The organism is Pseudomonas sp. GD04019, assembly GCF_029837695.1.
In the GTDB taxonomy this organism is placed as follows: Bacteria; Pseudomonadota; Gammaproteobacteria; order Pseudomonadales; family Pseudomonadaceae; genus Aquipseudomonas.
In genome coordinates, this window is record NZ_JAOEEA010000007.1 from 221,209 (window position 1) to 278,879 (window position 57,671).

At 64.9% G+C, this 57,671-nt stretch carries 37 protein-coding genes (2 of these 37 only partly in view); 26 read left to right on the forward strand and 11 right to left on the reverse strand.

The window, feature by feature from the left end; genetic code table 11:
• The 6 genes in view from N7607_RS13300 to N7607_RS13325 are tightly spaced (at most 20 nt apart) and all read left to right on the forward strand, a layout consistent with a single transcriptional unit that may run on beyond the window.
• Positions 1–606: the 3' portion of a CheR family methyltransferase gene (locus tag N7607_RS13300; protein WP_279865247.1), read on the forward strand. 879 nt of this gene lie to the left of the window's left edge; 606 of the gene's 1,485 nt are visible here — the last part of the coding sequence; its start codon lies beyond the left edge, outside the window; its stop codon occupies positions 604–606.
• Entirely contained in the window at positions 603–1,211 is a 609-nt protein-coding gene (locus N7607_RS13305; RefSeq protein ID WP_279865246.1) for a chemotaxis protein CheW, read from the forward strand. The genes N7607_RS13300 and N7607_RS13305 overlap by 4 nt, the downstream gene beginning before the upstream one ends.
• 20 nt (positions 1,212–1,231) lie before the next feature.
• Positions 1,232–2,860 (forward strand): methyl-accepting chemotaxis protein, encoded by a 1,629-nt coding sequence (locus tag N7607_RS13310; RefSeq protein ID WP_279865245.1) that lies wholly within the window; start codon positions 1,232–1,234, stop codon positions 2,858–2,860.
• Positions 2,861–2,867: 7 nt separating this feature from the next.
• On the forward strand, positions 2,868–5,066 hold the full coding sequence (locus tag N7607_RS13315; RefSeq protein WP_279865244.1) for a response regulator: 2,199 nt from the start codon (positions 2,868–2,870) through the stop codon (positions 5,064–5,066).
• Positions 5,067–5,076: 10 nt separating this feature from the next.
• Positions 5,077–6,141, forward strand: a complete 1,065-nt coding sequence (locus tag N7607_RS13320; protein WP_279865243.1) for a chemotaxis protein CheB — start codon at positions 5,077–5,079, stop codon at positions 6,139–6,141.
• Positions 6,142–6,143: 2 nt separating this feature from the next.
• The gene (locus tag N7607_RS13325; protein ID WP_279865242.1) at positions 6,144–9,722 is read left to right on the forward strand and encodes an EAL domain-containing protein; all 3,579 of its coding nucleotides are present in this window, start codon (positions 6,144–6,146) and stop codon (positions 9,720–9,722) included.
• Between the two features lie 116 nt (positions 9,723–9,838).
• Here N7607_RS13325 and N7607_RS13330 read toward each other — a convergent pair whose 3' ends face one another.
• The 4 genes from N7607_RS13330 to N7607_RS13345 all read right to left on the reverse strand — a co-directional run bounded on the left by N7607_RS13330 (position 9,839) and on the right by N7607_RS13345 (position 16,748).
• Positions 9,839–11,239 carry a TolC family protein gene (locus tag N7607_RS13330; protein ID WP_279865241.1) on the reverse strand — a complete coding sequence of 467 codons (1,401 nt, stop codon included), beginning with the start codon at positions 11,237–11,239 and terminating at the stop codon, positions 9,839–9,841.
• Positions 11,236–14,418: an efflux RND transporter permease subunit gene (locus N7607_RS13335; RefSeq protein ID WP_279865240.1), complete on the reverse strand. Its 3,183-nt coding sequence runs from the start codon at positions 14,416–14,418 to the stop codon at positions 11,236–11,238. Before N7607_RS13335 ends, N7607_RS13330 begins: the two co-directional genes overlap by 4 nt.
• Positions 14,419–14,429: 11 nt before the next feature.
• On the reverse strand, positions 14,430–15,671 hold the full coding sequence (mexE, locus tag N7607_RS13340) for a multidrug efflux RND transporter periplasmic adaptor subunit MexE (protein WP_279865239.1): 1,242 nt from the start codon (positions 15,669–15,671) through the stop codon (positions 14,430–14,432).
• Positions 15,672–15,830: 159 nt separating this feature from the next.
• The gene (locus N7607_RS13345) at positions 15,831–16,748 is read right to left on the reverse strand and encodes a LysR family transcriptional regulator (protein ID WP_279865238.1); all 918 of its coding nucleotides are present in this window, start codon (positions 16,746–16,748) and stop codon (positions 15,831–15,833) included.
• Positions 16,749–16,946: 198 nt separating this feature from the next.
• On the opposite strand from N7607_RS13345, the gene N7607_RS13350 reads away from it, so the two are divergent.
• The 11 genes from N7607_RS13350 (at position 16,947) to fhuF (ending at position 43,216) form a co-directional block, all read left to right on the forward strand.
• Positions 16,947–17,969: a zinc-dependent alcohol dehydrogenase family protein gene (locus N7607_RS13350; protein ID WP_279865237.1), complete on the forward strand. Its 1,023-nt coding sequence runs from the start codon at positions 16,947–16,949 to the stop codon at positions 17,967–17,969.
• A 133-nt stretch (positions 17,970–18,102) separates the two neighbouring features.
• Positions 18,103–18,669: a sigma-70 family RNA polymerase sigma factor gene (locus N7607_RS13355; protein WP_279865236.1), complete on the forward strand. Its 567-nt coding sequence runs from the start codon at positions 18,103–18,105 to the stop codon at positions 18,667–18,669.
• Between the two features lie 22 nt (positions 18,670–18,691).
• Positions 18,692–20,362 (forward strand): multidrug ABC transporter permease/ATP-binding protein, encoded by a 1,671-nt coding sequence (locus N7607_RS13360; RefSeq protein WP_279865235.1) that lies wholly within the window; start codon positions 18,692–18,694, stop codon positions 20,360–20,362.
• 125 nt (positions 20,363–20,487) lie between these two features.
• Positions 20,488–20,691 carry an MbtH family NRPS accessory protein gene (locus N7607_RS13365; RefSeq protein WP_279865234.1) on the forward strand — a complete coding sequence of 68 codons (204 nt, stop codon included), beginning with the start codon at positions 20,488–20,490 and terminating at the stop codon, positions 20,689–20,691.
• A complete protein-coding gene (locus N7607_RS13370; protein ID WP_279865233.1) occupies positions 20,691–21,416 on the forward strand; it encodes an alpha/beta fold hydrolase in 726 nt (241 codons plus the stop codon). Before N7607_RS13365 ends, N7607_RS13370 begins: the two co-directional genes overlap by 1 nt.
• Positions 21,417–21,439: 23 nt before the next feature.
• A complete protein-coding gene (locus N7607_RS13375; RefSeq protein WP_279865232.1) occupies positions 21,440–32,317 on the forward strand; it encodes a non-ribosomal peptide synthetase in 10,878 nt (3,625 codons plus the stop codon).
• Entirely contained in the window at positions 32,314–37,698 is a 5,385-nt protein-coding gene (locus tag N7607_RS13380; RefSeq protein ID WP_279865230.1) for a non-ribosomal peptide synthetase, read from the forward strand. The genes N7607_RS13375 and N7607_RS13380 overlap by 4 nt, the downstream gene beginning before the upstream one ends.
• A gap of 121 nt (positions 37,699–37,819) precedes the next feature.
• The gene (locus N7607_RS13385; protein ID WP_279865229.1) at positions 37,820–40,015 is read left to right on the forward strand and encodes a TonB-dependent siderophore receptor; all 2,196 of its coding nucleotides are present in this window, start codon (positions 37,820–37,822) and stop codon (positions 40,013–40,015) included.
• Positions 40,005–41,003, forward strand: a complete 999-nt coding sequence (locus N7607_RS13390; RefSeq protein ID WP_279865228.1) for a GNAT family N-acetyltransferase — start codon at positions 40,005–40,007, stop codon at positions 41,001–41,003. Before N7607_RS13385 ends, N7607_RS13390 begins: the two co-directional genes overlap by 11 nt.
• A gap of 151 nt (positions 41,004–41,154) precedes the next feature.
• Complete coding sequence (locus tag N7607_RS13395; RefSeq protein WP_279865227.1) at positions 41,155–42,450, forward strand: lysine N(6)-hydroxylase/L-ornithine N(5)-oxygenase family protein; 1,296 nt, start codon at positions 41,155–41,157, stop codon at positions 42,448–42,450.
• 16 nt (positions 42,451–42,466) lie between these two features.
• The gene (gene fhuF, locus N7607_RS13400) at positions 42,467–43,216 is read left to right on the forward strand and encodes a siderophore-iron reductase FhuF (RefSeq protein ID WP_279865226.1); all 750 of its coding nucleotides are present in this window, start codon (positions 42,467–42,469) and stop codon (positions 43,214–43,216) included.
• Positions 43,217–43,557: 341 nt separating this feature from the next.
• Here fhuF and fhuB read toward each other — a convergent pair whose 3' ends face one another.
• The 3 genes from fhuB to N7607_RS13415 are packed head-to-tail and all read right to left on the reverse strand — an operon-like array spanning position 43,558 to position 47,194.
• On the reverse strand, positions 43,558–45,573 hold the full coding sequence (gene fhuB / locus N7607_RS13405; RefSeq protein ID WP_279865225.1) for a Fe(3+)-hydroxamate ABC transporter permease FhuB: 2,016 nt from the start codon (positions 45,571–45,573) through the stop codon (positions 43,558–43,560).
• Positions 45,570–46,427, reverse strand: a complete 858-nt coding sequence (locus N7607_RS13410) for an ABC transporter substrate-binding protein (protein ID WP_279865224.1) — start codon at positions 46,425–46,427, stop codon at positions 45,570–45,572. Before N7607_RS13410 ends, fhuB begins: the two co-directional genes overlap by 4 nt.
• On the reverse strand, positions 46,427–47,194 hold the full coding sequence (locus N7607_RS13415; protein WP_279865223.1) for an ATP-binding cassette domain-containing protein: 768 nt from the start codon (positions 47,192–47,194) through the stop codon (positions 46,427–46,429). The genes N7607_RS13410 and N7607_RS13415 overlap by 1 nt, the downstream gene beginning before the upstream one ends.
• Before the next feature lie 144 nt (positions 47,195–47,338).
• On the opposite strand from N7607_RS13415, the gene N7607_RS13420 reads away from it, so the two are divergent.
• Both N7607_RS13420 and N7607_RS13425 read left to right on the forward strand, forming a co-directional pair.
• Positions 47,339–47,629, forward strand: coding sequence for a DASH complex subunit Dad3 (locus tag N7607_RS13420; protein WP_279865222.1), 291 nt, complete (start codon positions 47,339–47,341; stop codon positions 47,627–47,629).
• 134 nt (positions 47,630–47,763) lie between these two features.
• A complete protein-coding gene (locus tag N7607_RS13425) occupies positions 47,764–48,060 on the forward strand; it encodes a hypothetical protein (protein ID WP_279865220.1) in 297 nt (98 codons plus the stop codon).
• 428 nt (positions 48,061–48,488) lie between these two features.
• Here the strand turns inward: N7607_RS13425 and N7607_RS13430 are convergent, their stop codons facing one another.
• From N7607_RS13430 to N7607_RS13445, 4 genes are all read right to left on the reverse strand, one after another.
• Positions 48,489–48,680, reverse strand: coding sequence for a hypothetical protein (locus N7607_RS13430; protein WP_279865219.1), 192 nt, complete (start codon positions 48,678–48,680; stop codon positions 48,489–48,491).
• Positions 48,681–49,107: 427 nt separating this feature from the next.
• Positions 49,108–49,944 (reverse strand): aminoglycoside O-phosphotransferase APH(6)-Id, encoded by an 837-nt coding sequence (locus tag N7607_RS13435; protein WP_000480968.1) that lies wholly within the window; start codon positions 49,942–49,944, stop codon positions 49,108–49,110.
• The gene (gene aph(3'')-Ib / locus N7607_RS13440; RefSeq protein WP_001082319.1) at positions 49,944–50,747 is read right to left on the reverse strand and encodes an aminoglycoside O-phosphotransferase APH(3'')-Ib; all 804 of its coding nucleotides are present in this window, start codon (positions 50,745–50,747) and stop codon (positions 49,944–49,946) included. The genes N7607_RS13435 and aph(3'')-Ib overlap by 1 nt, the downstream gene beginning before the upstream one ends.
• Positions 50,748–50,812: 65 nt before the next feature.
• Entirely contained in the window at positions 50,813–51,427 is a 615-nt protein-coding gene (locus N7607_RS13445) for a recombinase family protein (RefSeq protein WP_000904906.1), read from the reverse strand.
• Positions 51,428–51,552: 125 nt separating this feature from the next.
• On the opposite strand from N7607_RS13445, the gene N7607_RS13450 reads away from it, so the two are divergent.
• The 7 genes from N7607_RS13450 to N7607_RS13480 form a co-directional block, all read left to right on the forward strand.
• Entirely contained in the window at positions 51,553–54,438 is a 2,886-nt protein-coding gene (locus N7607_RS13450) for a Tn3 family transposase (RefSeq protein WP_001138082.1), read from the forward strand.
• Positions 54,439–54,476: 38 nt separating this feature from the next.
• On the forward strand, positions 54,477–55,433 hold the full coding sequence (locus N7607_RS13455; protein ID WP_347881173.1) for a phage/plasmid replication protein: 957 nt from the start codon (positions 54,477–54,479) through the stop codon (positions 55,431–55,433).
• A 91-nt stretch (positions 55,434–55,524) separates the two neighbouring features.
• Positions 55,525–55,821, forward strand: coding sequence for a hypothetical protein (locus tag N7607_RS13460; RefSeq protein ID WP_279865216.1), 297 nt, complete (start codon positions 55,525–55,527; stop codon positions 55,819–55,821).
• A gap of 2 nt (positions 55,822–55,823) precedes the next feature.
• The gene (locus N7607_RS13465; protein WP_279865215.1) at positions 55,824–56,177 is read left to right on the forward strand and encodes a hypothetical protein; all 354 of its coding nucleotides are present in this window, start codon (positions 55,824–55,826) and stop codon (positions 56,175–56,177) included.
• Between the two features lie 15 nt (positions 56,178–56,192).
• The gene (locus tag N7607_RS13470) at positions 56,193–56,330 is read left to right on the forward strand and encodes a hypothetical protein (RefSeq protein WP_279865214.1); all 138 of its coding nucleotides are present in this window, start codon (positions 56,193–56,195) and stop codon (positions 56,328–56,330) included.
• Between the two features lie 216 nt (positions 56,331–56,546).
• Positions 56,547–56,801, forward strand: coding sequence for a hypothetical protein (locus N7607_RS13475; protein WP_279865213.1), 255 nt, complete (start codon positions 56,547–56,549; stop codon positions 56,799–56,801).
• A 682-nt stretch (positions 56,802–57,483) separates the two neighbouring features.
• Positions 57,484–57,671, forward strand: partial view of a hypothetical protein gene (locus tag N7607_RS13480; RefSeq protein ID WP_279865212.1) — the 5' portion only. Its footprint extends 703 nt past the window's final position; only the first 188 of its 891 coding nucleotides appear in the window; the start codon lies at positions 57,484–57,486; the stop codon falls past the right edge of the window.

The following is a 57,671-nucleotide window of genomic DNA, read 5'->3' on the forward strand; positions in this document are numbered from 1 at the left end:
GCCAAAACGCAGCCCACGCCACCCGCGGTGGCGCAATTCAAGTTCGTACCAGCCGTGCTTCCCGAACTTGTTGCCAGCGCGCCGGCGCAGGTCAAACCCGACGCCCTGTGGCAAGACGCCGAGGCAGCCTTGGCCCAGGGCCGCATGGAGCGGGTGCGGGAACTGCTGGACGCCTACCTGGCGCAACCCGGGCTGGCCCCGGCCAAGCGCTACGACGCCTGCCTGCTGATGGCACGCAGTTGGGCCGATCAGCAACGCAGCGGCGAGGCCAGGGAATGGCTGCAGCGCGCCCTCGATCTGGAGGCCGCGGCGCTGCCGGCCTATTGGCTGCAGGCGCTGCTGGCCCGCCAGGAGGGCGACGTAACGGCGGCACTGCAGGCGCTGCACAAGGCGCTCTACCTGGACCCGGACTGCACGATGCTGCACTTCCAGCAGGGCTTGCTGCTGCGCGAGGCCGGGCGCCGCCAGGCCGGCGACAAGGCCCTGCGGGTCTGCGTGGGGCAACTGCAGTCCTGTGCCGCCGATGCGCAGTTGCCGCTCGGGGACGGCCTCAGCGCCGGCCAGCTGCGCCGGCTCTGTGAACAATTGCTGGAGGACCGCGCATGAACGAGACGAACAGCGTCGAGGAGCGCTGGACGCAGCTGCGCGAGCGCCTGGCGGAGTTCGAGCGGCGCATCGATCAGGGATTCTCCCCGGACCCCGGCGAGCAGCAGGAGCGCCTGCTGCAACGCACCCGCGAATGGGCGCGCAGCGTCGAGGAAGCCCGGCCGGACAGCCTCATCGAGCTGCTCAGCTTCACCCTCGGCGAGGAGCTCTACGCCATCGAGACCGGCCATGTCGGCGCGGTGCTGCCATTGCCGCACTTCACCCCGCTACCGGGCACGCCGCCCTTCGTGCTGGGCATCGTCAACGTGCGTGGGCACATCGTCTCGGTGCTGGACCTGCGGGTGTTCTTCGAGTTGCCGATCGAGGGGCTCTCCGACAAGAACTACCTGGTGGTGCTGCGCAACCAGGACATGGAATTCGGCCTGCTGGCCGATCGCATCCGCGGTATCGAGCAGATCCCGCGCGACAGCCTGCAGGCGGGCCTGGCCAACCTGACCGGCATCCGCGCGAACTACCTGCTGGGGGTTACCGCGGAGCAGACCACGGTGCTGGATGGCGCGCGCCTGCTCGGTGATCCGAACCTGCGCATCCACGCCGACGACTGACGACCCTGCAAGGAGGATTCATGCTGGCAAACCTGTTGAACCTGCGTATCGGTAGCAAGCTGATGCTGGCCTTCGCCGCGCTGATCCTGGGTTTTGCGCTGCTGCTGTTCACCACGCTGGAGCAATTCGTCGCCCTGCAGAAGAGCGAGGAGGAGCAGTTCGCCCGGCGCTATGCGCGGGTGACCGACGTCAAGGACCTACTGATCAGCATCAACCTGCAGCGAGTGGAGATGCTCAGCGCCCTGGGCGGCGATGCCCAGGTGCTGGAGGAAAGCATTCGCGCCGGCAGCGAGCTGAATGATCGCCGCCTGGAGCGCCTGCAGGCGGCCGTGCAGGGCGACGAGATCACCATCGAGCTGCTCGAACAGATGCAGAGCCTGCGCGCCGGCTATATGCGCAGCCGCGACAACGAGGTGCTGCCGCTGCTGCAGGCCGGCAAGCTGGACGAGGTGCAGGCGCTGGTCGCCGGCCCGCAGCGGCAACGGGTGGAACGCCTGCATGACCTGGCTGAACAACTGGTGGCACGCACCAACCAGCGCATCGCCGAGAGCACCGTGCAGTCGCAGCAGGCCCTGGAGGACCTGCGCAGCAGCATCTTCCAGGCCGGCCTGGCCCTGGTGCTGGGCGGCGCGCTGCTGGCCTGGCTGCTCAGCCGACATATCGCCCAGCCGCTGGCACGGCTGACCAACCTGGCCGAGCAGATCGGTCGCGGCGAGATTCCCCGCGAGCTGCCGGGGCATACGCGCCAGGACGAGGTCGGCCGTCTGAGCCATGCGTTCTTCAACATGAGCCAGTACCTGCGCGAGCTGGTCCAGGAGCTCGACGAAAGCATCTCGGTAGTGGCCAGCGCCAGCGAGGAGATCATCGCGGTCACCACCCAGGTAGCGGCCAGCACCCAGGAAACCGCCACGGCGATCAGCGAGATCGCCACCACGGTGGAGGAGGTCAAGCAGACGGCGGTGTTGGCCGGCAACAAGTCGCAGTCGGTCAGCGAGAGTACCGAGCGTACCCGCCAGGTGGCGCAGAGCGGTCGTCAGTCGGTGGAGGAAACCCTGCGCGGCATGGGCCTGATCCGCGAACAGATGCAGGCGGTGGCCGAGAGCATCATGCGCCTGGGCGAGCAGAGCCAGACCATCGGCGAGATCGTCGCCTCGGTCAACGACCTGGCCGAGCAATCCAACCTGCTCGGCGTGAATGCCTCGATCGAAGCGGTCAAGGCCGGCGATGCGGGCAAGGGTTTCTCGGTGGTGGCGCAGGAGGTCAAGACCCTCGCCGACCAGTCCAAGCAGGCCACCGCCCAGGTGCGTGGCATCCTCGGCGACATCCAGAAGGCCATGACCAAGGCGGTGATCCTCGCCGAGGAGGGCAGCAAGTCGGTGGAGGGCGGCTACCAGCGCGCCCAGGTCAGTGGCGAGGCGATCCGCACCCTGGGCAGCAGCGTGGAGGAGTCCAGCGAGATCGCCCTGCAGATCGCCGCCACCAGCCAGCAGCAGATGATCGGCATGGACCAGATCGGCAGCGCCATGGAGAACATCCGCCAGGCCAGCCAGGACAATGTGGCTGGCGCGCGGCAGGTGGACATGGCGGCGCGCAACCTGCACCAGCTCGGCCTCAAGCTCAAGGGCCTGGCGGCCCGGTTCAAGCTGTGAGGCGCCCGTGAGCTTCGATCGCGACGCACTCAGGCAGCGGCTGCAGGCGAGCTTCCGCGCCGAGGCGGACGAGCGCCTGGCGATCCTCGCCGACACCCTGGCCAACTGGCGCGAGGGCGGCGCCAGCGAGCAGGGCATCGAGTCGCTGTTTCGCGAGGTACACAGCATCAAGGGTGCCTCGCGGGCCGCCGGGATCGGCGAGATCGAGCGCATCTGCCACGCCTGGGAAAGCCTGCTTGGCGCCGTGCGCCACGCCGATATCGAGCTGACGCCGGAACGGGTGGACCTGTGCCGCCTGACCCTCAAGCTGGTGCAGCGCCTGCACGCCGGTCAGGAGGTGGATAGCTACGAACTGGCGCAGATGATCGACAGCCTCAACGACAGCACCCTGGGCCAGGAGGTGGAGCTGCCGGTGGTGGAGGCGCCGATCCCCGAGCTGCCGCAGGACCCGACCACCGTGCGCGTGGCCACCGAGCGCCTGGACGCACTGCTGTTCCACAGCGAGGTGCTGCTGCAGCACAAGCTGGAGGCCCAGGCCCACGCGCGCAGCCTGCAGGAACATGCGCTGGCCTTCGAGCCGCAGCGGACCAAACGCATGCTCGGCTCCGGCGCGCTCAAGCAGCTGCGCGAGAGCCTCGATGAGCTGCCGGGCAGCGCCCAGGACGGCCTCAAGAGTGTGCTCGATTACCTCGACTGGAGCCTGTCGCAGCTCGACCGCCTGCATTTCGGTGCCGCCCGCCTGGCCAAGTCCGGAACCCAGCTGGCCCTGGGGCTGGCGCAGTTGTCCGACGCGCTGACCGGCGAGATGCAGGGCGCGCTGCTGCTGTCCGGCAGCAGTTTGCTCGAAGGTGTGCCGGCCATGGTCCAGGACATCGCCAGCCAGGCCGGCAAGCGCGCGGAACTGCAGGTGCGCGGCGAGAGCCTGCAGATCGACAAGCGCATCCTCGACGAGCTGCGCATCGTCCTCACCCACCTGTTGCGCAACGCCATCGACCACGGCCTGGAGACCCCGGAACAGCGCAGCGGCCAGGGCAAGAATCCGGTGGGCAAGCTGCTGGTGGAGCTGATCCAGGAATCGGCGGACCGCTTCGAGCTGCGGGTCAGCGACGATGGCGCGGGCATCGATCCTGCCGGGTTGACGGCCAAGGCATTGGCTGCCGGCCTGATCGGCGCAGAGCAGGCGCAGGCCATGGGCGAACGCGAGGCGCTGGGGTTGATCTTCCTGTCCGGCCTGTCCACCAGCGGCATGATCACCGACATCTCCGGCCGCGGCCTGGGCATGGCCATCGTGCAGGACACGGTGGAGCGCCTCGGCGGGCGCATCGAGCTGGATTCCACGCGAGGTGCCGGCACCTGTTTCCACCTGCACCTGCCGCTCAGTCTGTCCACCTTCCGCGCCGTGATCGTGCGCAACGCCGAGCGGGTGTTCGCCGTGCCGGCCCTGGCGGTGGAGCGTTGCCTGCGTCTGCCGGCGAGTGCCATCCGCACTTTGGAGAATCGCCCGTCGGTGGCCTTCGAAGGCGAGGTACTGCCGCTCTGGCCGCTGGCCGATGTACTCGGCCTGGCGCAGCCGCCGATCATCGCCAGCGAGCTGACGCTGCTGCTGCTCAAGGTGCGCGGCGAGCGTTTCGTGCTGCTAGTGGAGGAGCTGCTGGGCGACCAGGAAATCATCGTCAAAAACCTCGGCCGCCAGTTGCAGCGGGTGCGCAACCTGATGGGCGCCACCGTGCTCGGCGATGGTCAACTGGTGCCCATCCTGCATCCCGCCGATCTCTATCGCAGCGCACTGGAGGCGCAGGACTCCAGCCTCAGCCAGCAGGCGCAGCCGCGCCGCAGCGAGGTGGTGCAGCGCCTGCTGATCGCCGAGGACTCGTTTACTTCGCGGGGGCTGCTCAAGGCGATTCTGGAGGCGGCGGGCTACCGGGTGACCACCGCCAACGACGGCTTGGAGGCCTGGAATGCCTTGAAGCAGGGACAGTTCGACCTGCTGGTGTCCGACGTGGAAATGCCGCGTCTGGACGGTTTCACCCTGACCAGCCGCATCCGCGCCGACCGCACCCTGGCGGATCTGCCGGTGGTGCTGGTGACCGCCCTGCATTCCGCCGAGGACCGCGCCCGCGGTCTGGAGGCGGGGGCCAACGCCTATCTGGCCAAGAGCGGCTTCGAGCAGGACAACCTGCTAGAAGCCATTCGCCGGCTCATCTGAGGGGACGGTAATGCGTGTGCTGGTAGTGGACGATTCACCGGTGAGCCGCATGCTGCTGCGCGCCGTGCTCGAGGGCGAGGGCTACGAGGTGCGCGAGGCGAGCACGGGGGACGAGGCCTTGCAGGTGCTCACCGGGTTCACCCCGGACATCGTCACCATGGACGTGCACATGCCCGGCATGGATGGCTACGAGACCACCGAGCGCATCCTCGAGAGCTACGCCTTGCCGGTGGTGATTCTCTCCGCCAGCATCAACCATCAGGCCTCGGCCACCGCCATGCGTGCGCTGGAAGCCGGCGCCCTGGCGGTGCTGGAGAAGCCCGCGGGGCCGACCGCGGTCGACTTCGAGGAGCGCATCGACGAGTTGCTGCGCACCCTGCGCAGCATGGTCCAGGTGAAGATCGTGCGGCGCAAGCGCCGCGCCAGCGAGATGGGCCCCGCCGATACCCCGCCGCTGGTGATGCAGACGGCTGCCTGCGCGCCGCAGCTGGTGGCCATCTCCGCCTCGGCGGGTGGCCCGCTGGCGGTCAAGGCTCTCCTGCAATCCCTGGCCCCGCAGCAGCCCTGGCCATTGGTGCTGGTCCAGCACATCGCGCCGGGTTTCCTGCCGAGCTTCCGCGACTGGCTGGCGACGCTGACGCCGATACCCATCGTGATCGCCGAACGCGGCCAGCGCCTGACTTCGGGAGCACTGCACCTGGCGCCGGATGGCCATCACCTCGGCTTCGCCGCCAACCGCAGCGTGATCCTCGACGACGCGCCGCCGGAAGAACACGTGCGTCCGGCCGCCAATTACCTGTTCCGTTCGGTCGCCCGTCACTTCGGCAAGCAGGCGATCGGCATCCAGATGTCCGGCATGGGCCGCGATGGCGCCCAGGGCCTGGCCGAAATGTGCCAGGCCGGCGCCCTGACCCTGGTACAGGAGCCGAGCACGGCGGTGATCGATTCCATGCCCAAGGCCGCCATCGGCCTGCAGGCGGCCCGTCAGGTGCTGTCGCCCGAGGGCATCGCCAACCTGCTCAACGCAATCGCCGCTCACATGGCTGCAGTGAATGGAAGTAACAGGAGGGAATGACCATGTATGCAGATGCCGAAATTCTGGTGGTGGAGGACAGCCACACCCAGGCTACTGAACTGCAGTACATGCTCGAAGCCGTCGGCTGCAAGGTGCGGGTGGCGAGCAATGGTCGCGAGGCGCTGGAGATGGTGGCGGTGCGCAAGCCGACCATCGTCATCAGCGACATCGTCATGCCGGAAATGGATGGCTACGAACTGTGCCGCCAGCTGAAGAGCTCGGCGCTGACCCAAGGCATTCCGATCATCCTGGTCACCGCCCTGGCCGATGCCCGCGACGTGGTGCACGGGCTGGCCTCGGGGGCGGACAACTTCATCGTCAAGCCCTTCGACGAGAAGTACCTGATGTCGCGCATCCGCTACTTCCTGGTCAACCTCGAACTGCGCACCCACGAGCGGGTACAGATGGGCGTCGAAGTGGTGCTGGAGGGCGAGCGGCATTTCATCACCGCCAGCCGCCAGCAGATCCTCGACCTGCTGATTTCCACTTACGAGCAGGGGGTGCGCCTGAACAACGAATTGCAGGCCAAGCACGACGAGCTGGCCCGTACCAATTCGCTGCTCAACTGCCTGTTCCACTTCACCAGCGGTCTGACCGATGCCAAGAGCGAGCGCAACGTCATCGACGCGGCGCTACGGCGGATTCTGGAGTTTCCCGATGCGATCGGTGCCTGGCTGCTGCTGGCCGACGCCAACGACCCGCATGAACCGGCTCACGTGGCCGGCGCCTGCGCCCGCGGGCAGAACTACTCGAAGCACGAACTCAACAACTGTGCGCGCAACTGCCCGTGCCGGCACGCCTGGATCAGCGACAAGCTGTCGCGGCCGAGCAATATCAGCGACTGCCCGGCGCTGGTCGACAAGCCGGGCGACTCCATTCACGCCAGCATCCCGCTGCAGCTGGGCGGCGAAATCATCGGCATGCTCAACGTGGTGCAGCGCGATGCGCAGCCCTGGTCGGAAGAATCGCTCAGCGCCCTGGCCTCCATCGGCCGCCAGCTGGCCATGGCCCTGGGCCGCGTGCGCCTGTTCGAGAGCATGGAGCAGCTGGTGGAGCAGCGTACCGAGGCGCTGACCAAGAGCGAGGAACTGCTGCGCAAGGTGCTGGACAGCCTGCCGGTGGGGGTGTTCGTCACCGACCAGCAGGGCCGCCTGATCATGAGCAACCCGGAGAGCAGCCTGATCTGGGGCGGCGCCCATCCCAGCGGCGCGGAAGGCTATGGCCACTACCGCGGCTGGTGGGCGGAAACCGGCGAGCGCATCACCGAGTCGGACTGGTCGATGATGCGCGCGGTGCAGCATGGCCGGGTGTCGCGCAACGAGGTGGTCGACATCGAGACCTTCAAGGGCGAGCGCAAGACCATCCTCAACTCGGCGGTGCCCTTCCTCGACGCCAGCCGGGTGATCCAGGGCGCCATCGTGGTGATCCAGGACATCACCGAGCAGCGTCGGCGCGATCTGGAGATCCGGATCCGCACCCGTGCGGTCGAGGCCAGCGTCAATGCGGTGATCATCACCGATGCCGAGCACCCGGATCAGCCCATCGTCTATGCCAACCCGGCCTTCGAGCGCATCACCGGCTACTCGGTGGAGGAAGTGCTGGGGCGCAACTGCCGCTTCCTGCAGGGGCAGGACCGCGACCAGGCCGAGCTGGACAGCATCCGCCGGGCCCTGGTGGCTAAGGAAGAGGGCGCAGCGCTGCTGCGCAACTTCCGCAAGGACGGCTCGGAGTTCTGGAACGACCTGCGGGTGGCGCCGGTGGTCAACGATCGCGGCAAGGTCAGCCACTTCGTGGGCATCCTCCACGACGTCACCGAGAGCAAGCGCTATCAGGAAGAGCTGGAACACCAGGCCAACCACGACAGCCTCACCGGCCTGCCCAACCGCAACCTGCTCAACGACCGCATCGGCCAGGCCATCGCCTTCGCCAACCGGGGTGGCGGCCAATTCACCCTGGCGTTCATGGATGTCGACCAGTTCAAGGTGGTCAACGACAGCCTGGGCCACAGCGCTGGCGACCAGTTGCTGATCGAAATCGCCGCGCGTCTGCGCGCCAGCGTGCGCGACATCGACACGGTGGCACGCCTGGGAGGCGACGAGTTCATCATTCTGGTGGCCGACGCCGTCCAGCTCAGCGAGCAGGTCGCCCTACTGGAGCATATCAAGGACACCATCGCCAGCCCGATGATGCTGGATGGGCAGGAGGTAGCGGTCAGCTGCAGCATCGGTTTCTGCTGCTTCCCCAGCGACGGGCGCGATGCCGGCACCCTGCTGCGCAACGCCGACACCGCCATGTACCAGGCCAAGCACCAGGGGCGTAATCGCATCTGCGCCTTCATGCCGGAGATGAACGAGCAGGTGCAGGCGCGCCTGGCCATGGAGCAGCAGACCCGCCATGCCCTGCAGAATCAGGAGTTCATCGTCTTCTACCAGCCCCAACTGGACCTGCAGAGCGGCCGCCTGTGCGGCTTCGAGGCCCTGGTACGCTGGAATCGCGGTGGCACCATCGTCTCGCCGGGCGAGTTCATTCCGCTGGCCGAGGAAACCGGCTGGATCGTCGATATCGACTTCTACGTGTTCGAGATGGTGTGCAAGCAGCTGGCAATCTGGCGCGAGAGCTTCAGCCAGGACCTCAGCGTGGCGGTCAACTTCTCCGCCATCAGCTTCGCCGACGAGAACTTCATCGAGCGCATCCTCAGCGTGCTGAAGAACCAGAACATTCCCTCGCGCTGGATCAAGATCGAGCTGACCGAAACCATCCTGACCAGCGATGCCGACGTGGTGCAGCGCAAGATGCAGCACCTGTGCGAACAGGGCGTGCGTTTCTCCATCGACGACTTCGGTACCGGCTACTCGTCGCTGGGTTACCTCAAGCGCTTTCCGTTCAGCCAGCTGAAGATCGACCGCAGCTTCATCACCGACATCCTCACCGAGCCGGACAGCGCCTCGCTGGCGCGCTCGATGATCTCCATCGGTCACAACCTGGGGATCAAGGTGATCGCCGAAGGGGTGGAGCAGTCGGAACAGATGAGCTTCCTGCGCGCGGCCGGTTGCGACGAGATGCAGGGCTATTTCTACTCGCCGCCGCTGCCACCGCTGGCCTGCATGCAGTTCCTGCAGAGTGGCGCGCCGCTGAGCCTGCCTAGCAATATTCTCGATGGTACCGAGCGCTATCTGCTGGTCGTCGACGGTAGCCCCGAGAGCCATGAGGCCCAGCGCCGTGCCTTGCGCCTGGAGAGCTACAAGATACTCACCGCCAGCGATGGCGCGGACGCGCTCCAGCTGATGGCCAGCTACCCGGTGGACGTGGTGCTGACCGACCTGAGCCTGGCAGACATGAGTGGCGTGGAGTTCCTGCGCAAGATCCGCAGCATCTACCCGGACGCCATCCGCCTGGCCCTGAGCGACGCGAGCCGAGTCGGCAGCATCCTCAAGGCGGTCAACGAGGGCGTGATCTACCGCTTCATCACCACGCCCTGGGAGCCGGAAGACCTGCGCAACCAACTGCGCGAAGCCTTCCAACAACGCGAACTGCACCGGGAGAACCGCCGCCTGCGCGCGCAGTTCGACATGGCCCGCTGAGTTAGGCAAAAAAATCCCCGCGGCCAGGAGCGAGCCGCGGGGAGCGCAATGGCCGACAAGGGCAGGGTCGGCCCAGGAGGGACTGTGAAGTCCGAGCGTGCTCGGACGAATTCGGATCAGGCGTTGGGCTGCCAGCCTCCGCCTAGTGCCTTGTAGATGGCGACGATGCCGCGATACAGCTCGATTTCGGCGAGGGCCTGGGCGTCTTCGGCGGCCAGGCGCTCGCGTTCGGCGTCGAGCAGCACGAGGAAGTCCTCGGTGCCTTCGCGATAACGCACTGCCGCCTGGGCCGCCGCCGCGCGGCTGGCCTCGGACTGGCGCACCAGCGAGACCAGGCGTTGCTGGCGCTTGGCGTAGTCGCTGAAGGCGTTTTCCGACTCTTCCAGGGCCAGCAGCACCTGCTGCTCGTAGCTGGCCAGGGCGCCGTCGGCATCGGCCTCGGCACCGCGCAGGCGAGCTCGCACGCTACCCAAGTCGAACGCCGCCCAGCTGATGGTCGGTGCCACGCCCCAGGCCCGCGCGTCGGCGGCGCCGAGCTGCGAGCCGCGACCGGCGGTGAAACCGAGGAAACCGGACAGGCTCACTCGCGGGAACAGATCGGCCGTGGCTACCCCTACATTGGCGGTGGCGGCGGCCAGCTGGCGTTCGGCGACACGGACATCCGGGCGGCGGCGCAGCAGCTCGGCCGGATCACCGATCGGCAGGGCCTTGGCGATCACCGGCAGCGGCTTGGCCGACAGGTCGACGGTCAGCTGTTCCGGGCGTTGGCCGAGCAGGGTGGCGATGCGGTGACGGGCACGCGCCTCTTCGGCCTGCAGTTGCGGCAGGCTGGCTTCGGTGGCGGCCAGGCGCGCATCGGCGCGCAGCACGTCCAGCTCGCTGCCGATACCAGCGTCGCGCAGTTGTTCGGTGAGGGCGCGCGACTGGCTCTGGTTCTTCAGGTTGTCGCGGGCAATCCGCTCCCTGAGTTGTGCGCCACGCAGGTTGCCGTAGGCGTCCACCAGCTCGGCGATCAGGCTGACCTGCAGCTGGTACAGCTCGGCCTCGGTGGCTTCGCTCTGCGCATCGCTGGCCTCGATGGTGCGCTGGATGCGGCCGAACAGGTCGAGCTCCCAGGCCATGTCCAGGCCCAGGTCGTAGCGTTCCTGACGGATGCGCTCCTCATTGGTTGGCGGCTGCTGGGCCTTGCCGAACTCACCACTGGCGCGGCTGGTGATCACCGGCATCTGGTCGTTGCCGACATCGTCGCGGATGGCGCGGGCGGCGCGCAGGCGGGCGAAGGCCACGCGCAGCTCGCGGTTTTCCTGGAGCGACTGCTGTACCAGCTGGCTCAGGGTCGGATCGTCGAACTGCTGCCACCAGGCCGATTCGAAATCGGTACGGTCGTAGTCGCCGGCCTCCAGCGCGGTGATCTGCGCCGGCTGGGTTTCTGGCGCCTTATAGTCCGGGCCGACGGCGCAGGCGGCCAACATAAAAGCGGGCGCGAGAGCGAGCAGGGCGGGAATCAACGGCTTCATGCATGTACCTCGTGAGCGATCTGGTTGGCCTTGCGCGCTTCACGCTTCTCCACGAAGGCGCGGATCAGCACGTAGAACACCGGGGTCAGCAGCAGGCCGAAGAAGGTCACACCGATCATCCCGCTGAACACCGCCACACCCATGGCATGGCGCATCTCGGCACCGGCGCCGCTTGAGAGCACCAGGGGCACCACGCCCATGATGAAGGCGATGGAGGTCATCAGGATCGGGCGCAGACGCAGGCGGCAGGCTTCCAGCACGGCGGCCATGCGGTCGAGGCCTTCTTCCTGTTTCTCCTTGGCGAACTCGACGATGAGGATGGCGTTCTTGCACGCCAGGCCCACCAGCACGATCAAACCGATCTGGGTGAACACGTTGTTGTCGCCGCCGGCCAGGATCACCCCGGTGATGGCGGAGAACAGCACGGTCGGCACGATCAGGATCACCGCCAGCGGCAGGCTCCAGCTCTCGTATTGGGCGGCCAGCACCAGGAAGGCCAGCAGCACGCAGAGCGGGAAGATGAAGATCGCGGTGTTGCCGGCGAGGATCTGCTGGTAGGTCAGCTCGGTCCATTCGTAGGTCATGCCGTTGGGCAGTTCCTCCTTGAGCAGCTTGGCGATGGCCGCCTCGGCCTGGCCGGAGCTGTAGCCGGGAGCTGCCGCACCGTTGATCTCGGCGGTGAGGAAGCCGTTGTAGTGCATCACCCGATCCGGGCCCGAGGCGCTATCGACCTTGACGAAGGTGGACAGCGGGATCATCTCGCCACGGTTGTTGCGTACCTTGAGCTGGCCGATCTGCTCGGGCTCCAGGCGGAACTGCTGCTCGGCCTGGACGTTGACCTGGTAGGTGCGGCCGAAGCGGTTGAAGTCGTTGGCGTACAGCGAGCCCAGGTACACCTGCATGGTGTCGAAGATGTCGCTGATGGCAACGCCGTGGGTCTTGGCCTTTTCGCGGTCGATGTTGGCGTCGATCTGCGGCACGTTGACCTGGTAGCTGGTGAACACCGACATCGGGTTCAGCTCCGGCAGCGCGCGCGCCTTGGCCAGGATGTTCTGGGTCTGCTTGTACAGCTCCTCGTAGCCGAGGCTGCCGCGGTCCTGGATCTGCAGCCGGAAGCCACCGATGGTGCCGAGCCCCTGCACGGGCGGTGGCGGGAAGATGGCGATGTAGGCGTCCTGGATGTCGGCGAACTGGGCATTCAGCTCGGCGGCGATGGCGCCGGCGGACATGCTCGGGTCCGTGCGCTCATCGAACGGCCGCAGCGGGGTGAACACGATGCCGCTGTTCGGGCTGTTGGTGAAACCATTGATCGACAGGCCCGGGAAGGCCACCGTGTTCTCCACACCCGGATGCTTGCCGGCGATCTCCGACATGCGCTTGATCACCTCCTCGGTACGGTCGAGGGTGGCGGCGTCCGGCAGCTGGGCGAAGGCGACCAGGTACTGCTTGTCCTGTTGCGGCACGAAGCCGGTCGGGGTGCTGGAGAAGCCCAGGTAGCCGAGCGCCAGCAGGCCGGCATAGACGAACAGGGCGATCGAGCTGCCGCGCAGCACGCGCTTCACGGTGCCGACGTAGCCATGGCTGGCGCGGTCGAAGAAGCGGTTGAAGGGGGTGAACAGCCAGCCGCCGAACAGCTTGTCGAGCACCTTGGAGAAGCGATCCTTCGGCGCGTGGTGATCCTTCAGCAGCACGGCGGCCAGGGCCGGCGACAGGGTCAGCGAGTTGAACGCCGATATCACGGTGGAGATGGCGATGGTCAGCGCGAACTGCTGGTAGAACTGCCCGGTGAGGCCGGAGATGAACGCGGTCGGCACGAACACGGCGCACAGCACCAGGGCGGTGGCGACGATGGGCCCGGTCACTTCCTTCATGGCCTGGCGGGTGGCATCGATGGGTGATTTGCCCAGGCCGATGTTCCTCTCGACGTTCTCCACCACGACGATGGCGTCGTCCACCACGATGCCGATGGCCAGCACCAGGCCGAACAGCGACAGAGCGTTGAGCGAGAAGCCGAACAGGTGCATCACGGCGAAGGTGCCGATCAGCGATACCGGTACGGCGGCCAGCGGGATGATCGAGGCGCGCCAGGTCTGCAGGAACAGGATCACCACCAGCACCACCAGCACGATGGCCTCGAGCAGGGTGTGCACCACCGCCTCGATGGAGCCACGCACGAAGATGGTCGGGTCGTAGACGATCTCGTAGTCCACGCCCTGCGGGAAACTCTTCTTCAGCTCGGCCATGCGGGCCCGCACGGCGTCGGAGATCTCGATGGCGTTGGAGCCGGGGCGCTGGAATACCGGGATGGCCACCGCCGGCTGGTTGTTCAGCAGCGAACGCAGGGCGTACTGGCTGGAGCCCAACTCGATGCGCGCGATGTCCTTCAGGCGGGTGATCTCGCCATCGTCGCCGGCGCGGATGATGATGTTCTCGAACTCCTCCTCGCTGACCAGGCGGCCCTGGGTGTTGATCGACAGCTGGAAGCTGTTGCCGGCGTCCGAGGGCGGCGCGCCGAGGGCACCGGCGGCGACCTGGCGATTCTGCTCGCGGATGGCGGCGACTACATCGCTGGCGGTGAGGTTGCGCGAGGCCACCTTGTTCGGGTCGAGCCACACGCGCAGCGAATAGTTGCCCATGCCGAACAGCTGCACGTCGCCCACGCCGTCCAGGCGCGCCAGCTCGTCCTTGACGTTGAGCGCGGCGAAGTTGGACAGGTAGAGCATGTCGTAGCGCTGATCCGGCGAGGTCAGGTGCACCACCATGGTCAGGTCCGGCGATGCCTTGTCCACGGTCACGCCGAGGCGCTGCACCTCGGTGGGCAGGGTCGGCATGGTGCGGGTCACGCGGTTCTGCACCTGTACCTGGGCGTTGTCCAGGTCGGTGCCGAGGGCGAAGGTGATGGTCAGGGTCAGCTTGCCGTCGGCAGTGGACTGGGACGACATGTAGAGCATGCTCTCCACGCCGGTGATGGCCTGCTCCAGCGGCGAGGCCACGGTTTCACCGATCACCTTGGGGTTGGCGCCGGGGAAGTTGGCGCGCACCACCACGGTGGGCGGCACCACTTCCGGGTATTCGCTGATCGGCAGCTGGAACAGCGAGATCGCACCGGCGATCAGCACCAGCAGGGACAGCACGGCGGCGAAGATCGGCCGCTTGATGAAGAACTGGGAGAAGTTCATGGCGTTCTACCTCAGCCGCGCGGCGCGTTGCTGGATTTGGCTTGTTGTTCGGCTACGCGCGGGGCGTCGTGGCCATCCACGGCCTGACGCAGGCGCGCCAGTTGGGCGAGGGTGGCTTCGTCGGCCATCGGCACGGACTGCGGGTCGACGGTGGCGCCGGGCATGGCGCGCTGCAGGCCGTTGACCACGATCTTCTCGCCCTTGGCCAGGCCGCTGCGGACGATGCGCAGGCCTTCCAGCTTCGGACCGAGCTCGATGGCGCGGTAGTCCACGGTGTTCTTGTCGCCGAGGACCAGGACGAACTTCTTGCCCAGGTCGGTGCCGACCGCTTCGTCCTTGATCAGCGCCGCTGCATAGGTGCTGCTGCCGACCAGCTTGAGGCGGGCATAGAGGCCCGGAGTGAAGCGGCCGTCGCGGTTGTCGAACACGGCGCGGCCGCGGATGGTGCCGGTGCGCGGGTTGACCTGGTTGTCGAGGAAGTCCAACTGGCCCTCGTGCGGGTGGCCGCTCTCGCTGGACAGGCCTAGGTACACCGGGCTGGCGCCGCGGGCGTCGCTTCCGGCCTTGCGGGCCAGCTCGATGTACTTGAGGAACACGCGCTCGTCGGCGTCGAAATAGGCATAGACCTTGTCGGTGGACACCACCGAGGTCAGCAGCGACTGGCCGGCGCCGACCAGGTTGCCCTCGGTGATCTCGGCGCGGCTGACGCGGCCGTCGATCGGCGAGGTGATGCGGGTGAAACTGAGGTTGAGCTGAGCGTTCTCCAGTTCCGCCTGGATCGCCGCGACATGCGCCTGGGCGGCAGCGGCGGCGCTGCTGCGGGCATCGGCCAGTTCGGCGGAGATGGCGTTGCTCTGGCGCAGGCGATCACCGCGACGGGCCTCGTTGGCGGTGCGGGTGGAGTTGGCGCGGGCCTGTTGCAGCTGGGCCTGCAGGCGCTTGACCTCGGCTTCGAACGGACGCGGGTCGATCTGGAACAGCAGGTCGCCTTTCTTCACCAGGCTGCCCTCGTCGAAGGCGACGCGGTCGACGTAGCCGGAGACGCGCGGGCGGATCTCGACGGACTCGGGTGCCTCGAGGCGGCCGGTGAACTCGTCCCATTCGTTGATCGGCTGTTCGATGACTTCGGCGATGCTGACTTTGGCGGCCGGCATCTGCTGGCCGGCGTCCTCACCCTTGCCGCAGGCGCTCAACACCAGAACGGCCGCAAGGGCCAGGGGAAAACGCCAGGAGATATTGTTTGACTGTTCCATGTGTGACTCCGCCAGTCGGATTTGTGAATGGGCGGAGTCTGCTCGGCGCAGTTTGAAGGCACGAATCGAACGATCCGAAGATGAATATCATCCGGAATGATGATTCATGCTCTGGCGTTAATAGTGGCTGTGGCGCCCGTTGCAGAGCGCCTGGTGCGGTCAGACGAGGGTGTCGGGATCGCCACAGAACATCTGCAGGCGCGAGCGCAGCCAGCGTTCGGCCGGGTCGTTGTCCTGGGCGCCGCGCCAGACCATGTGCAGCTCGAAGGTGTTGCTCTCGAACGGCAGTGGTTCGGCGCGTAGGCCGCCGATGGCGATCAGCGCGGAGGCGGCGTAGTCCGGCACGGTGGCCACCAGGTCGGTGCCGGCGAGCAGTGCGCCGAGACCGTTGAACTGCGGCACGGCCAGCACCACGCGGCGTTTGCGTTCGAGTTTTTCCAGGGTTTCGTCGATGAAGCCGATCAGGCCGCCGGCGAACGACACCATGGCGTGCGGGCGCGCGCAGAAATCGTCCAGGCTGAGGTGGCCCGGCACGCTGTCGGCACGCAGCAGGCGCGAGCCACCGCGGCGGATCACCTTGCGCTTGGCGTTGGCCGGCAGCTCCTCGGTGTAGCTGACGCCCACGGAGATCTCGCCGGAGGCCAGCAGGTTGGGCATCAACAGGTAGTTGGCGCGGCGCACCACTATGGATACCCCGGGCGCTTCGGCGCGCAGGCGGCGCAGCAGTGGCGGCAACAGGGCGAATTCGACGTCATCGGACAGGCCGATGCGGAACACCGCGTTGCTGGTGGCGGGGTCGAAGTCGGTGGCGCGGCTGACGGCGGTGGAGATGGAATCCAGCGCTGGCGAGAGCAGGCCGAAGATCTCGGTGGCCCGCGCCGTGGGCTCCATGCTGCGTCCGGTACGCACGAACAGCGGGTCGTCGAACAAGCTGCGCAGGCGGGCGAGGGCGGCGCTGATCGCCGGCTGGCCGAGGAACAGTTTCTCCGCGGCACGCGTCACACTGCGCTCGTGCATCAGCGTCTCGAATACGATCAGCAGGTTCAGATCGACGCGGCGCAGGTCGTTGCGGTTCATCACTGTCTTCCATGTTGGGTGTGTGAAAGGTGCGGCCGTGGCAAGATAACGTCAAGAGCGAGGTTGACCTTATCGTCAACCTCGGCCGTCGGCGGGCCCGATCATCCACATTTATGGTGACTATCAATGTGCGCGGGTGGTGTCGATGGATAAGCCCATATAGAGTCCGGGGCCATAGAGTCCACGGCGAGGTGTGTGATGTCCCGCATGATCCGTTTCCACCAGTTCGGCGATGCCAGCGTGCTGCGTCTGGAGGAATTGCCGACCCCGAAACCTGGCCATGGCGAGGTGCTGATCCGCACCCAGGCGCTTGGCGTAGGCTGGCGTGACGTACTGTGGCGGCAGAACCTGGCGCCCGATCAGGCGGCGCAGCTGCCGGCCGGTGTCGGCTTCGAGCTGTCCGGCGTGGTCGAGGCCGTTGGCCCGGGCGTCGACGATCTAACCCCTGGCGTGGCGGTTGCCAGCTTCCCGGCCTTCAGCCCCAACCAGTACCCGGCCTGGGGCGATCTGGTGCTGATGCCGCGTAGCGCGCTGACCCGCTATCCCGACGTGCTCACGCCGGAAGAAGCGGCGGTGCACTATACCCCCTATATGCTGGCGTACTTCGCCCTGGTCGAACTGGCCGATGTGCAGCCGGGCCAGCGCGTGCTGATCACCGAGGCTGCTCACTGCCTGGCGCCCCAGGCGGTGCAGATGGCCAAGGCGCTCGGCGCCGTGGTGGTCGCCGCCACCAGCGAGGGTTCCACTCGTGCCTATTTGCGTGAGCTGGGCGCCGACAAGGTGATCGATACCGAGGAGCAGGATCTGGTCCTCGAGGTTGAGCGCTTCACCGACGGCAAAGGCGTAGAAGTGGTGCTGGACCAGTGCGCCGGCCCGCAGATGAAGCTGCTCGGTGATGTTGCGGCGACTCGCGGCAAGCTGATCATCTATGGCGTGAACGGTGGCAATGATGCGGCGTTCCCGGCTTGCGCGGCGTTCAAGAAGCATCTGCAGTTCTTCCGTCACTGCGTGCTGGACTTCACTGGCCAGCCCGATCTGGGCCTGCAGCGCGACGAGGAGGCGGTGCAACGTGCGCTGCAGCGGATCAACCAGCTGACGGCCGATCGTTTGCTCAAGCCGACCATCGCCAAGTCCTTCGCTTTCGAGGATTTCATCGCGGCCAACCAGTTCATGGAGACCTGTCCGGCCGGCGGCCGGGTTGTGATGAATATCCCCGGGTAAAGAACGTGATCATGCTGGCCAAACGCCGCCTTCGGGCGGCGTTTGCATTTCTTAAGGAAAAATCATGAGCAACGCTTGAATTGATAAGGATTATCATTAAGATGCGCAGCACGTTGCAGCCGAGGATTGGGCTATGGGAACGTTTCATCGTTGGGGGGAGCCCGCCGGCACACCGGTACGCTTGGCCTCCGACACCAGGAACAACGGGCTGGACAGTCTCTACGCCACACATCGGCGGGTATTGATAGACGCCGCCAAGGGCGTGCTCGGCTGCCGTGCGCGCGCCGAGGATGTGGTGCACGACGCCTTTCTCAAGCTGTGGGAGAGCGGCGACCGCCACGCCATCGAAGACCCGCTACGCTACCTGTTTCGCATGGTGCGCAACCTCTCCATCGACCGCCTGCGCCGCCAGGCCCTGGAAGGTCGCTACAGCGCCGACGAGGATGCGCTCGACGAGCTGCCGGCGCCGCAGTCCGGCCCGGAGCAGCGCGCCATCGGCCAGCTGGAGTGGCAGCGCCTGCAGCACGCCCTGGGCGAGCTGCCCGAACGCACCCGCACCGTGTTCACCATGAGCCAGTTGGAGGGCTACAGCCAGCGCGAGGTGGCCACCCATCTCAGCGCCTCGCCGACCCTGGTGCATTTCCTTCTGCGCGATGCTCTCAGCCATTGCCGCAGCCGCCTAGATACCGAGGCGGCCTGACTTCCGCCGTTCTGGACTTGCCATGAAACTGCTCAAGCTGCTGTTCCGTGATAACCGTCTGCCGCTCTCCGGCATCGTCCTGCTAAGCCTGTGCAGTGCAGTGCTCAGCGTTGGCGTGATCGCTTTCATCAACCTCAAGCTGATCCGCCTGGAAGGCGAACTGGCGACCACGCTGCTCAGTTTCCTCGGCCTGCTGGCGCTGTTGATGATCAGCTCGGGAGCGGGGCAGGTGGCGCTGCACACGCTTGGTCACCGCTTCGTCTACCGCCTGCGTCGCAGCCTGGTACGCCGGGTGCTGGACACCGACATCGAGCGCCTGGAGCAGATTGGTGGGGCACGCATCCTCGCCAGCCTGTCCAGCGACATCCGCAACATCACCATCGCCTTCGTCTACATGCCGGAGCTGACCTACGGCCTGATCCTCAGCATCGCCGCCTTCAGCTACCTGGCCTGGCTGTCGCCGGCGCTGTTCGGCATCACCGCCGGCTGGCTGGGGCTGACCCTGCTGGTGGGCTGGTTCTTCGTCGGCAAGGTCAATCACCACATCCGCCTGCTGCGCGAAGCGGAAGACCACCTGTACCAGGACTATCAGGCGATCATCGACGGCCGCAAGGAGCTGGCGCTCAACCGTGACCGCGCGCGCATGCTCTACGACGAGGAATTCGACCGCGACGCCCGTGCCTATCGCGACAACGTCACCCGCGCCGACATCTTCAACGGCCTGGCCGGCAACTGGGCCAACGCCATGGTGCTGGGCAGCATCGGCCTGGTGTTCTTCTGCGCCAGCGGCCTGGGTTGGGCCTCCGGCGAAGTCGCCGCCACCTTCGCCCTGACCGTGCTGTTCCTTCGCGCGCCGATGGTCGCCACCGTTGCTGCATTGCCCAGCCTGCTGGCCGCGCGCATCTCGCTGGACAAGCTGGAGGCGCTGGATCTGGCGCCGGAAACCAGCGATATCGCTACAGTACCCAGCCTCGGTGACTGGCAGAGCCTGCAGTTGGCCGGCATCGAATACCGTTATCCGGGCGAGGGCGAGGAGGCTGGCTTCGATGTCGGCCCCATCGACTTGGAGCTGCGTCGCGGCGAACTGGTGTTCTTGGTCGGTGGCAACGGCAGCGGCAAGTCGACTCTGGCGCGCCTGCTCACCGGTCTGCATCGCCCGGCTGGTGGCGAGATCCGCCTGGACGGCCGCGTCATACAAACCCATGAGTGGCAGTCCTATCGTCAGCTGTTTGCCAGCGTGTACACCGATTTCCACCTGTTCTCCCGCCTGCTCGGTCCGGCGGCAGCGGAGGTGGAGGAGTCGCTGGTCGGCCAGTGGCTGGATCGCCTGCGCCTGCGCCACAAGGTCAAGTTCGCCTCTGGGCGCCTGGCTGACACGCGCTTCTCCCAGGGCCAGCGCAAGCGTCTGGCGCTGATGCTGGCGATGCTCGAGGACCGCGACATCCTGATCCTCGACGAGTGGGCTGCCGACCAGGACCCGCTGTTCCGTCGCCTGTTCTACCGCGAGCTGTTGCCGCAGCTGAAGGCCGCCGGCAAGACCGTGCTCGCCATCACCCACGACGACCACTATTTCGACCAGGCCGACCGCCTGCTGAAGATGGATGGTGGTCGTCTGTTCGAGCTCACCGGCGAAGCCCGTGACCGCGCCACCCAGGATGCGGTCAGGGAAATCGGCGGCTCCATCCCGGCCTGATTGCAGTCGTTCCAGCCCTTGGTAACAGGGGCAGGCCCTGTCATGTCCGTGCAAACGAATTAAATGAAAATTATTCGCAGCTTCGTGCGTCTTTAAAGCGTGCCACCTTTTATGAGGGATACCCCATGAGTCTGGATAATCCGCAAACCACCTTCCTGGTGGTGGTCAACGACGAGCAGCAGTACGCCATCTGGCCCGCCTACAAGGCCGTTCCTGCTGGTTGGCGCGAAGATGGCGTGCGCGGCGACAAGCCGACCTGCCTGGCCCATATCGCCAGCGTCTGGACCGATATGCGCCCGCTCAGCCTGCGCGAGGCCATGGACGCCTGATGCAGCTGTTCTGCCTGGCCCATGCCGGCGCCAGCGCCATGCCTTACGCACGCTGGCGCAAGCGCCTGCCGCGTTGGCTGGACGTCTGTCCGCTGGAGCTGCCGGGCCGCGGCGCCCGAGAGGGCGAGCCGTTGTGCCAGGAACTTCCGGCGCTGCTGGACGACCTCAAGCAGGCCTGGCTGCGTGAGTGCAACGGTCCGTATCTGCTGTGGGGGCATAGCCTGGGTGCCATGCTCGCCTTCGAGCTGGCCCAGGCGCTGATTGCCGACGGCCATGACGCACCGCTGGCGCTGTTCGCCTCGGCTTCCCGCGCGCCGTCCCGTCGCCTGCAGGCGCCGCGCATGACCACGCGCAGCGACGGCGAACTGTTCGCCGGCCTGGACGGCTTCGCTCGTCTGCCGCGCGAGCTACTGGCCGACCCGCTGTTCCGCCGCGAACTGTTGCCGGTGCTGCGCAGCGACTTCGCCCTGGCCGAGAGCTACCGCTACCAGCGTCGCGCACCCTTGCCCTGCGCACTGCATGTGCTCGGCGCGCGCCGCGACTGCCTGAGCGAAGAAGACCTGCGCGCCTGGCGTCGCGAAACGCGCGGCCCTTTCACCCTGGAGTGGCTGGATGGCGACCACGCCTATCTGCGCCCCCAGGAAGATGAACTGCTGTCCCTGATCGAATTCCATGCCACGCGCCTGTTGCGGCGCGAGGCGGCTGGCTTGCCCCTGGGCGCCTAGGCCACTCTTTGCGAGGTACTGTCATGAACGCACGAGTCCCGTCGAACCTTGCCCTGGAATGGGCGCCGCTGTCCTTTGCCCAGCAGCGGCTGTGGTTCTTCAGTCGCCTGGAAAGTGGCAGCACCGCCTACAACATCGGCGGCGTGCTGCGCTTCGAGGGTGTACTGGACATGGACAGCCTGCGCCATGGCCTGGACCAGGTGTATGCGCGCCACGCGGCGCTGCGCACTGTGTTCCGCGAGCACGATGGCCTGGCCCAGCAGGCCGTGCTGCCGGTCGGCCCGATGCCCCTGGAGATCATCGACCTCGAAGGCGGTGCCGATCGGGTCGAATCCCTGGCGCGCGACTTTATCGAAGCCGACTACGACCTGACCCGCGGGCCGCTGGTGCGTTGCGCCCTGTATCGCCTGGGCGAGAACAGCCACGCCTTTGCCGTGGGCATGCACCACATCATCTCCGACGCCTGGTCGGTGCGCGTGCTGGTGGAGGAGATGGCCGAGTTCTATCGCGCCCGCCTGCAGAACCGCCAGCCGTTCATGACCCCGCAGCCGGTGCAGTACAGCGAGTACGCCGTCGGCCAGCGCGAGTGGTTGGCCAGCGAGGCAGGCGCCCGGCAGATGGCCTTCTGGCGCGAACACCTGGGCAGCGAGCAGCCGCCACAGAGCCTGGCTCCGGACTACCCGCACAATCCCCAGGCCGCGCGCCGCGCTGCCTACCGCACGCTGCAGGTGGAGCCGGCCCTGGTGGCCCGTCTCAGTGATCTGGCCAAGGCCAACGGCGCCACCCTGTTCACCGTGCTGCTGGCGGCTCTGCAGCTACAGCTGGCGCGCCTCTCCGGCCAGCGCGAAGTGCGCATCGGCGTCCCGGTGGCCGGTCGTGCCAAGGGCTACGAGCGTCTGGTCGGCTTCTTCGTCAACACTCTGGTACTCAAGGCCGAGCCGCGCCCCGAACTGTCGGTGGCGGAGTGGCTGGAGCAGGCCCGCGCCGGCCTCAAGCAAGCTCAGGCCAACCAGGAAATGCCCATCGAGCGCCTGGTGGAAGAGCTGGCGCCGAGCCGCAGCCTGGGCCAGCAGCCGCTGTTCCAGGTGGCCTTCAACTACCGTCGCCAGCATCCACTGGCGGCCAACTGGCTGCCGGGTATCGAGACTCAACTGGCAGAGCTGCCGTCCAGCCAGATTCCGTTCGACCTGGCACTGGATGCCGTGCGTGACCGTGGTAACGAGCTGTCGATCAACTTCGCCTACGCCGCCGACCTGTTCACCGAGAACAGCATTGAGCGCCTGATCGCCGGCTTCCTCGAAGTGCTCGACGGTTTCGCCAGCGCCCCGCAGGCGGCGCTGGGAGAAGTGGTGCTGGTGACGGCGCCTGAGCTGGCGCAGCTGAGTGAGTGGAACACCCCGCGTCAGGCTTTCGATGCTGCGCGCCTGCTGCCCGCGTTGATCGCCGAGCAGGCACGCCTGCGCCCTGAGGCCATCGCCCTGGTGCATGGCAGCGAGCGGATTGCCTTCGCCGATATGGAGGCCCGCGCCAATCGACTGGCCAACCTGCTGGTGGCCCACGGCGTGCAGCCTGAGTCTCGCGTTGGCGTCTCGCTGGAGCGTGGCAACGCGATGATCGTCGCCATGCTGGCGGTGCTGAAATCCGGCGGTGCTTTCGTCCCGCTGGATCCCGATTATCCGCTTGAGCGCCTGAGCTATATGGTCGAGGATTCGGGCCTGAAGTGGCTGATCACTTCATCCGATCTGGCCGAGCGCCTGCCGCTGGGTGCGGGCGTCGAGCCGCTGTATCTGGATCAGATCGACCTGTCAGCATTTGAGTCGTCTGCCCCGAGTGTACAGCTACATCCGCTGAATCTGGCCTATCTGATCTACACCTCCGGCTCCACCGGCCAGCCGAAAGGCGTAGCGGTCAATCACCTCGGCCTGACCATGCATGTGCAGACCATCGGTCAGCGCTATGGCATGACCCCGGATGATGTGGAGCTGCACTTCGCTTCCATCAGCTTCGACGGAGCTTTGGAGCGCTGGACCGTGCCGTTGGCCTTCGGCAGCCGTCTGGTGATTCGTGATCAGGAACTGTGGAGCGCGGAGAAGACCAGCCAGGTGATCGCCGACGAAGGCGTGACCATCTCCTGCCTGCCACCGAGCTATGCCCAGCAGCTGCTGGATTGGGTCGAGTCGCAAGGCCTGAAGCTGCCGGTACGCTCCTGGACCCTGGGTGGCGAGGCCTTTACCCGCGAGACCTACGAGCGTCTGCAGAAAGTGCTGCAGCCACAACGGATCATCAACGGCTACGGCCCGACCGAGACGGTGGTCACGCCGCTGATCTGGGAAGCCTTCCCGGGTGATTCGTTTGAGGCCGCCTACGCACCGATCGGTAATCCAGTCGGTCCGCGCAGCCTGTATGTCCTCGATGCCGAACTGAATCTGCTGCCCATCGGTGTGGCTGGCGAGCTGTATATCGGCGGCGAGGTCGGCCTGGCCCGCGGCTACTTCCAGCGTCCGGAGCTGACTGCCGAACGCTTCCTGCCCGATCCGTTTGGCGCAGCCGGCGAGCGTATGTACCGCACAGGCGACCTGGTGCGCTGGCGCGCCGATGGCACCTTGGATTACCTGGGCCGCGTCGACCATCAAGTGAAGATCCGCGGTTTCCGTATCGAACTGGGCGAGATCGAGAGCCAGTTGCTGGCCCTCGACGGCGTGCAGGAAGCGGCGGTGATCGCCCGCGAGACGCCAACCGGCAAGCAGCTAGTGGGTTATGTCGTCGCCCGCGACAATGCAGACGCCAATGCCTTGCGCAGCGAGCTGGCCAAAGTGCTGCCGGACTATATGGTCCCTGCGCAGATCATCGCCCTGGACAAACTGCCGCTGACCCCGGCCGGCAAGCTGAATCGCGCCGCGCTGCCGGAACCGACCTGGCAGAGCCAGAGCTACGAAGCGCCGCAAACCGATAACGAACGCATCCTGGCCGCCATCTGGACCGAGGTGCTGGGTGTGGAGCGAGTAGGGCGTCAGGATCATTTCTTCGAGTTGGGTGGCGACTCCATCGTCGCGCTGCAGGTGGTCAGCCGCGCACGGCAGCAGGGCCTGGGCCTGACGCCCAAGGACCTGTTCCAGCAGCAGACCCTGACCCAACTGGCCGGCGTTGCCCGCAGCGTCGCCGCACCGCTGGCCGATCAGGGCCCGGTAACTGGCGCAGCGCCACTGCTGCCGATCCAGGCGCGCCTGCTGCGGCGCGAGGGCCTGGCCCCGTGCAACCAGTATCTGCTGCTGGAACTGGCCGAGCCGCTGCCGAGCGCCCAGCTGGAGCAGGCGCTGCAAGCCCTGGTTCAGCACCACGACGCCCTGCGCCTGTGCTTCGAACAGCGCTCTGGTCAGTGGCAGCAAGTGCATGCCGCCGAAGCAGGCAGCCCTCTGCTGCAACAGGTCGAACTGGCCGCTGGCGAAGACCCGCAGCCGCACTACGACGCTATCCAGCGCAGTATCGATCCAGCCAGCGGCGCGCACCTGCGCGGCCTCTACCTGACACAGCCAGGCCAGGCCGATCGCCTGCTGCTGTCCATCCACCACCTGGTGGTCGATGGCGTGTCCTGGCGCGTGCTGCTGGAAGACCTGCAACGCGCCTGCCTGCAATTGGCCAGCGGCCTGGCGGTACAGCTGCCGAGCAAGACCAGCGCCTTCAAGACCTGGGGCGAGCGCCTGGCTGGCTGGAACGTGGACGCGCAACTGCCGTACTGGCAGGCCCAGCAGGCCGCTGGCGGAGAACTGCCGCTGCTGAGCAGCGAAACTGGTAGCGAAGGCACTCGCCAACGCCTGGAGCTGAGCCTGGACGCCGGCTTTACCCGCGACCTGCTGCAGGCCGGCCAACAGGCCTATCGCCTGCGCGCCGACGAACTGCTGCTGACCGCCCTCAGCCGCGTGCTGTGCAGCTGGAGCGAGCAACCAACGCTGTGCGTGCACCTGGAGAGCCACGGCCGCGCGCCGCTGTTCGACGATATCGACCTGTCGCGCAGCGTCGGCTGGTTCACCAGCCTCTACCCCGTGCGCCTGCAACCCGAAGCAGAGCTGGCCGCCAGCCTCAAGGCGATCAAGGAACAACTGCGTGCCGTGCCCAACCTGGGCCTCGGCTACGGCCTGCTGCGCCAGCGTGATCAACTGGGCGAGCGCGCCCCGCAACTGCTGTTCAACTACCTCGGCCAGTTCGACGAGGGCGGCCACGGCCTGCGCCTGCGCGAAGGCGGTCTGTGGCGCGAAGCCGATGCGCCGATGGACGCACCGCTGGTAATTAACGCCGAACAACGTGGCGGCGCCCTGCATCTGCATCTGGACTTCAACCCGCAGCAACTGGCACGGCCGACCCTGGAAGGCCTGATCACTCGCTTGCAGGACGAACTGCGTGCCATCGCCCAGCATTGCCAGAAAGCCCCGGCCAGCCTGACCCCCAGCGATGTGCCGCTGGCCGGTCTGAGCCAGGCCGAGCTGGATGCGCTGCCCGGCGTGGAGGACATCCACCCGCTGTCGCCGCTGCAGCAGGGCCTGCTGTTCCACAGCCAGCTGGAAGGCGCCGGTAGCTATGTCAGCCAATTGCTGCTGCCGTTCACCGGGCTCGACCCGCTGCGCCTGCAGAACGCCTGGCGCCAGGTGCTGGCGCGTCATGGCGTGCTGCGCAGCCGCTTCCTGCTCGGCGAGCGCCCGCTGCAACTGGTGCAGGCCGAGGTCGAGCTGGATTGGCAGGACCTCGACTGGCGCGGCGTCGCCGATTTCGATTCGCAGCTGCAGGCCTTCTGCAGCGCCGAGCGTGAGCGCGGCTTTGCCCTCGACCAGGCGCCGCTGCTGCGCCTGGCGCTGATTCAGCGCGGTACCGGCGATTTCGTGCTGGCCTGGACCCTGCACCACCTGCTGCTGGACGGTTGGAGCAACGGTCTGCTGTTCGCCGAAGTGCTGGCCCTTTACCACGGCGACCGCCTGCCGGCGCCGGGCGGCCAGTTCCGCGATTACATCAGCTGGCTCGACGGCCAGGATGCGGCAACCGAGCAGGCCTTTTGGCGCGAGCAGCTGGCACCGCTGGACGGTGCCACCCGCATTGCCGGCTGCCTGCCGTGCCGCGCACCGGAACAGGGCCATGCCCGCCATCCGCTGCCGCTAGACGCCGCCACCGAACAGCAGATTCGCGGCTTCGCCCAGCGCCATGGCCTGACCCTCAATACCCTGGTACAAGCCGCCTGGGCCTTGCTGCTGGCGCGCCTGACCGGCAAGCGAAGCCTGTGCTTCGGCGCCACCGTGGCCGGTCGCCCGACCGAGCTGGCCGGCAGCGAACAGATGCTCGGCCTGTTTATCAACAGCCTGCCGGTGGCGATCCAGCTGCCGGCCGAGCAGCCGCTGGGCGACTGGCTGGCCGCGTTGCAGTTGCAGAACCTGCAGCTGCGTGAGCACGAACACAGCCCGCTGCACGATATCCAGCGCTGGGTCGGCAGCGCCGGTGAGGCACTGTTCGACAGTCTGCTGGTATTCGAGAACTACCCGCTGGGCGATGCACTGAAGCAGGCCGAGCGCGGCGAACTGCGCCTGGGCATGCCGCAGAGCCATGAGTTCACCCACTACCCGATGACCTTGGCCGTGCTGCCGGGCAGCCGCCTGGAGCTGCTGCTGGCCTACGACCGCGCGCATTTCGATGCCAACGGTATTGCTCAGGTCGAGGCGCTGCTGCGCCAGGCGCTGCAGCTGGTCTGTGGCGATCCGGCCCAGCCGCTGGGCAGCCTGGCGCTAGTTAGCGAGAGCGAGCAGTTCCTGCTGGGCGAGTGGAATACCCCGCGCCAGGCCTTCGATGCTGCTCGGTTGTTGCCTGAATTGATCGCCGAGCAGGCACGCCTGCGTCCCGAAGCCATCGCCCTGGTACACGGCACTGAGCGGATTGCCTTTGCCGAACTGGAGGCTCGCTCCAATCGCCTGGCTAATCTGATGGTGGCTCACGGCGTGCAGCCGGAATCCCGCGTCGGTGTTTCTCTGGAGCGTGGAAACGCGATGCTCGTGGCCATGTTGGCAGTGCTGAAATCCGGCGGCGCCTTTGTGCCGCTGGACCCGGATTATCCGCGTGATCGCCTGAGCTACATGGTCGAGGATTCGGGGCTGAAGTGGCTGCTCACTTCCTCCGATCTGGCCGAGCGCTTGCCGCTGGGTGAGGGCGTCGAGCCGCTGTATCTGGATCAGCTCGATCTCGCTGCTTTCAACGCCTCGGCGCCTGCAGTGCAGCTGCATCCATTGAATCTGGCCTATCTGATCTACACCTCCGGCTCCACCGGCCAGCCGAAAGGCGTGGCGGTGAACCACCTCGGCCTGAGCATGCATGTGCAGACCATCGGCCAGCGCTACGGCATGACCCCAGACGATGTGGAGCTGCACTTTGCTTCCATCAGTTTCGACGGCGCCTTGGAGCGCTGGACCGTGCCGCTGGCCTTCGGCAGCCGCCTGGTGATTCGCGATCAGGAACTGTGGAGCGCGGAGAAGACCTGCCAGGTGATCGCCGACGAAGGCGTGACCATCTCCTGCCTGCCGCCCAGCTATGCCCAGCAACTGCTGGACTGGGTGGAAAGCCAGAACCTCATACTGCCAGTACGTTCCTGGACCTTGGGTGGCGAGGCCTTTACCCGCGAAACCTACGAGCGACTGCAGCGTGTTCTTGAGCCCAAGCGCATCATCAACGGCTATGGCCCGACCGAAACCGTGGTGACGCCGCTGATCTGGGAAGCCTTCCCGGGTGATTCATTTGAAGCTGCCTACGCACCGATTGGTAATCCGGTCGGTCCGCGCAGCCTGTATGTCCTCGATGCCGAACTGAATCTGCTGCCCATCGGCGTGGCTGGCGAGCTGTATATCGGCGGTGAAGTCGGCCTGGCTCGCGGCTACTTCCAGCGTCCCGAGCTGACCGCCGAACGCTTCCTGCCCGATCCGTTCGGCGCAGCCGGCGAGCGCATGTACCGCACCGGCGACTTGGTGCGTTGGCGCGAAGACGGCACCCTGGACTATCTGGGGCGTGTCGACCATCAGGTGAAGATCCGCGGCTTCCGTATCGAACTGGGCGAGATCGAAAGCCAGCTGTTGGCCCTCGAAGGCGTGCAGGAAGCGGCGGTGATCGCCCGCGAGACACCGACCGGCAAGCAGTTGGTGGGCTACGTCGTGGCCAAACACCCCTCTCCCCTTGGGAGAGGGGCCGGGGGTGAGGGAGCGTCCGAGCTGCACGGTGAGTCCCTCACCGGTACGCCGGCCGCCCCAGACCTCTCCCAGCGGGAGAGGGAGCTAAGAGCCGAGCTGGCCAAGGTACTGCCGGACTATATGGTCCCTGCGCAGATCATCGCTCTGGAAAAACTGCCGCTGACCCCGGCCGGCAAGCTGGATCGCGCCGCGCTGCCGGAGCCGACCTGGCAAAGCCAGAGCTACGAAGCGCCGCAGAGCGACAACGAACGTATTCTCGCCGCCATCTGGGCCGAAGTGCTGGGCGTGGAGCGGGTAGGGCGGCAGGATCACTTCTTCGAGCTGGGTGGCGACTCCATCGTCGCGCTCAAGGTAGTCAGCCGCATTCGCCAACAGGGCCTGCAGCTGCCGCTAAAGGCGCTGTTCGAGCAGAGCCGGCTGGCCGACTGCGCTGCCGCATTGCAGCACGAGAGCTTGGACGTACCCAAGCTGCGCGCCTTGCCGCGTGGCGGCGATCTGCCGCTGTCGCATGCTCAGCAGCGCCTGTGGTTCCTCAACCGCCTGGACCCGAACAACGGCGCCTACCATATGCCGGCCGGCCTCGACCTGCAGGGCCGCCTGGATCGCCAGGCGCTGCAGGCCGCTTTCGACCAGCTGGAAGCGCGCCACGAGTCGCTGCGTACCCGCTTCGTCGAGGTCAACGGCGAAGCGCGCCAGCGCATCCTGCCGGCCCAGGGCCAGCGTATCGATTGGCTCGACCTGCGCGAGCTGGCAGCCAACGAGCGCGAAGCCGAGGCCCGCGATTACGCGCAGAAGCTGCTCAAGCGTCCGTTCAACCTGGCCAGCGAACCGCTGTTGCGCGTCAGCGTGCTGCGCCTCGGCGACCAGGAATACCGCCTGCTGCTGATCCAGCACCACATCGTCTCCGATGGCTGGTCGATGCAGCGCTTTATCGGCGAATTCTCCGCCGCCTATGCGGCAGTAGCCGAGGGACGCACCGCGCAGTTCGCCGCCTTGCCGCTGCAGTACGCCGACTATGCCCAGTGGCAACGCGACTGGCTGAAGTCCAGCGAGGCCACGCGCCAGCTGGACTACTGGAAGGCGCGCCTGGGCGAACACCAGCCGCTGCTGGAACTGCCTACCGACCATCCGCGCCCGGCCCATGGCAGCCGCCAGGGCCTGCGCTGGCGCTTCGAGCTGTCGCCGCTGCTTACCGCGCAACTGCGCGCCCTGGCCCAGCGCGAGGGCAGCACGCTGTTCAGCCTGTTGCTGGCCGCCTGGCAGACCCTGCTGCATCGCTACAGCGGCCAGGAAGACATCCGCGTCGGCGTACCGGTGGCCGGGCGTAGCCTGGCGGAAATGGACGGCGTGCTCGGTTGCTTCATCAACACCCTGGTGCTGCGTGGCGAGCCGGCCGGGCTGAAACCCTTCCGCGAGCTGCTCGGCGAACTGGTCCAGGCCAGCCGCGATGCCCTGGCCAATCAGGAGCTGCCGTTCGACCAACTGGTGGAAGCGCTGCAACCGACGCGCAGCCTGAGCCATCACCCGCTGTTCCAGGTGGCGTTCAACCACCAGCAGGTGGATTTCAGCGCCCTCGGCAACCTGCCGGACCTGCGCGTGCAGCCGCATGATCCGGGTGCCGCCGGTGCCCAGTTCGACCTGGCGCTGGATACCGAGGAAGCCGCCGACGGCAGCCTCAGCGGGTTCGTCAGCTACGCCGGCGAGTTGTTCGAGGCGCGCACCATCGCCCGCCTGGCGCGGCATTTCGTGCGTCTGCTGGAAGGTATCTGTGCCGATCCGCAGCAAGCCATCGGCCTGCTGCCGTTGCTGGAAGAGGACGAACAGGCCCAGCTGGTTGCCTGGAACGACACGGCCAAGGACTACGGTCCGCTGGTCAACCTCAGTGAGCAGATCAGCCAGCAGGCGGCGCGCACTCCGCAGGCGCCGGCCCTGGTGTTCGGCGAGCAGACGCTGAGCTACGCCGAGCTGGAGCAACGCATCAATCAATTGGCCAACCGCCTGCGCAGCCTCGGCGTGCAGCGTGGCAGCCTGGTCGGTATCAGCCTGGAACGCTCGCTGGAGCTGGTGATTGGCCTGCACGCCATCGTCCGCGCCGGAGGCGCCTATGTGCCGCTCGACCCGGAATACCCGCTGGAGCGCCTGGCCTATCTGCTGGAGGACTCCGGCGTCGACCTGCTGCTGTCGCACAGCGCGCTAGTCGAGCGTCTGCCGCTGCCGGCCGGCCTCAAGGCGCTGGGCCTGGATCGCGAGGACTGCAGCGCCGAGAGCATCGAGCCGCCGCAGATCGAGCTGCAGGGCGATGACCTGGCCTACGTCATCTACACCTCCGGCTCCACCGGCAAGCCCAAGGGCGCCGGCAACAGCCACCTGGCCCTGGCCAACCGCATTTTGTGGATGCAGGAGGCCTACCAGATCGGCGCTGGCGACGTGGTGCTGCAGAAGACCCCGTTCAGCTTCGACGTCTCGGTGTGGGAGTTCTTCTGGCCGCTGATCACCGGCGCCTGCCTGGCCGTGGCCGCGCCGGGCGACCACCGCGACCCGCAGAAACTGGTGGAGCTGATCCAGCGTCACAAGGTCAGCACGCTGCACTTCGTGCCGTCGATGCTGCAGGCCTTCCTCCTGCACCCGGATGTGGAACAGTGCCAAAGCCTGACCCGCGTCATCTGCAGTGGCGAAGCGCTGCCGGCAGAGCTGCAGGTGCGGACCTTCCAGCGTCTGCCGCAGGCTGGCCTGTACAACCTGTATGGCCCGACCGAGGCAGCTATCGACGTTAGCCACTGGACCTGTGTGGAGGAGGGCCGGCATGCCGTGCCGATCGGTCGACCGATCGCCAACCTGCGCCTGCATATCCTCGATGCCCAGCTCAACCCGGTGCCGCAGGGCGTGCCTGGCGAGCTGTATATCGCCGGCATCGGCCTGGCGCGCGGCTACCACCGTCGTCCGGAGCTGACCGCCGAGCGCTTCCTGCCTGATCCGCATGGCCCGGCCGGCTCGCGCATGTATCGCACCGGCGACCTGGTGCGCTGGCGTGCCGATGGCGCCATCGACTACCTGGGTCGCATCGACCATCAGGTGAAGATCCGTGGCTTCCGCGTCGAACTGGGTGAGATCGAGGCTCAGCTCGGTGCCCAATCGGGCGTCGCCGAGGCCGTGGTGGTGGCTCGCGATAGCCAGATCGGCAAGCAGCTGGTTGGCTATGTAGTGGCCGATCCGCTGCCGGCGGATGAAGCCAGCTGGCTCAGCGCTATCAAGGCTGCGCTGAAGGTTGAACTGCCCGAGCATATGGTGCCGTCGATCCTGATGCGCCTCGACCGCATGCCGCTGTCGCCCAACGGCAAGCTGGAGCGCCGTGCGCTGCCCGAGCCGGTCTGGCAGGCACGCAGCTACCGCGCGCCGCAGTCCGTGCTGGAAATCACCCTGGCAGGCATCTGGCAGGAAGTGTTGGAAGTGACCCAGGTCGGCCTCGACGACAACTTCTTCGAGCTCGGTGGTCACTCGCTGCTGGCCACTCAAGCCGTGGCGCTGCTGCGCCAGCGCCTGGGCCTGGAGTTGCCGCTGCGCGCCTTCTTCGAGGCGCAAGACCTGGCGGCCCTGGCCGCGGCCCTCGATGGCCAGGCTGGCAACGCCGCCGAGGAAGAAGACCAAGACCTGCGCGACATGGCCGCGCTGCTCGACGAACTGGAGGCCCTGTGACCGCGCCCATCGACAAGGCCGCCCTGGCGCGCCGTTTCCTTGCCCTCGGGCCGACCGAGCAGAAGCGCTTTCTCGAACTGCTGGCAACCAAGGGCATCCGTTTCGACCGCCTGCCGCTGGTACCGGCGCCGCGGGGCGAGCACCTGCCGGCATCCCATGCCCAGCAACGCCTGTGGCTGGTGGCCCAGCTGGAGCCGGACAGCAGCGCCTACCACATGGTCGGTGCCTTCGCCCTCAACGGCGAGTTGGATCGTGGCGCACTGCTGGCGGCCCTGGAACTGGTGGTGCAGCGGCACGAGGCGCTGCGCACACGGTTCTACGAGCATGCCGGGCAGCTGTGCCAGCGCATTGATCCGCCGGGGCCGCTGGCTCTGGAGGAACGTGACCTGCGCGGTGAAGCACAAAGCGTCCAAACCCTGGCCGATGCCCATGCCGCGCGCACCTTCGACCTGATCGAAGGGCCGCTGCTGCGCGTGCAACTGCTGCGCCTGGACGAGCAGCGGTGGCGCCTGCAGATCGTCTGCCACCACATCGTCTCGGATGGCTGGTCCATCGGCGTGTTCGCCGAGGAACTGGGCCGCGCCTATGCTGCGCTGCGCCTGGGGCAAGCGCCACAGCTGGCCGAACTGCCGATCCAGTACACCGACTATGCCCAGTGGCAGCGCGCCTGGCTGGAAGCCGGCGAGCGCGAGCGACAGCTCGGCTACTGGCGCGAGCGCCTGGGGAGCGAGCAGCCGGTACTGGCCTTGCCCTACAAGCTAGATGCATCCGGGCAGCGGCATGCCGAACGCCAGAGCATCGAAGTACCGCCGGCCCTGGCCGAGCGCCTGCGCCAGCTGGCCCAGGGCGAGGGTGCAACCCTGTTTATGTTGCTGCTGGCGGCGTTCCAGTTGATCCTGGCGCGCTACAGCGGCCAGCGCGATATCCGCGTCGGCGTACCAGTCGCCAATCGCCAGCGTGCCGAGACTGCACCTCTGGTGGGTTTCTTCGTCAATACCCAGGTGCTGCGCAGCGAATTCGACCTGGCCCAAAGCTTTCGCCAGTTGCTGGCCGACGTGCGCCGCCACGCGCTGGACGCCCAGGATCAACAGGACCTGCCGTTCGATCACTTGGTGGAAGCCCTGGCGCCCGAGCGCAGCCTGGGCCAGACGCCGCTGTTCCAGGTGCTGTTCAACCACCAGAAACGCGACCTCGGCGCCTTGCAGCTGCCAGGCCTGAGCCTGGAGCCGCTGGCACAGGGCGTGCCGCATGCCTTGTTCGACCTGGCGCTGGACAGCCATGAAGACAGCAGCGGCCGTCTGCGCCTGACCCTGACCTGGGCCCGCGAGCGCCTGGACGATGGCCAGATGCGCCGACTCGCCGAGCACTTGCTGGGCCTGTTGGAGCAGGTTGGTGCGGCACCGGACCAGCCGCTGGTCAGCCTGCCGTTGCTGGATCAGCAGGATCAGGGACGCCTGGCTGAGTGGAACGCCCCGCAGCAGAACTTTGATGCGTCGCGCTTGCTGCCGGAGCTGATTGCCGAGCAAGCACGCCTGCGTCCCGAAGCTATTGCCCTGGTACATGGGGGGGAGCGGATTTCTTTCGCCGAGTTGGAGGCTCGTTCCAATCGCCTGGCCAACCTGCTGGTGGCCCACGGCGTACAGCCCGAGTCTCGCGTCGGCGTCTCGCTGGAGCGCGGCAACGCGATGATCGTCGCCATGCTGGCGGTGCTGAAATCCGGCGGCGCCTTCGTGCCGCTGGATCCGGATTACCCGCGCGAGCGTTTGAGCTACATGGTCGAGGACTCGGGGTTGAAGTGGCTGCTCACTTCGTCCGATCTGGCCGAGCGTCTGCCGCTGGGCGAGGGCGTCGAGCCGCTATATCTGGATCAGCTGGATCTCGCTGCTTTCAACACCTCGGCGCCTGCGGTGCAGTTGCATCCGCTCAATCTGGCCTATCTGATCTACACCTCCGGCTCCACCGGCCAGCCCAAGGGCGTGGCAGTGAACCACCTCGGCCTGACCATGCATGTGCAGACCATCGGCCAGCGCTACGGCATGAGCCCGGACGACGTGGAGCTGCATTTTGCCTCCATCAGTTTCGACGGCGCCCTGGAGCGCTGGACGGTGCCGCTGGCCTTCGGCAGCCGCCTGGTGATTCGCGACCAGGAGCTATGGAGTGCAGAAAAGACCTGCCAGGTAATCGCCGACGAAGGCGTGACCATTTCCTGCTTGCCGCCGAGCTATGCCCAGCAACTGCTGGACTGGGTGGAAAGCCAGAACCTCAAACTGCCAGTACGTTCCTGGACCTTGGGTGGCGAAGCCTTTACCCGCGAGACCTACGAGCGCTTGCAGAAAGTCCTGCAGCCGCAGCGCATCATCAACGGCTACGGCCCGACCGAGACGGTAGTCACTCCGCTGATCTGGGAAGCCTTCCCGGGTGATTCGTTTGAAGCCGCCTACGCACCGATCGGTAATCCAGTCGGTCCGCGCAGCCTGTATGTCCTCGATGCCGAGCTGAACCTGCTGCCCATTGGTGTGGCCGGCGAGCTGTATATCGGTGGTGAAGTGGGGCTGGCTCGCGGCTACTTCCAGCGCCCCGAGCTGACCGCCGAGCGCTTCCTGCCCGATCCGTTTGGCCGGGCAGGGGAGCGTATGTACCGCACTGGCGACCTGGTGCGCTGGCGCGAAGACGGCACCCTGGATTACCTGGGCCGGGTCGACCATCAGGTGAAGATCCGCGGCTTCCGCATCGAACTGGGCGAGATCGAAAGCCAGCTGTTGGCCCTCGACGCTGTGCAGGAAGCGGCGGTGATCGCCCGCGAGACGCCGACCGGCAAGCAGCTTGTGGGTTATGTTGTCGCTCGCGACAACACGGATGCCAATGCACTGCGTGCAGAGCTGGCCAAGGTGCTGCCGGACTATATGGTCCCGGCGCAGATCATCGCCCTGGACAAACTGCCGCTGACCCCGGCCGGCAAGCTGGACCGCGCCGCGCTGCCGGAACCGACCTGGCAGAGCCAGAGCTACGAAGCGCCGCAGAGCGACAACGAACGCATCCTTGCTGCCATCTGGGCCGAAGTGCTGGGCGTGGAGCGGGTAGGGCGCCAGGATCATTTCTTTGAACTGGGCGGTGACTCCATCGTCGCGCTGCAGATAGTCAGCCGCGTACGGCAGCAAGGCTTGCAACTGGCGCCGCGCGAGCTGTTCCAGTTCCCGCGCCTGGCCGAATTGGCCAAGGCGGCCCGTGTTGCTGGCGAGGAAGTGGCGCAGGAGCCGGTGACCGGCGAACTGCCGCTGGCACCGATCCAGGCGCACTTCTTCGCCATGGACCAGGCCGAGCCGGCGCACTGGAACCAGGCGCTGAATCTGGAGCTGCTGCGTCCGCTCGATCCGCAACTGCTGGAGCAGGCACTGCAAGCGCTAGTAAGCCACCACGATGGCCTGCGTCTGCGATTTAGCCAGGAGCAGGGCGCCTGGCGTCAGCGCTACGCAGAAGTGAATGCGGGACAACAGCTGCTGTGGCTGCGCGAAGCTGGCGGCGATGCCGAGGCTGAGCAGCTCTACCAGCAGGCCCAGCGAAGTCTCCAACTGGCTGATGGTCCGTTGCTGCGTGCGCTCTACCTCAAACAAGCCGGCCAGGCTGATCGCCTGCTGCTGGCGGTGCATCATCTGGTGGTGGACGGGGTGTCCTGGCGCATTCTGCTGGAAGACATCCTCGCGGCGTATCGCCAGCTGGAGGCCGGACAGTCCGTGCGTCTGCAGAGCAAGAGCCAGTCCTACAAGCGCTGGGCCGAGGCCCTGCAAGACTGGGCTGGCAGCGAAGCTGCGCAGGTTGAGCTGGATGCCTGGTGCAGCCGCCTGAGTGGCCCTGAGCTGGCCTTGCCGCGTGAGCTGGAAGATTCAACAGCCACACATGGCGACAAGCGCGAAGTGCGCCTGGCCCTGGACGTCGCCGAGACTAAACGCCTGTTGCAGGCGCCGGCGCAGCTCGGTGTGCGTATCGATGCCTTGCTGCTCACCGCGCTGACTCGCACGCTGTGCCGCTGGAGCGGCCAACCGGGTCTGCGGGTCAACCTCGAAGGCCACGGCCGCGAGGCGCTGGCCGGCGAGCTGGATCTGTCGCGCACCGTCGGCTGGTTCACCAGCCTGTATCCGCTGCAATTGCCGCAGGTCAGCGACGTGGGCGAGCACCTGCAGCAGGTTCAGCAGCGTTTGCAGCAGATCGAGTGCGGCGGCCAGGGCTATGGTGTATTGCGCTGGCTGGGTTCGGCCGAGGCGCAGGCCGCTCTGGCAGCCTTGCCGGCCGCCGAGGTCACCTTCAACTACCTCGGTCAGTACCAGGCCGGCGCCGCAGCGGACTGGTTCCGTCCGGCGGGCGGCGGTGGCATGGCAGTGGCTTCGGCAAACCCGCTGGCCAGCCGTCTGGCCGTCAATGGCCAAGTGTTCGACGGGCAGTTGCAGCTGTCCTGGGAGTACGCGGCCAATCAGTACTGTTCCGAGACTATCGAATGCCTGGCTCAGGACTATCGCCGGGAACTGCTCGGCTTGCTGGAGCTGGCTCGTGGCCAGGCAGCGCAAGGGCCATCACCAGTGCTGCGCCTGACCCGTCAGGAGGCAAGCACTTTGCCAGTGTTCTGTCCGCATCCGGTCACCGGCCGGGTCACTGGCTACCAGCCGCTGGCAGCACGCCTGGAGGGTGTGCGTGATGTTTTCGGCCTGCAATGCCGCAGCTTCCTCGATCCGGCCTGGCGTGATGCTTCGCTCGGCGAGATGGCCGATGCCTATCTGGCTGCACTGCTCAAGCAGCAGCCGCAGGGGCCGTACCGCCTGGTCGGTTGGTCCCTGGGCGGCAGTCTGGCCCTGGAACTGGCGACACGCCTGGAGGCGCGTGGCGAAGAGGTGGCCTTCCTCGGCCTGCTCGACTGCTACGTGCCGGGCACCGAGATCGCCGGCGACGATGCACGCCATCCGCAGGCGCGGGCCAAGCTGGTCGAGCATCTGCAGCTGCTGGCTCCGGAGTTGCCGGCCAAGGCCTGGGACGGTCTGTTCGAGCAACTACTGCAACTCGAACCGCTGGACTGGCCGCAGGCCTGCAGCGCCTGGTTCGCCGGCCAGCCGCTGGATGGCATGACGCGCCAGAGCCTGGAAGAACTGCTGTTCGCCTGGGCGGTGGAGCAGCATATGCGCCGACTGTGCGCCGGCTACGCGCTGCCCAAGGTCAAGGTGCGCCCGCACTGCTGGTGGGCGGCGCAGCCGGGTGGTCGCGCCGCGTTGCTGGAGAGTGGCCTGGAACAGGTGCAGGGCAGGGCGGCAGCGCACCGCCTTATCGACACCGACCACCAAGGCATCGTGCGTCATCCGCAGGTACTGCAGGAGTTGGTAGCCCTGCTGGGAAGCTGATACCCGCGCTGGCTGAGAAAAATCTCGGCCAGCGGCTAAATTTCCTTGCGCCTCGCTCGTCTAGTAGAGGCAATACACATAAATGCGAATCCTTCTAATTTGATTTCGTTGGGGAGTGTTGATGGAACAGCAAGCTAAGTACCAGGCCAAAGTACCCTTCACCAAAGCGCGTCTGCCTTTGGCCATGGCCTGTGCGCTGGGCGCGTTCAGCATGGGACTGCATGCCGAGGAAGCCGTACAGCTGGAAGCCACCAATATCAGTGGCGAGCTGGACAGCCCGGTCGGCGAAGATCAGGGCTACGTGGCCAAGAACAGCCGCAGCGCGACCAAGATCAACACTCCCCTGAGCGAGACTCCGCGTTCGGTTTCCGTGGTCACTGAAGCGCAGATGAAGGACCGCAACGTCCAGACCATCAGCGAGGCTCTGCGCTACTCCGGCGGTGTGCAGGCCGGCTTCTATGGCGAGGACAACAAGCAGGACTGGTTCATCATCCGCGGCTTCAAACAGGCCAACAACGGCCTGTTCATGGACGGTTCGCGCATCTATTCCAGCGCCTTCTATAGCTGGCAGATCGACCCCTACATGCTCGAGCGCATCGAAGTGCTCAAGGGAGCTTCGTCCGTGCTCTATGGTCAGACCCCGCCCGGCGGCCTGATAAACCTGCAGAGCAAGCGTCCGACCGCCGACAGCAAGAACGAGATCGGCATCCAGTACGGCAGCTTTGACCGCAAGCAGATCAATGCCGATGTAGGTGGCAAGCTGGATGAAGAGGGCAACCTGCTATACCGCGTGGTGGCGCTGAGCCGCGACACCGGCACCCAGGTCGATGACGTGGACGCCGCGCGCATCCTGCTGGCGCCGTCGATGACCATCAACTTCAACGAAGATACTTCGCTGACCGTACTGGCCAGCATGCAGAAGGATCGCTCCGATCCGCAGCTGCAGTTCCTGCCGTCCAGCGGCACTATCAGCCATAACCCGAACGGTGACATCGACACCGACACCGCGGTTGGCAATCCCGAGTACGAAACCTTCGAGCGTGATCAGTACACCCTGGGCTACGAGCTGAACCATCGCATCAGTGACAACTGGGACTTCCAGCAGAACCTGCGCTACGGCCACATGGATCTGGAACTGCGCCAGCTGTTCTTCTATGGAAACCTCACTGATCGCATCATCAACCGCGGCCTGACCTACAACGATGGCAAGGCAGACAACCTGTCGGTGGACAACCGCCTGCTCGGCAACTGGTTTGGTGATCGCTGGGAAAATACCCTGCTGCTCGGCTTCGATTACCAGCAGTTGAAGATCAATGATCGCAGCCCCAACGGTTATCCAAACTTCGGCGTCATCCCACCGCTGGATATCTTCGACCCGCGCAACAACACCCCGCTGGGTGGCGTTATTCCGATCGGCAACGATGCACCAATCGGCGATTTCGCCCTGGAAGACAAGGACACCCGCGCCGACCAGTTCGGTTACTACATCCAGGAGCAGCTCAAGTTCGACAACTGGGTGTTCCTGCTGGGTGGTCGCTACGACAAGTCGCGCACCGACTTCGACAACCAGACCACCAACGTCAGTCACGACGTACGTGATGAGAACTTCACCTGGAGTGGTGGGGTCGCCTATGTGTTCGACAATGGCCTGACTCCTTACATCAGCTACTCCGAGTTCTTCCTGCCGGTCACCGACCTCAACGCCGTTACCGGCGATCCGTTCAAACCGGAAGAGGGCGATCAGAAAGAAATCGGTATCAAGTTCCAACCGGAAGGGCTGGATGCGATGTTCACCGCAGCCGTGTTCGAGCTGACCCAGGAGAACGTCAAGAAGAACCTGTCCACTCCGACCGGTAGCGTGCCGACGCAGTTGGGTGAAGTGCGCAGCCGCGGTATTGAGCTTGAGGCTCAGGCCAACGTCACCGAGAACGTCAGCTTGATCGCCAGCTACACCAAGCTCGACCCGGAAACCACCGAAAGTACTCGTGAGGTTGAGGAGGGCAAGACTCCCGCTAACATCGCCGATGAAATGGCGTCGGTCTGGGCTAACTATCAGTTCCATGGTGGCCTGCTCGACGGTCTGGGCTTCGGTGCCGGTGCACGCCACACCAGCTCCAGTTATGGCGATAACACCGAGACTCTAGAAGTGCCGTCCTACACCCTCATCGATGCCATGGTCAGCTATCGCATCCAGGACATCCGCCTGCAACTCAACGCGAATAACCTCACCGACAAAGAGTACGTCACCGCCTGTGACTACTACTGCTGGTACGGCAACCGTCGCAACGTCATCGCCAGTGTGAGTTATGACTTCTAATCCGCTGCAACAACTACCGCTGCCCTCCGGGCAGCGCCTGGTCGCCCGCGATGACGGCACCAGCCTGGCCCTGCACCTAGACGAGCGCGCGCTGCTGCGCGCCCGTCGTCAGGGCGAGTTGCTGGTTCCGCTGGAGCTGGCTGTCGAGGAGCAAGCCAAGGCACTGTGGGCTCTGGCCTACTGGTGTTTCGCCAGCGAGCCCCAGTTGCAGGCCGTACGCCTGCAGCTGGACTCGGTCGCTCCCAGCCTGCTCGCTAGCGGTTTGCTGGTGGGTGAAGGCGACAGCCTGCGCATCGAGCGCTCGCTGTTCTGGCAATTGCCGGGGCCGTTCCTGCGCAACACTGGCAGTGCCGGTTACCCACAGCAGATGGTCATGCATGCCACCGGCCGCCGCCATCCGCGTCGTGCGCCCAAGCCGCAGGGCGAGGTCTATCGACGTTTCGATGCCAATCTGGGCGCCTGGATTTCCCTGCGCACCCTGGATATCGACAGCGACCTCGAACGCTTCAATCGCTGGCAGAACAGCGCCCGCGTGGCCGCGTTCTGGCAGGAGGAGGGCGACCTCACCAAGCATCGTCGTTACCTGGAAGAGCTGGCCGCGGACCCGCGCGTACTGACCCTGATCGGCTGCTTCGACGATGAGCCGTTCGCCTATTACGAGGCCTACTGGGCCAAGGAAGACCGCATCGCGCCGTTCTACGACGTGGCGGATTACGACCGCGGTATCCACATGCTGGTCGGCGAAGAGAGCCACCGTGGTCCGCACAAGGTGGCCAGTTGGCTGAGCGCGCTGACCCATTACCTGTTCCTCGACGATCCGCGTACCCAGCGGGTGGTCGCAGAGCCCCGTGCCGACAACGCCAAGATGATTGGTCACATGCAGGCGCAGGGTTACCACAAGGCCAAGGAGTTCGACTTCCCGCACAAGCGCGCGGCACTCATGGTGCAGTCGCGTGAAGTGTTCTTCGAACGCTGCCGCCTGGCATAGCAGTAAGGCCCGCGGTCGCTGTCCTTGGGCCCATAGAACAAAAGAGCCGCGCCCGAGCGTGGCCGTGAACTGATGAGGTTGGGCGAGGCGAGTGCCTCCAGGGGCTGACTTGGCCTTCACACGAACCATCCGCAGAGGATCGGGGCCTGACATGAGCATAGAAACACTGGAATACGATGTGATCGGGCTGGGCTTCGGCCCCGCCAACCTGGCCATTGCGGTGGCCTTGGATGAAGACCGCCGGGTGCGCGAGCACGGCCTGCGCTACTGCTTCCTGGAAAAGAAACCGGCCTTCGAGTGGCACGGTGGCATGCTGCTGGACGACAGCCGCATGCAGATTTCCTTCCTCAAGGATCTGGCCACCCTGCGCAATCCGTCCAGCCGCTACACCTTCGTCAGTTACCTGCACGAGAAGCGCCGGCTGGAAGCCTTCATCAATATCAGCACCTTCACGCCGTCGCGCCTGGAGTACAACGACTACCTGGGCTGGGCTGCGGCCCAGTTCAGCGATCGCGTGCATTACGGTGAGGAAGTCATTGGCGTCGAGCCGGTGCTCGATGGCGGCGACGTGACCCGGGTCAAGGTGATCTCGCGCCTGGCTGACGGCCGCACCCGTGCGCGCATCACCCGCAACCTGGTGGTCAGCATCGGCGGCGAGCCGGTGGTGCCCGAGGCGTTCCGCCCGCTCAAGGGTGACGCACGGGTGATGCACTCGTCCGGCTACCTGGAGCGCATCCAGGCTTGCGGCCAACCCAAGCGCCTGGCCGTGGTCGGCTCGGGGCAGAGCGCGGCGGAGATCTTCAGCGATCTGTGCGGCCGCTACCCGAGCGCCGAGGTCTCGCTAGTGATGCGCAGCCAGGCCCTGCGCCCGGCGGACGACAGCCCGTTCATCAACGAGATCTTCGATCCGTCCTACACCGACGTGGTCTACGGCCAGTCGCCGGAGGAGCGCGAGGCGTTCATCCAGGCCAATGCCCAGACCAACTACTCGGTGGTCAACCTGGACCTGATCGAGAGCATCTACCACCGCCTGTACCTGCAGAAGGTCACCGGCCATGCGCCGCACAACCTGCTGCCGCAGCGCAATATCGAGGCGGTGCAGGCCGGCGACGAGGGCATTCGCCTGACCCTGAGCGGTCCGGAAGGCGTGGAAGATCGCCTGTACGATGCCGTAGTCTTGGCCACCGGCTATCGTCGTGACGGCTACAAGCGCCTGCTCGGCGGATTGGCCGAGCACCTGGGCGAAGGCGTCGAACGCGACTATCGTCTGTGCTGCCAGCCGCAGATGACTGCCGGCATCTACCTGCAGGGTTGCTGCGAGGCCAGCCATGGCCTGAGCGACACGCTGCTGTCGGTGCTGGCCATACGTTCACAGGAAGTGGTCGACGCGCTGATGGACAGCCGTCGACAGCGCCAATCAGCAGGAGTCGCCAGCGCATGTGCTTGACCCAGGCAGGGGGCCGATGATCCCGGCCATTGCCCCGCTGTTCCAAGGGCCTTTCGCCCACTACCGCGATGTTCTCACCCTTGCGGATGACCCACGCCCGGCACTGTCCGGGCGTGAGTTCGTCAGCCCCGAGCGTCTGGAAGAGCAGATGCTGCGCTTCGGCCCGGAACATGCCGAGGGCGATCGGCGAGCGCTGATGTCGCTGTGGTCCAAGTACTACTTTCTGCGCCTGATTCCGCCAGTGCTGGCGGCAGGACTGATCCTCAACTGGCGCCTGCCGCTGGATTTCGACGAGATCCAGGTCGTGGTCGGCACCGACGGCCTGCCCGAGGCCTTCAAGCTGCCGCATGCCGGCGAACGCTGGAGCGCGGCCCCGGCAAACGGCTTTGAGCGCTTCTCCGGCTTGCTGGACGACAACCTGCTGCCCTTCATCGATGGCCTGCGCGCTCACCGCAAGATCGCCGCACGGGTGCTGTGGAGCAACGCCGGCAACTACTTCGAATGGTTCATGTCGACCCTCGGCGGCCTGCCATTCCCTAAGCCGATGCTGGCCCAGGGCTTCGAAGTGCTGGAAAGCAAACTGCGCCCGGATGGCAGCCGCAATCCATTGTGCGAACCGGTGATCTACGTGCCCCAGGGCGAAGGCTGCGCGCCCTGGCGACAGCGCAAGCTGTGCTGCATCCGCAACGAGCTGGGCATGGAGATGTGCGACAACTGCCCGTTGCTGGAAGAGCCTCCGGCGGAAGGGACTGCGGTGCTGGATTAAGGACTGCGCCGGGCTGTTCGCCTTGCTGGTGATTAGTCTTGGGCTATTGCCTGTAGCACAGTGCTTGGGGCATAGCGAATGCCCCTCTGGTGTACTGCCTACACCCTACGCAATGACGGTGCCGGTCGGCTCGGTCGTAGCCCGGATGCAATCCGGGAAATCGAGGGCTCGGCTCCCGGATTGCATCCGGGCTACAAAGTCAAATGAGCACTAGCGCGCCTTTAGTGTACTGCCTGCAGCGCGCGGTGCGCCGCCCGGTACGCTCTACATCGAATAATCCGCGGTGCTGCTCCGCGTAGGGTGGGCTCAGGAACGCAGCGAACAGCCCACCAACCAGCCCCTCAGCGCCGATACAGGCACAGCATGAAGTAGGCCCCGCCCAGCAGCGATGCCAGCAGCCCTGCTGGCAGTTGCGCAGGGAACAGCACCGTACGCCCCAGCCAGTCCGCCGCCACCATCACCAGCGCACCGAGCAGCGCCGCACCGAGCATCTGCGGCACGGCGCGAGCCAGACCGAGCAAACGGGCCAGGTGTGGCGCCAGCAGCCCGATGAAGCTCAGCGGCCCGACGATCAGGGTGGCGCCAGCCGTCAGCAACGAGGCCAGCAGCAACAGCGCGAAACGACTGCGCCCCAGCGGCACACCCAGGGCACGCGGCGTGCCATCGCCCAGCGGCAACAGCTCCAGCCAACGCCCGAAAGGCAGCGCGGCGACCAGCAGCACCAGGCTGCAGACCAGCACCCAGACCGCCATCTGCGGGCCGACGAAGTAGGTCGAGCCGGACATCCAGCCCAGCAGGTTCTGCCCGCGCGGGTCGCCGCCGGCCAACAGGATCACCTGCAGGGCGTCGAACAGCGCGGTGATGCTGATGCCGATCAGCAGCACCCGCTCGGGAGCGAAGCCGGAGCGCCGCGACAGACCGAGCAGCAGCAGAAGAGTCAGGCCGGCGCCCAGACCTCCCAGCGCTAGCTGGGCCAGGGGGCCGGAGTAGGGCAGCAGGAACAGCAGGGCGATCAGACCCAGAGCGGCACCGGCGCTGATGCCGAGCACCTCGGGGCTGGACATCGGGTTGCCGGTCAGGCGCTGGATCATGCAGCCGGCCAGGGCCAGCATGCAGCCTGCGGCTACGGCGGCCATCACCCGTGGCCAGCGCCAGTCGAGCAGGGTGGCGTCGCCCAGCGTCCACTGCCAACCGTCCAGTCCGCGACCCAGGCCAAGGGCGATCAGCAGCGCGCAGACAAGCACCACGCATAGCGGCAGCAGGCGCCTGGCCGGGAAGGGGTGACGGCTGAAGTGATGACCGTCGCCACTGTGCGGCTGGCCACCGGCCAGCCGCAGGCGCGGCAGCAACCAGAGCAGCAGCGGGGCGCCGAGCAGCGCGGTGGCGGCGCCGGTGGGTACCAGTTCGGCCAGGGAGCCGGCCAGGCGCTGGATGCCCAGATCGGTGACGCTCAGCAACAGGCCGCCGAGCAGCGGCGCCCAGCGCAGGCGCTGAGCGAAGGTGCGCGCACCGAGCAGGCGCACCAGGGCCGGCGCGGCCAGGCCGATGAAGCCGATCACGCCCACCGTGCTGACTACGCAGGCGGCCAGGTATACGGACAGGGTGAGGGTGACGAAGCGCAGAAAACGCAGGGGCACGCCCAGGCTCTTCACACCGCTGTCGTCCAGTTCCAGCAGGGCCAGGGGGCGCAGCAAGGGCAGCAGAAGCAACACGCCGACGGCCAGGCGCGGTAGGAGGAACTGCACGCCGCTCCAGCTGTTCTGGCTGAGTGAGCCGGAGCCCCAGATGAACACCGCGTTGAGATCCTGCTGCTGCACCAGCATCAGAGTCACGTTGAGCGCGCTGAGATACAGCGTCACCACCAGGCCGGCGAGGATCAGCGTCAGCGGCGCCAGGCCGCGACGCCAGGCCAGGGCGAACACCAGCAGAGAGGCCAGGCCACCGCCGGCCAGAGCCACCCATTCGCGGCCGAAATCCAGCAGCCAGGGCGCCCACAGAGTCGCTACCAGCAAGCCGAGTTGTGCGCCGCTGGCCACACCCAGGGTGGTCGGCGAGGCCAGCGGGTTACGCAGCACCTGCTGCATCAGAGTGCCGGCCAGGGCCAGCACGGCGCCACAGAGCAGGGCCATGCACAGGCGCGGTAGCCAGCTGAAGTGCAGAATCAGCTGCGCCATGTCGCCGGCTTGCGGAGCGAACATGGCCTGCAGCCATTGCCCACTCGGCAGACGCTGGCCGAGGTCGGCGAATGCCAGGCCAAGCGTCAGGATCAGCAGTACCCCACACAGCCACACGGGATGGCTGGAGAAACCGCGGCGGGTACGCACAGGCAACGCTCCCTGAGCCATGAGATCGCTCATTGCACGCTCTCCGGCGCCAGGCGCTCTTCCAGCAGGTTGGCGAAGCGCTCGGCAGCCATCAGACCGTTGAAGCTCCATACCGGCGGCAGGTCATACAGGCGTCCGGCGCGCACGGCAGGCAGCTGGTTCCACAAGGCGCTGGCAGCCAGGCCATCCTGGGTGCCGGGCGGCATGGGTTTCAGGTAGAGCAGGGCGGCCTCGGGCGTCTCTGCCAGGCGGTCGATGCCCTGCTGGCTGAAGCCCCAGTAGTTGGTCGGGCCCTGCCAGGCATTGCGCAGGCCAACGCGGTCCAGCACCCCCTGGTAGATGCTCTGCTTGCCGAACAGGCGCACATGGCGCTGGTCGAGGAAGGTCATGACATAGAACGGCGGCAATGCCTGCGGTGCCAGGCGCTGGCGGACCTGCGTCATGCGGGCGTCGATTCGGGCGATCATGGCTTCGCCTTCGCTCTGCCGGCCAAGCAGCTCGGCCAGCTCGCGGGTGACCCGTTGGGCACCGACATAGGCCTCGGCTTCCGGGGTGTAGATGGCCAGGGTATGCACCGGCGCTACCCGTTCCAGCTGCGCGCGGCTGGCGGCGAACTGCGGGGTGATCAGGATCATGTCCGGCTTGAGTTGGCTGAGCAGTTCGAGGTTGGGCTCGATGCGCAGGCCGAGGTCGACCACCTGCTCGGGCAGCTCGGGCGCCTGCACCCAGCGCCGGTAGCCTTCGGTCTGCGCCACCGCGATAGGCGTCACGCCCAGGCCAAGCAGGGTCTCGGTCAGGCCCCAGTCGATCACCGCGATGCGTGGCTGGCGGGTGTCGGCCTGGGCGACTGCCGCCAATAGGGCGAGCATGCAGAGCAGCCAGCGCATCACACCACCACGGCGATGGGTTGCTGGCCGCGCGGGTGGCTGAGCACCTGCATGGGCAGGCCGTAGATGGCCTCCAGGTTGCTGTCGGTCATCAGCTCGGCCGGACTGCCGTCCAGCAGCAGGCGCCCGCTGTGCAGGGCGATCAGCCGGTCGCAGTAGCGGCTGGCCATGTTGATGTCGTGCAGCACCACGATCACGCTTAGGTCCAGTTGGCGGCTGAGCTGGTGGACCAGGCCGAGTACGTCGACCTGGTGGGCGATGTCGAGGGCCGAGGTCGGTTCGTCCAGCAGCAGGTAGCGGCTGTTCTGTGCCAGCAGCATGGCCAGCCACACGCGCTGGCGCTCGCCGCCGGAGAGGCTGTCGACCATGCGTTCGGCGAAGCGCGAAGTGTCGGTCAGCTCCATGGCCTCACGCACTTTGGCGTGGTCCTCGCTGCCGAAGCGGCCGAGCAGGCCGTGCCAGGGATAGCGGCCGAAACCGACCAGCTCGCGGGCTGTCAGGCTATCGGCGGGTGGCAGCTGCTGCGGCAGGTAGGCGACTTGGCGGGCGAAGTCGCGGTCCTTCCAGTCGGCCAGTGGCTTGTCGTCCAGCAGCACGCGGCCGGCGCTGGCCGGTTGCTGGCGGGCCAGCATCTTCAACAGGGTGGATTTGCCGGAGCCGTTGTGGCCGATCAGGCCGACCATCTGGCCCTGTGGAATGTCGAGCGATAGCGGGTGCAGGAGCGTGCGCTCCGGCAGGCTGAAGCTGACCGCATCGAGTCGGAACATGGACAATCCTTGGCTCGCCGAGCTGTGCGCGAAGCCGGCGACTTTAGCCAAAATGATAATTCCTGGCAAACGCAGTGCGTTCTTGAGCGCGAAGCCATCCCTCCCAATGTCACCTTATCATGATTCGCATAATGGACCGGATTCATGGTGAGCCCCGCCTGGACAATGCGCAGCGCCAGGCGGGTTTCAGCCATAATCCGGATTATGCGATGCCCCGTTGACCTTCCCGCCTATCTGATCCGAGACGCCGAGCTGTATGCCCCAGGCCGCAAGGGCTCTGAGGCTGTCGAGTGGATCCTCGCCGACTATCCCCGCCTCGTTGGTGAGATTCGCAATTTGCGAAAATCTGCCGACAGCTTCGCTCAGGAGTCGGCCGAACTGGACCAGCTCGTCGACCAGCTCAAGGCCATCTGCCTCAGAATCCTCGACCTCTGACTGCTAGCGTTTTTCGTCCTCGAGGATCTTCACCAGGTTGAAAATTGCTAGCAGCTCTATCGATAGACTTGCTAGCATAATTGCACCTGGTGCGATCGGCGCCGGCTTAAAACTGCTAGCAGGGAGAATGCTCGATGCTTCTTACGATTCGTGATGTTTCCGAGGACTTGGTGCGCCAGGCCAAGATCGCAACCGGTAAAGGCACTGGTAGCCAGGCCTTCATTTCCGGCGTTGAGCTCATGCTCCAGCTTCGTGATCGTTGCGCCGATCAGCGTGACGAGATTGAGCGCCTACGAAATGTCGTTGCCCGTCAGCAGCAGGTGCTGGACCAGGCTCGCGACGCGGCCGCGCTGCTGGTCGAGGCTTGTGGCCAGGGCGATATGTTCTTTGATCGCTCCAAGAATCCGCTTCATCCGAACTATCGCCGCTAGCACTTCTCGTCCTGGAGCTGCTGCACCGCGGTTATTACTGCTAGCAGATTTCCTGCAGGATCTCGTCCAGGATCTCGCATCCTGCTAGCACCCTCTCGCGTGCGCCTGGCTCTCAGGCGCCGCAAAGCCACCCTCGCGCCATGATCACCCCAATACGGGTCGCACAGCGCCTGTCAGGGCACGTCCTGGTCGTCTTTCTCTGCTGATTCAGGTGTCCGAGGCTGGTTCAGGTCGACCAAGCCCGGCGGAAGGTGCTACGGCCGTTGCAGCCGCGCGGACGGGTGGGGGTGCTGTAACACCCCCACTTTGGTATGGAGGTCCATACTTTTTTCAGTACAGCGGCACTTTCGAGATCAGCCAGAAAACCAAAGCGAATGACGCCGTGAATGAGATCACTGACAGTATGGTGATCAGTTTCTTTTCGCTCATCAGTCCTTCCCCAGGACGCTCTCGCGGTACGCCTTAACGTCCTGCGCCGATAGCGTAGACAGGTGCTTCCAGATCAGCGCCCCCAGCAGATCGCTCTCTTTCACGTCTTCCTTTCGCTCGACGATCAGCTTGATCCGCTTGGCGTTCAAGGCCTCTACGGCCTCGTCTCGCAGTCTGTAGGTCTTGGCCATCTTGTGATTTCACTCCGCCATCATTCGTGATTTCCGACAAACGTGATTTTTGCACGTGTTGCAATGTCATGTGTGATTCAGCTATAAATCGCCGAAACATCATTTGTGATTTATCTACAAAACGCATGTGATGGTCTGCGGGCTGAAGGAAGCGCGATGTTTTACGACTGGATCAAGGCCTATCAGGACTACCCCTACGACCTACCCAAGGTCGGCGAGGTGATCTGCCGCCGCTCCTGCATCGAGACTGAGGAGTTGCTGTCGACCACCGTCCCGGCGTTCTACGCCGAGGGCAGTTACTGCACCACCTTCCGAATCCATGGGGTCGTTTGCGGGAGAGGGCGAAATCCTACGCTAAGGCTTTGGCCAACGATATTCTCCGGTAAGATTGATGTGTTCCCAGGGGATAGGAGAAGTCGCTTGATATCTAGTATGACGTCTGTCGCACCTGCTTGATCGCGGCCGCGATAGCTAGATCGCGTTGCTCCTCTTCTCCATCCGCGTTCCAAGCTGCGGAAAGGCACCCATAAGCGTACGCCTGGTCGAGCAGGCGACGCGGATCGACGTCCAGCGCACGAGAGAATGCGTCCGCCATCTGTGCAATGCGTCTAGGATCGAGACAAAGGTCGTCTCTGTCAGCCGGATCGTAGAACATATTGGCGGCGCCAAAGCCCACTTCACCGACCAGACCGACGGGATCTATCACCAGCCAGCCGCGACTGGAGAACATGATGTTTTCATGATGCAGATCGCCATGTAGCCCACGCAGTTCCGAGGCATTGCTCATCATTTGATCGGCTATAATCGCCGCGTGGACGTAGTCAGTTTGACAACCTGCGTTTTGATCATCGCGCGCCCGCTGAAACAAAGCTGCAAAGCGATCCCGGATCGGGAGAAGGGCAGAAGGCAGGGGTTCCTCAGATGCGGCATACAGCTTCGCCATTAGTTCCGCTGCAATTTCGGTCGCCTGGTAGTCGCCGTGCTCGGCAACGATGTGAGAGAGCATTCGCTCCCCGGCATATTCGAGCAACATCAGATTGTTCTCACGACCGAGCAACCGGACTGCTCCCCTCCCATTGCGCCATACCAGATAGTCGGCCCCGCGCAGTTCATCAGCAATGTCTTCTATAGGTTTCAATCCCTTGACGATTGCAGGAGTCCCGTCTGGCAATGAAACTTTCCAAACGAGGCTGGAAAAGGTGTCCGCAATGAGAACAGGTTGCGAAACGTGCCAATGAGCAGGAAAAACAGGCGGCATGAACATCAACCCCAAGTCAGAGGGTCCAATCGCAGATAGAAGGCAAGGCGTTCGCGGTCGGGGGCTTCGATCCCCAATACATTGAATAGGACAGCGAAGGCGCGCTCTGCTTCATCTGGCGCTGCCCAGTTCTCTTCGGCGTTAGCAATCATGAGTGCCAAATCGGCATAGCGATCTGCTGTTCCGAGCCGCCCAAGGTCGATCAGACCCGTGCATTGAAGAGTTTTAGGGTCCACCATGAAGTTCGGCATGCAGGGATCACCATGGCAAACAACCATATCGGTGCGCTCTTGGTCGAGCCGCACCGGTAGCTCTCGTTCGACACGAGCCAAAAGATCGAGCTGCGGCGTACTCTTGTCCTCGTCCGGTAAGAAGTCGGGATTGACGGCATTGCGGGACACCACATCAACGGCGCGTCCGAACATTCGCGACAGCCTGCGCTCAAACGGACATTGATCAACCGATAGGCTGTGAACAGCGCCAAGTTGCTGCCCCATTGACGGCCACGCTTTGAGCAAATCCGCTCCAGACAGATCAGCCGCCGGTACTCCCGGAATTGCCGTTATCACCAAGCATGCACCCTCCTGTTCCTCCTGCCAGTTGATCACCTCGGGGCAAGCCACACCTCGACCTTTGAGCCAAATGAGGCGGTCACGCTCTCCAGCGAGCTCACCGCGGCGGGAAGCAGGTGCGATTTTCGCGAAGGCATGCCCGTCACCACGTCGAAAAACAAAATCACCAGATTCTCCGCCTCTGACAGGCAACCAGTCAGAATGCGATTCACCAAAAAAAATATTAGTTCGATTCAATGGAGGTTCCTTCAGTTTTCTGATGAAGCGCGGAGGTGGCTCAACCTGCGAAAAGAAACGAGTTGCTACGTAAGTCCGAGAACATGCTTTCCATGGTCTCTGAGCTCGCCTTTGGGACCGACATATCGGTAGAGAGTGACGCGCTCGATGCCGAGTTCCTTGCAGAGATCGGAAACTGAAGTATCGCGCTGGGCCATGGCGGCTTGCGCGAGACGCACCTGAGCTTTGGTGAGCGCGAATTTTCGTCCGCCCTTGCGACCGCGCGCTCTCGCGGAGGCGAGACCCGCCATGGTGCGCTCTCGGATCAGATCCCGCTCGAACTCGGCCAAGGTGGCGAAGATTCCGAACACCATGCGACCGGACGCAGTCGTGGTGTCGATCTGAGCGCCCTTTCCAGTCAGAACCCGCAGGCCGATCTTGCGGTCTGACAGCTCCTTCACCGTGTTGACCAGATGGGCAAGCGATCGTCCGAGGCGATCGAGCTTCCAGACCACCAGCACATCGCCGTCACGCAATGACTTGAGGCAGGCAGTCAAGCCAGGGCGATCATCACGACCGCCGGAAGCAAGATCATCATAGATATTGTCCCGTTCGACACCTGCGGCGCGCAAGGCGTCGTGCTGCAGGTCGAGAGACTGCGAGCCATCGGCTTTGGAGACGCGGGCATATCCGATCAGCATGTATCACAAACGTTGGTTTGAGGCGGCGCTTCGGCCACGATTGCATTGACCTCTGGAAATGTATCTCAACCAGCTTCATAAACAAAGCGTCTTGAACGCTATCAGATTTTGAAAAAGGAACATGTATGCCGCGTCGCGTCACTCTAACCGATCGGCAGAAAGACGCGCTGTTGCGCTTGCCGACTTCACAGACGGATTTGCTCAAGCACTATACGCTGAGTGATGAAGACCTTGGGCATATCAGGCTGCGTCGGCGCGCTCACAACAGGTTCGGCTTCGCCCTGCAATTGTGTGTCCTGCGCTATCCCGGCCGGGTGCTGGCTCCAGGCGAACTGATCCCTGCAGAGGTCATCGAATTTATCGGAGCGCAGCTTGGCCTGGGTGCCGACGATCTCGTAGACTATGCTGCCCGCGAGGAAACACGGCACGAGCATCTTGCCGAGTTACGGGGGCTCTACGGCTTCCGCACCTTCTCCGGACGTGGTGCGAGCGAGCTGAAGGAATGGTTGTTCCGAGAAGCCGAGATGGCGGTGTCGAACGAGGATATCGCCCGTCGCTTCGTAGCCGAGTGCCGACGCACCCGCACTGTCCTTCCCGCGACATCCACGATCGAGCGGCTTTGTGCCGCGGCTCTCGTCGATGCCGAGCGACGCATCGAGACGAGGATCGCCAGTCGGCTGCCTATGTCGATCCGAGAACAGTTGCTGGCATTGCTCGAGGAGACGGCTGATGATCGGGTGACCCGTTTTGTGTGGCTGCGCCAGTTCGAGCCTGGCTCGAACTCTTCGTCGGCCAACCGGCTGCTCGACCGGCTCGAATATCTGCAACGCATCGATCTCCCCGAGGATCTGCTTGCCGGCGTTCCTGCCCATCGGGTGACTCGTCTGCGCAGGCAGGGTGAACGGTATTATGCCGACGGCATGCGCGATCTCCCGGAGGACAGGCGGCTTGCGATCTTGGCTGTTTGCGTCTCGGAATGGCAGGCGATGTTGGCCGACGCAGTGGTCGAAACCCACGACCGGATCGTCGGCCGTCTCTACCGTGCTTCGGAGCGTATTTGCCATGCAAAGGTCGCAGACGAAGCGGGGGTGGTGCGTGACACCCTGAAATCCTTCGCCGAGATCGGGGGCGCCCTGGTCGATGCACAGGATGATGGCCAGCCGCTGGGCGATGTCATCGCGAGTGGGTCAGGGTGGGACGGCTTAAAAACCCTTGTTGCAATGGCAACCAGGCTGACCGCCACCATGGCCGACGATCCGCTCAATCATGTGCTCGACGGTTATCACCGCTTCCGCCGATACGCTCCACGCATGTTGCGCCTGCTCGATCTGCGAGCTGCGCCCGTTGCACTGCCGCTTCTGGAAGCGGTGACGGCCCTTCGTACCGGTTTGAACGATGCCGCGATGACCAGCTTCTTGCGGCCCAGCTCGAAATGGCATCGCCACCTTCGGGCCCAGAGGGCTGGCGACGCTCGCCTATGGGAGATCGCGGTGCTGTTCCATCTGCGCGATGCGTTCCGCTCCGGAGATGTCTGGCTTACTAGGTCCCGGCGCTATGGCGATCTGAAACACGCACTCGTTCCGGCACAATCCATCGCGGAAGGCGGTCGTCTCGCTGTGCCATTGCGGCCGGAGGAATGGCTGGCAGACCGGCAAGCTCGCCTCGACATGCGGTTGCGCGAGCTTGGCCGTGCCGCTCGCGCAGGCACGATCCCGGGCGGGTCGATTGAAAACGGCGTTCTGCATATCGAGAAACTCGAAGCCGCCGCGCCGACAGGCGCCGAAGATCTGGTGCTCGATCTCTACAAGCAGATCCCGCCCACGCGCATCACCGATCTCCTGCTGGAGGTGGATGCGGCGACCGGCTTCACCGAAGCGTTCACCCATCTGCGCACAGGAGCACCCTGCGCTGACCGGATCGGGCTAATGAACGTTATCTTGGCGGAAGGGATCAACCTCGGCTTGCGCAAAATGGCGGATGCGACAAACACCCACACCTTCTGGGAATTGATCCGCATTGGACGGTGGCATGTCGAGGGCGAAGCCTATGACCGGGCGCTGGCCATGGTGGTCGAGGCACAGGCAGCGTTACCCATGGCCCGGTTCTGGGGCATGGGCACGTCGGCTTCGAGCGACGGACAGTTCTTCGTCGCTACAGAGCAAGGTGAGGCCATGAACCTGGTCAACGCGAAATATGGCAATACCCCGGGCCTGAAAGCCTATAGCCACGTCTCCGACCAATATGCGCCGTTCGCAACCCAGGTGATTCCTGCAACGGCAAGCGAAGCGCCTTACATCCTCGATGGCCTGCTGATGAACGATGCTGGACGCCATATCCGCGAGCAGTTCACCGACACGGGCGGCTTCACCGATCACGTCTTTGCCGCATGTGCCATTCTCGGCTACCGGTTCGCTCCGCGCATCCGCGACCTGCCATCCAAACGGCTCTACGCGTTCAATCCGTCGGCCGCCCCGGCGCACCTGCGAGCGTTGATCGGCGGAAAGGTCAACCAAGCCATGATCGAGCGCAATTGGCCCGACATCCTGCGCATCGCCGCCACCATTGCTGCCGGGACCGTCGCGCCAAGCCAGATTCTGCGGAAACTCGCCTCCTATCCGCGGCAGAACGAGCTCGCGACAGCCCTGCGGGAAGTCGGTCGCGTCGAGCGCACCCTGTTCATGATCGACTGGATTCTGGATGCCGAACTCCAACGGCGTGCCCAGATCGGGCTCAACAAAGGCGAAGCTCATCATGCGCTGAAGCGGGCAATCAGCTTCCACCGCCGCGGTGAAATCCGCGACCGTTCCGCCGAAGGCCAGCATTACCGCATCGCCGGCATGAATCTGCTCGCCGCCATCATCATCTTCTGGAACACCATGAAGCTCGGCGAGGTCGTTGCAAACCAGAAACGCGATGGAAAGCTGCTATCGCCCGATCTCTTGGCCCATGTTTCGCCGCTCGGATGGGAACACATCAATCTCACCGGAGAATATCGCTGGCCAAAGCCTTAGCGTAGGATTCCGCCCCCTCCCGCAAACGACCCCTCCATGTGTGCGGACGCCGGATTACCGTCGACGGCAACCCGTCCCGGTTGAACCGCCTCGACAACGTTTTCGGCATCGACTCGCTCGATGGCTGTATGCGCGTGATCAACGCCGTTCTGGTTGAGCTTGGTCTCCCGGAAATGACCCGTTGCACCGCGACTCAGCAACTGCAAGACGGCTCGGTGATCGCTGACGGCGCGATCTTCCAGCGGCTGGACCTGACCAGCAATTTCTATGTAGGGCAGGGCAACGAGCGGGCGTTTCTGCGTGGCATTTCCAGCCAGCGCTTCCGTAACTCCATCGCCTACCTGTACCCGGACGGCAACACCTGCGTCTGGACCCCCAAGGGCGGGGAGAAAGCCGGCTCCCTGGTGTATCCCGGCAATTACAACAAGGCGGCCGAGCTGGACGCCCACCTTCTGCCCAAGGTCAAGCGGACCTTCGGCGAGGATTCAGACGAATTCCGCTACGTGCGGGAACTGCGCGACTGGTGTGCATCAGTCGGCATGGTGCGCTCCGAGATCAAGTGTCGGTCGGAGTATTTGAAGCGGGAGGGGCTCCGGTTCTGGGGCTTCTTCGACGAGCAGAAATTGCGAGAAATCCATAGGGGGTTCCTCATGGTCGGCAGTAAATGCGAGATCAATAACTTCGACGTTCTGACCGTGGCCGATGAGCTGCTGGCCAAGGGCATTTCGCCCAATCGTATGTCGGCGAATTACACGGCTGGCTACGTCCACCTCTGGCAGCAGGGCCAGGAATTCGACTTCAACAAGTCGGCCGTGAAGAAGCATCGCGCCGCCTTGCGCCAGATCGGTATCGACATCAAAACCCCGTTCGATGGCACCCGCCACGGCGTGGTCTTCATCCGCAACGTCCGCGAGATCGAGCGCACCTTCGACGTGGCGCTTCCCTCGTTCTACCGCTCGGCCGTAGTGCCGTCGCCGCTGCGGTTGGTAGCCTGATGACTCCCGCTGAAGAGCTTCTGATTGTCGCAGCCGGCGCGCTCATTTTCGGCGCCCTGGGCTTCTTCCTTTTCCCGTTGGTCATGCCTTCATGAACCGCGTGAAGCTGCAGGGCAGGGCGCCCACTCTCCTCGATCAGCAGCGCGCCGCCACTGCTCGCAAGGTCGCTCCTGCCGCCCTCGATCCGGCCGCCTTCGGTGGCGAATTCTTCGGCCCGCCTACCCCTCGTCACATCCTGATTTCCCGGCTCCCTGCGGACTGGGAAACCACCCGCCATTGGCGTGTGGCAGCCGACCTCAAGCGTTTTGGCCAGGTCGAGCAAAACCAATCGAGCGCGCCTTTCGTGGGTGACGCTTTCGGCTACGGCCAACCACCTCAAGAGGTTTGATCATGAAAATTCTTCGCGGCTTCGTCGCCGGTGTTGTTCAAAAGGGCACTCAAGAGAAGCCCTGGGCTTCTGTCGGCATCAACTGCATCACCAAGGATTTCGACGGTTTCGAGTCGACCAACGTCGTCAAATTCATGGTCGCTGGCCAGCAATACAAAGACGGCCTCCACAACGCCTACCGCCAGCTGATCGGCTCTGAGGTCTTCGTCGAGTACCGCGACGAGCTGGACGAATTCAACGGCAAGTACCGCATTCGCTACAGCCTCCAGGGCGTGCCGCTTCGCCTGCAGGACGCTCCAGAGCCTGCCAAGCCGGCAGCCACTCCGAACGTCGCTCCCGTGTCGAAAACGGCCTAAGGGGAGGGCGCCTCCGTGATCATCCGTGGCCAAGTCCTCTGCAACCTCTGCGGCTGCTCGATGGGCTTCCTGCTGATGCCTTCGGCAGTCGCCTTCCACGTTTGCCCTGACTGCCAGCTCGACGAGCTGGACACCGATTCCGAGGCCGCCTGATGGAAGGCGTGTCTCTCCAGGACCTGGCCGACATGCTCTATCTGATCGGCCTGGTGCTCGGCTCGATGGTTCTCTTCGGGCTGGGTTTCATCGGCGGAAACATGCGATGAACGAACTAGTCTCCGAACTTCTAAGTTTCTACGTAGTTGCTTGGGTGGCTGGTTTTACTATCGGCATTAAGTTCCGCGCATTTAGACAAGCTGCTGAGGCTATCGTATGAAATACATCGCTCAACTGTTCAAAGGGAAAGTTTCGACTTTCTTCGCAACTTCGCTCTCCCTCGTGTTCTCCCTGTTCGCCGTGAACGCTCACGCTGCCTGGACTGCTCCAACTGCTGCCACCGCGTTTTATACCGATGCGACCAGTGCTTGGACCTGGATCGAAGGCAACATGTGGACGCTGGGCGGCGCAATCCTGCTCGGCTTCTTCGTATGGCGTTTGGCCAAGAAAGCCGCCAACAAGTCCGCTTGATCGAAACTGCGCCCTGCCTATGGTGTGGGCGCAGCCCGGGCCATAGGCAGGGTGTAGTTTTATGCTCTCTCACTTCTCGCGTTACTTCTGTTTAGTTGTCGTCGTAGTTGCCGCGCAGCTTGCGCCGTCCCTTTCCGTTGCTTCCACACTCACTACGTATTGGATGCAGGGTCAGTCCTCGCGTTATTCCTCGCCTGACCTTGCCTGTAAGGCTAAATACCCTTCGGCCCACGCCATCGCAGTTACTGCCGAACTTGCTTGCTATGTAAAGTCCACCCCCACTGACCCTGGATATACTTACGTTGGCACTGTTCTTTCAGGCACTCAGAATTGCCAGTTCGGTGATAACGGAACTCAGTGCAATGCAAGCTGTGACTCTCCCAAAGTCATGATTGGCGGTCAGTGTGTTTCCCCCGCTGTGTGTATTGGTGAATCAGTCTTAAACCCTGCGACGAATAGTTGTGATCTCACTTGCACGCCGCCAAAGACTCCAAATTCTCAGACCATGACCTGCGAATTAATCCCCCCTCAGCAGTGCTCTGATGGCGCTACCTGGGACTGGGACAACAATCGATGCTCCTATCCCCAGGATGATGCATGCGGCTCCGTTGGTGCTCAGTGGGACCCGCAATCTCAGCAGTGCCAGTGCAGTTCAGGAAAGGTCCTTGCTGGCTCTGCTGAGATGATGCGCTGCGTTGACCAGGCGCCCGATCAGGAATGTACTGAGGGCTCTTCCGACTTCTCTGGATATATCAATAACACCGCTATCTGTGCCGGTCGTAATCGCTGCCCTGATGGCGGCAAGCCTGGCTTTGTTGGCACCGGTGATGACGTTAAAGCTGTTTGCATGGGTGGCCAGGACCCTAACTG

Bases quoted from the DNA above. Each gene is read 5' to 3' on its own strand.
- N7607_RS13305 (WP_279865246.1), top strand. From the start codon at position 603: ATGAACGAGACGAACAGCGTCGAGGAGCGCTGGACGCAGCTGCGCGAG.
- N7607_RS13310 (WP_279865245.1), top strand. From the start codon at position 1,232: ATGCTGGCAAACCTGTTGAACCTGCGTATCGGTAGCAAGCTGATGCTG.
- N7607_RS13320 (WP_279865243.1), top strand. From the start codon at position 5,077: ATGCGTGTGCTGGTAGTGGACGATTCACCGGTGAGCCGCATGCTGCTG.
- N7607_RS13325 (WP_279865242.1), top strand. From the start codon at position 6,144: ATGTATGCAGATGCCGAAATTCTGGTGGTGGAGGACAGCCACACCCAG.
- N7607_RS13330 (WP_279865241.1), bottom strand. From the start codon at position 11,239: ATGAAGCCGTTGATTCCCGCCCTGCTCGCTCTCGCGCCCGCTTTTATG.
- N7607_RS13335 (WP_279865240.1), bottom strand. From the start codon at position 14,418: ATGAACTTCTCCCAGTTCTTCATCAAGCGGCCGATCTTCGCCGCCGTG.
- mexE (WP_279865239.1), bottom strand. From the start codon at position 15,671: ATGGAACAGTCAAACAATATCTCCTGGCGTTTTCCCCTGGCCCTTGCG.
- N7607_RS13345 (WP_279865238.1), bottom strand. From the start codon at position 16,748: ATGAACCGCAACGACCTGCGCCGCGTCGATCTGAACCTGCTGATCGTA.
- N7607_RS13350 (WP_279865237.1), top strand. From the start codon at position 16,947: ATGTCCCGCATGATCCGTTTCCACCAGTTCGGCGATGCCAGCGTGCTG.
- N7607_RS13355 (WP_279865236.1), top strand. From the start codon at position 18,103: ATGGGAACGTTTCATCGTTGGGGGGAGCCCGCCGGCACACCGGTACGC.
- N7607_RS13360 (WP_279865235.1), top strand. From the start codon at position 18,692: ATGAAACTGCTCAAGCTGCTGTTCCGTGATAACCGTCTGCCGCTCTCC.
- N7607_RS13365 (WP_279865234.1), top strand. From the start codon at position 20,488: ATGAGTCTGGATAATCCGCAAACCACCTTCCTGGTGGTGGTCAACGAC.
- N7607_RS13370 (WP_279865233.1), top strand. From the start codon at position 20,691: ATGCAGCTGTTCTGCCTGGCCCATGCCGGCGCCAGCGCCATGCCTTAC.
- N7607_RS13375 (WP_279865232.1), top strand. From the start codon at position 21,440: ATGAACGCACGAGTCCCGTCGAACCTTGCCCTGGAATGGGCGCCGCTG.
- N7607_RS13385 (WP_279865229.1), top strand. From the start codon at position 37,820: ATGGAACAGCAAGCTAAGTACCAGGCCAAAGTACCCTTCACCAAAGCG.
- N7607_RS13390 (WP_279865228.1), top strand. From the start codon at position 40,005: ATGACTTCTAATCCGCTGCAACAACTACCGCTGCCCTCCGGGCAGCGC.
- N7607_RS13395 (WP_279865227.1), top strand. From the start codon at position 41,155: ATGAGCATAGAAACACTGGAATACGATGTGATCGGGCTGGGCTTCGGC.
- fhuF (WP_279865226.1), top strand. From the start codon at position 42,467: ATGATCCCGGCCATTGCCCCGCTGTTCCAAGGGCCTTTCGCCCACTAC.
- fhuB (WP_279865225.1), bottom strand. From the start codon at position 45,573: ATGAGCGATCTCATGGCTCAGGGAGCGTTGCCTGTGCGTACCCGCCGC.
- N7607_RS13410 (WP_279865224.1), bottom strand. From the start codon at position 46,427: ATGCGCTGGCTGCTCTGCATGCTCGCCCTATTGGCGGCAGTCGCCCAG.
- N7607_RS13415 (WP_279865223.1), bottom strand. From the start codon at position 47,194: ATGTTCCGACTCGATGCGGTCAGCTTCAGCCTGCCGGAGCGCACGCTC.
- N7607_RS13420 (WP_279865222.1), top strand. From the start codon at position 47,339: ATGGTGAGCCCCGCCTGGACAATGCGCAGCGCCAGGCGGGTTTCAGCC.
- N7607_RS13425 (WP_279865220.1), top strand. From the start codon at position 47,764: ATGCTTCTTACGATTCGTGATGTTTCCGAGGACTTGGTGCGCCAGGCC.
- N7607_RS13430 (WP_279865219.1), bottom strand. From the start codon at position 48,680: ATGGCCAAGACCTACAGACTGCGAGACGAGGCCGTAGAGGCCTTGAAC.
- N7607_RS13435 (WP_000480968.1), bottom strand. From the start codon at position 49,944: ATGTTCATGCCGCCTGTTTTTCCTGCTCATTGGCACGTTTCGCAACCT.
- N7607_RS13445 (WP_000904906.1), bottom strand. From the start codon at position 51,427: ATGCTGATCGGATATGCCCGCGTCTCCAAAGCCGATGGCTCGCAGTCT.
- N7607_RS13450 (WP_001138082.1), top strand. From the start codon at position 51,553: ATGCCGCGTCGCGTCACTCTAACCGATCGGCAGAAAGACGCGCTGTTG.
- N7607_RS13460 (WP_279865216.1), top strand. From the start codon at position 55,525: ATGAACCGCGTGAAGCTGCAGGGCAGGGCGCCCACTCTCCTCGATCAG.
- N7607_RS13465 (WP_279865215.1), top strand. From the start codon at position 55,824: ATGAAAATTCTTCGCGGCTTCGTCGCCGGTGTTGTTCAAAAGGGCACT.
- N7607_RS13475 (WP_279865213.1), top strand. From the start codon at position 56,547: ATGAAATACATCGCTCAACTGTTCAAAGGGAAAGTTTCGACTTTCTTC.